Genomic DNA, 57671 nt, shown 5'->3' on the forward strand with positions numbered 1-57671 from the left:
TTCGACGACCCCCGCGAATCCAACACCGAGGGCGGCATCTTCCCGGCCATTTTCGGGACCGTGATGATGGTGTTCATCATGTCGTTCATTGTCGTCCCGTTCGGCGTGCTGGCGGCAATCTACCTGCGGGAATACGCCAGGCAGGGGCCGCTCGTCCGGATCGTGAATATCGCGGTCAACAACCTGGCCGGCGTGCCGTCCATCGTGTTCGGCATCTTCGGGCTCGGATTCTTCGTCTATGGCATCGGCGGAAGCATCGACAAGCTGTTCTTCCCGGAATCCCTGCCGACGCCGACATTCGGCACCGGCGGCATCCTGTGGGCCAGCCTCACGCTGGCGCTTCTCACCCTGCCCGTCGTCATCGTGGCGACCGAGGAGGGGCTCGCCGCCGTGCCGCGGATCGTCCGCGAGGGATCGCTCGCGCTCGGTGCGACCAAGTTCGAGACGATCTGGAAGGTGGTGCTGCCCGCATCGGCCCCGGCGATCCTGACCGGCATGATTCTTGCCATGGCGCGGGCCGCTGGCGAAGTCGCGCCGCTCATGATCGTCGGCATGGTGAAGCTGGCGCCGTCGCTGCCGCTGGACGGGTACGCCCCGTTCATCCACCTGGAGCGGAAGTTCATGCACCTGGGGTTCCACATCTATGACGTGGGGTTCCAGAGCCCGAACGTGGAGGCGACCAAGCCGCTGGTGTTTGCCACGACGCTGCTGCTCATCGGGCTGGTCACCGTCATGAACATCTCGGCCATCTACATACGCAACCGGCTGCGCCGCAAGTACACGACGAGCGCCGTCTAGGAACACTCAAGCGAAAAGGGACAACGAATGGAAACCGGTACCGTATCAAGCGAAGCGCTCCAGAACACATCCATCGCCGTCAATCCCGACGCCATCCTGAAGCTCGCCAACCCCTGCCTGAACGTGGATGACCTGTCGCTGTGGTACAGCCAGGCGCAGGCGCTCTACAACATCAACATCCAGATCCCGAAGAACAAGGTCGTCGCCTTCATCGGCCCCTCTGGCTGCGGGAAATCCACGCTGCTGCGCTGCTTCAACCGCCTGAACGACCTGATCGACGGACTCAGGGTGACTGGCGACATCACTTTCAACGGGCAGAGCATCTACGACCCCGAACTGGACATCAACCACCTGCGCAAGCGGATCGGCATGGTGTTCCAGAAGTCCAACCCGTTCCCGAAGTCCATCTACGAGAACATCGCCTACGGCTGCCGCATCCACGGCATCAACGACAAGGCGCGCCTGGACGAGATCGTCGAGAAGAGCCTGCGCGGCGCCGCCCTGTGGGACGAGGTGAAGGACCGGCTGGACGACAGCGCGCTGGGCCTGTCAGGCGGCCAGCAGCAGCGTATCTGCATCGCCCGCGCCATCGCCGTCGAGCCGGAGGTGATCCTGCTGGACGAGCCCTGTTCGGCACTCGACCCCATTTCGACGACCAAGATCGAGGAACTGATGGAAGACCTCAAGAGCCGGTATGCCATCGTCATCGTCACCCACAACATGCAGCAGGCGGCCCGCATTTCCGACTATACTGCCTTCATGCTGATGGGCGGGCTGATCGAATACGGGCTGACCAAGGATCTGTTCACCAATCCGAAGGACAAGCGGACCGAGGACTACATCACCGGCCGCTTCGGCTGACAGGGAGACAAACCGCCATGCCAACGCGGGAACACAGCAGCAAGCATTACGAGCAGGAACTCCTGCACCTGCGCGAGCGGGTTCTGGCCATGGGCGCCCGCGTCGAGCGGATGGTGGGCGGCGGCATGCGCGCCCTCGTCCAGCGGAACGAGGATCTCGCCCGCGAGATGATCGCGCTCGACAACGAGGTTGATCACGACGAGCAGGAGATCGACGAGCTGTGCCTCCAGCTTCTCGCCCAGCGGCAGCCGGTGGCGAGCGACCTCAGGTTCATCACCCTCTGCATGAAGATCGTGACCGACCTGGAGCGGATGGGCGACCTGGCGGTGAACCTCTGCGAGCGGGCGATGGAGCTGATGGAGGAACCGCTGCTGAAGCCCCTCATCGACCTGCCCCGCATGGGCGATCTGGCGCAGCAGATGGTCCACACGGCCCTCGATTCGCTCATCGACGGAAATGTGGAGCAGGCGACCAAGGTGCTCGAGTCCGACGACGCGGTGGACGACCTTTACGAGCAGATCTTCCGCGAGCTCATCAGCTTTATCCTCGAAGACCCCCGGACCGCCAAGCGGGCCATCGGCCTGCTGTTCGCCGCCAAGCACCTGGAGCGGATCGGCGATCACGCCACCAATATCGCCGAAATGGTGATTTTCTGGGTCAAGGGGAAGGATGTCCGGCACGGCGCCGGGCTGGCGGCCGAGAACAAGACGCAGGGATCATGAGCGGAAAACGCATACTCATCGTCGAGGACGACCCGGACATAGCCGAGCTGGTCCGGTTCAACCTGGCCGCCGAGGGCTATAAGGTGGAGATCCAGTCACGCGGGCTCTCCGGTCTCGACCGGGCGCGCACGAACCCGCCGGACCTGCTGATCCTGGATCTCATGCTGCCGGACCTTCCCGGCATCGAGATCTGCAAGCGGCTGCGCGCCTCCGAGGCGACAGCCCGGCTTCCGATCCTGATGCTGACGGCCAAGGGGGAGGAGATCGACCGGGTGGTGGGCTTCGAGGTCGGCGCCGACGATTACGTCACCAAGCCGTTCGGCGTGCGCGAGCTGATGCTCCGGGTGCGCGCCCTGCTCCGCCGCAGCAGCGCCGGCCCCGACACGAAGGACACCTACCGGGTGGGCGAGGTGACGCTCGACACCCAGGGGCACCGGCTCCAGGTCGGCAGCGAGGAGATTCCCCTCACCTCCACCGAGTTCAAGCTGCTCGTCAGCTTCTTCGAGAGCCCGACCCGGCTTTTCTCCCGCATGTGGCTGCTGGAACATGTCTGGGACTACGCCGAGGGGGTTGAATCGCGCACGGTAGACGCCCACATCCGGAGGCTCCGCAAGAAACTGGGCAAGCACGCCGATCTCATCGAGACCGTGCATGGCGCCGGCTACCGGTTCAACCTCGCCCAGTACGACATGCCGTGAAACTGCATCTCAAGATCGCGCTTGCCGCACTCGCCGTCTCGGCAGTCGCGCTGGTTGCCGGGTATGCGTACGTCGTACCGGTGTTCCGGCAGAACCTCATACGGACCGCCAAGTCCGCGCAGGAAGAACGGCTCCGCACACTCTGCCATCTGCTGGAACTCCGCCCCCACGAGCGGCTCACCCCGGAGGAGCTTCAGCCCTACGTGAGAGGCTACGCCGGTGGCGGGGCCGCCCGGTTCCTGATCCTCGACGAAAAGGGACTGGGCATCGCCGACAGCCTGGCGGCGGCGAGCCGGATCATCCAGCCCGAGAGCTTCCTCTCCCGGCCCGAGGTCCAGGAGGCACTGGCGGCGCCGGAGCCCGCCAGCATCATCCATCACGCCACGGCACCCTACAGCACGCTCTATCTGGCCCGCCGGTTCCGGCTGGCCGATCGCACCGGCGTCGTCCGGATGATCTACCCGCTGGACGACATCGAGACCGCGGTGGGCCGGGTACGGAACATCCTCTGGGTGGCCGGGCTTTTCTCGCTTACGCTGGCAGGCGCCCTGGGGCTCCTCATCTCGCGCTGGATCACCGCTCCGGTCCGCGAGGTCGCCGAGGCCACCGACCGGATCGCCGAGGGCGACTTCACCGCCCGCGTGCGGAGCCGGGCCGATGACGAGGTGGGCGTGCTGGCGCGCAACTTCGACCGCATGGCCGAGCGGCTGGAACTGACGATTTCCGCCTATCAGGCGGAGCGGGAACAGGCCGAGCGCATCCTCTCCACCGTTCAGGAAGGACTGATCCTGCTCGACCGGGACAACCGGATCGTCTCGGCCAACCAGGCGTTCGGACGGCTGTTCAGCGCCGGCGTCGCGGGGATGCCGGGCCGCTCGCCGGTGGAGATCGTCCGCACCGACCGGATCGAGGACGCCGTGGAGGCGCTCTCGGAGGGACGCGAGCAGTACGAGGGCGAGTTCACGCTGGAGGGGCCCGGTCCGGAGCGCATGTTCGAGCTGTCGGCCGCCCCGATCCGCGAGCAGGGAGAACGCACGGGCGCGGTCATGGTGTTCCGCGACGTGACGCGCACGAGGCGGCTGGAGCGGATCCGGCGGGATTTTGTCGCCAACGTGAGCCATGAACTGCGAACCCCTCTCACCTCCATTCATGGCTATGCCGAGACGCTCGCGGCGCGCATCGAGGGCAACGAGACCTACAGCAACTTCGTGCAGGCGATCCTGCGGAACTCCGAACGGCTCACGACGCTGGTGAACGATCTTCTCGACCTCTCGCGCATCGAGCGGCCCGATTTCCGCCTCGAACTCCGCGAGGAAGACCTCCGCTCGCTCGTCGCCGCCAGCGTCGAGGGCCAGCAGCGGGCGGCGCAGGCCAAGCGCATCTCGCTGGAGTTCGCCCCCGGCGGCTTTCCGCACCGCCTTTCCTTCGACCGCAACCGGATCGAGCAGGTGATGACGAATCTCCTCGACAACGCCATCAAATACACGCCGGAAGGGGGCTCCGTCCGGGTGGCGACCTCGCTGGCGGCTGGAGAGATCACGGTCTCTGTCGCCGATACCGGCCCCGGAATCCCCGACGAGGACCGCAACCGCGTGTTCGAGCGTTTCTACCGGGTAGACAAGCACCGGTCGCGGGAACTGGGCGGAACGGGGCTGGGACTCGCCATCGTCAAGCACATCGTCACCCTCCACCGGGGCCGGGTCGGCGTGGACAGCGCCGAGGGGTCCGGCTCGCGCTTCTGGTTCACGCTTCCGGCCTCCGCGGCCTGACGGGTTTTTTCTGCCGGTTCCCCGTCTACACTCAGGCCGTATGGAACCTGCCGACAATGCACCGCCGAAAGCGAAATCCGGCAGCGGCTACGCCTACGGCCGCTACCGGCAGCCGATTCCCCTTCCCGACATCTCCGCCCCCGGCCTCATGGGAGCCATGCGCCTCAAGGAGTGGCACTACACCTCCGTCGTGACCGGCCAGTGGTTCTTCGCCTTCGCCGTGGTGAACCTGGGCTATGCCGCCAAGTGCTTCGCCTACCTCGTGGACCGGGAGCGTCCGGCCAACGCGCCGGAATACTCGGAGCTTTCGCCGATGGGCCGGGCGGTGAAGTTCGCGCCGTCATCGGTCAGCGGCGAAACCCGGTGGGAGGCCGGGAGAAACCGCCTCGTCGCCGGGCACGGCGGCGACCGGTGGCAGATCGAGGTTGATCTGCCGCTGGGGCCTTCGCGGGTGACCGGCAGCTTCAACTTCGCGGGCGGCGACGCGCTCGCCCTGCTGCACCGGCTTGCGAATGGCCAGCCCGCCTACACGCACAAGGCGGCCGGGATTGCCGCCTCGGGCTCCATCCAGTGGAACGGCCAGACGATCAGCCTGGACGGCGGCGTCGCCACGCTCGACTGGACCCGCTCGGTGGCGCTCCGCGAGACGGCATGGAAATGGTGCTCGCTGGCGGGGTTCCTGCCGGACGGCCGCCGCATCGGCCTCAATCTCTCGGCCGATGTCTATGACGGCCCCGGCGGCAGTTCGCAGGAAAACGGCCTCTGGATAGACGGGCGATTGTACCTTCTGGGCGGCGTCGAGTTCGCCCTGCCGGGCGATCCGCGCCGGGAGCCGTGGATCATCCGCAGCCGCAGCGGGACGGAAGTGGAACTTGAGTTCCTTCCGCTTGGCACCCGCGAGGAACACCTGAACCTGGGCGTGATCCGCAGCGATTTCATCCAGCCCTACGGAACCTTCCGGGGCCGGCTGGCGGCAGCAGGTGACGTGGCGCCGGTCCCCGTGGACGGGCTATTTGGCGTCGTGGAAAAGCACCTGAGCGTCTGGTGACAGGGCCACGCGCCCGCCGTCCACCACCCGGTCCCACAGGCCGCTGTCCCAGCCGGGATGGCCCTCCAGCGTGAGCGCCGCGTGGCTGGTTCCACCGGAACCGCCCTGGGCCGCCTGCGTGTCGAACTTCTGGAGCGAGCGGTCCATGATCTGCGCGAAGGCGCCGATCACGTTCGGGTCGCGCCGCTTGTCGAGATAGCCCCGGTCGGCCGCTACCGCCTGCGCGTCCAGCACCGCCAGAAACACCCCCTGCTGCGCCAGCACCCGGTAGGCGCGGACAAAGGCGTTCATCGAGGGGCGGCCCGTGCGGGGCTCACGGGCCGCGTAGATCTTCCGGGCCGCCGGGAGCGACTGCTCCAGGTAGCTCGTCTGGCCGTTCAGCTGCATCGTCTTGAACGGATAGGCCATCAGCCGGTGGAGCCGCGGCCGGTTCTCGGCCTCCAGCACCTTGCGGATCTTGAGGCGGTTTTCCTTCACGACCGGTGCGATGGTGTGGGTGAGGCCATAGATCACCGCATCGGCCGGGGTGACATCCCGCGCATCGGGGCGCACCACCACCGCCAGCGAATCCTGGAGGACGTTCCGGTAGCGGCCGTCAATATCCACCCACTTCTGGATGAACCGGACACCGTTCACCATCGTCCCCTTCTGGAGCCATTCCGACAGCAGCCGGTTGAACGACAGGGCGAGGTTCGCATCGGCGGTCAGGTAGGCTCGGATATAGGGAACGAGCACGCGCAGGTCGCCGTTCTTCGGGTCGGCGTCCATGAACCGGGCGAACTCGCGGGCGATGGTGCCCTTCTCGTCGCAGGCGATGAGGTCGCCGAAGTTGTTGTCCAGCTCGCGCAGCTTCAGGCCCGGAGGCGGGTCCACCAGGACGCCGCCCATCCAGATCAGCACGCGCTCCAGCTTCTTCCGGTTCTCGGCCGTCCCGACCAGCTTCTTGATCAGGTTGAGCCACGGCTTGATGATCCGGTCCTTCTTGTGCGGCGGCTTCCTCAGCAGGTTGGCGAAGCCGTCGAGAAACGCGGTGAGCGCCTTCTTGTTCGGGTCGCTGGGGAGGCGCGTGTCGCGCACGGCGCGCAGGGTTTCGACGAAGTTCTCGAAGATGCCCTCGTCGAACAGCACAACCATGAGCGGATCGTTCAGGCCCGCGGCGCCGGAGATGTAGACCGCGTGAAGCATGTCCACCAGATACGGCGCGTCGCCGCGCTTGGCCAGTTCCTGCACCATGCGGAAGGTCGACTCGATGGGCGCGTCATTCAGCATGGCCTTGATCGGCTCAGGGTCGTCCACCAGCTTGTCGAGGATATTGGGCTCGCAGAACAGGTTGCCCACCTTCGCCATGCGCCGCATGAGGTCGTACATGCCGGCCATGCGCTTGGCCGTGCCGCTGGACAGTTCCTTGGACGCCTCGAACGCCGCAACGGCGAGGTTGTCCACGGGGAACTTGATCGGAACGCCCGGCATGTTGAACGTGATGATGACATCCGTGAATGCCACCGGGATTCCGCAGTTGAGCGGCGTGTAGGCGATATCCAGCAGGCGCAGCATGCGGGTGGCATCGCTCGGGTATTTCGGCGGCCGCGCCAGGACGCGCTTCTTCTGGTCAACCGTGTGGTACTTGAACAGGTCGCCCATCCGGCGGCGCTGCTCGGCGGTGAGGCCGTCGAGGAACGTGTCCGTCACCACCTCCAGCGAGTTCTTGCCCTGTGCGTCCTTGGTGAGCAGCCGGTTCACGCCGTCCAGGATCACGTCGAGATAGGTCGCATTGGGGAAGTTCTTGTGCGGTTCCAGGAAGCCGTTGATGGCGAGCAGCATCGTGTAGGGGACCGGGCGGCCGTCGATATCCTTCGCCGTCAGTATCTTGCCCACGTCGGTCAGGATCTTGTCGAACACGTCGGCATGCGCCAGCACCCGCACAGCCTCAAGCATGTCGTCGATGTCGTCGTAGCGGAGCGCCCAGGAGAGCGATTCCATCGAGTCGTAGTCGAGGGAGTCGCGCATCAGGAACAGCGCCGTCTCGGTGATCTCCAGCGCGTTGGGATCCTTGACGTAGTGGGCGATGAACGCGCCCCAGTTCTCCATCAGCTTTTCCAGCGGGCGGCCACGCTTGGGATCGACCATGCAGGCCAGCGGGGCGCGGGAGACGGAGGCGAAGCTCTTGCCGTTCCGTATCTCGATCAGGTTGTAGAGCAGGCGCGGCGGCAGCTTGTGGGCGTTGTGCTCGCGGACGATCTTCGACTGGAAGTCGATCATCGCGTCGAACTCGGATGGCGGCAGATTGAAAAACGGCTGCAGGAAATCGATCGGCAGGTCGTACAGCTCGCTGCCCGGCTGGCCCGATGCCGTGAGGGTCATCGTGCCCAGTTCGTACAGGGCGCCATACAGGCGGCGCGAATCCTTGTAGTTGATGAAGACGTCCAGCACGAAGGCGATGTCGGTCAGCTGCGACCAGCCGGTGCGGTCCGGCCTGGACAGCTCAAGGCCCAGCAGTTCGAGCACCTCGAACGTCCCTGCCTTGTGGGCCCCCGCCAGCGCCTCGGCCAGTTCCTGGTAGATGCCGCTCCGCGCGAGGTCGCGGTTCACCTCGTAGTACATCTTCACTTCGGGGCTCTTGTAGATATCGGGCCAGATGCCGTCGAGGACATCGTAGGCCGCCATCAGGTGCCCGTTCGCCGGACGGACGGGATTCGCCGTCGTGTCCTCGCGAAGCGGATTGAGCCGGGTCCAGATCGGTTTCCAGCGGCCCGCCTGGTCGATGTCGCGGACCATCGGCTCGACAAGGCGCGCGCGGATCGTCGCGTCCTCGTTCCAGGCCCGTTCCCATTCCCTGAGCAGCCGCTCGATGGGGTTCACCTTGATCTCGAAGGCGATCTTCAGCTCCGACCGGTTGCCGAACTTGTCAGCCGCCTGGATCAGCAGTTCCTGCGGGCCGGAGTTCCCCGCCCGGGAAGACAGCGGCGTGCCGGACCGGAACGGCCGGTTGTTGAGGGTCACGATGACCGAGGCGGCGTCGAGGTTCGGATCCTCCACCTTGATGATCGGGCGCGTCTCCGTCATGGTCGCGCCGTCTTCCACGCCCCCTACCGAGATCACCGGCGGATTCGTGTCGGTCGCGATGGCGACCTTGATCGTGTCGGCGTTGCCCGCCGCGTCGGTGATCTTCACCGTCAGGCGGTGCGATCCGTCGGGCAGCTCGGTCATGGGGAACTGGAACTGCCCCGGCGAGACCGGAAAGGTCTGGGTGACGAGCGTCTCGGGGTTATCATCCAGCGTCGCCTCGATGCTGAAAGGGGCCTTGGTGGAGCCCACGCTCACCGTGAGCGGCAGCGCCCGCACCAGCTCACCGGGCTTGGGCGACAGCACCGATACCTGCGGACGGGAGGCGTCGAACTCGACGCGAATCCGCTTCGGCGGGGAGCGGTTGGCCGACGGGTCCACGGCGTAGACGGCAATCTCGTTGATCGCGGCCTGGAGCGGCACCACGGCCCGGAACTCGCCGTCCTTCACCACCGCCGGGACGTTATCGACAAATACCTTCGCCTTGGGGTCGTCCACCTTGCCGACGAACTCGATCTCGCGGTTGTTGGTGAAGGTACCGTCCTTGGGCTCGACGATCTCGATGACCGGCGGGCGGGTGTCCTTGATGATCCGGATGGCGGAGGTTTCCCGCCGCCCCTTCACATCGGCCCGGGCGGTAACGATGTTGATCCCTTCCTGGATCTCGACCTTCGAGCTGACGAAGAAGTCGCCCACCTTCTGCGCGGGCTGGTCGTTGATTGTCATCCGGTCCACGCCAGAAGGCGCGATCGCCTTGACGCTGATCCAGGTCTGCTTGGTTTCCGTGCCATCCTGGGGCTCCATGATCCGGACCGACGTCTGGGCCACCTTCTCGAACCGGCGCTCGACGGTGGAGCTGACGGTCCCCTTGCTGGCGATCACCTCGATCAGGTTCGGTCCGGGCTTGAGCGTCACGTTTTCGACCACGAACTGCCCGTTGCGGGCGGGCCCCTGGACGAGGTGCTCGACGCTGTTCACGCGGCAGACGAGCTGGGCCGTAGGGTCGATCACCTTGCCGGCAATCGTGATGACTTCGTCGGGGATGAGGTCGTCTTCCTCGGGATACTGGATCTCCGCCGCCAGCCGGGCATCGAACCGGAGATCAAGTACGGTGATCTTCTGCGGGGCGGATGCACACGCGCCCACGACGAGGCCCACGAACAGGGCGGCTAACCATTCACGTTTCATTGATTAAAATTCTACTTCCTTATGATTAACTGGCGGCAAAAGTGCGATGAAGTTTTAAAGGTTCGGGCCACGCCTCGCAAGGCTGCCACGCCATTTTACAGGGATTTTCATGGGAGCGGCCCCGAATCCGGGCTCAATGCGCGCCTGCCCAGTCGCGGGCAGCTTTGGTTTCGACGAGAAGCGGCACGTCCAGCTTCACGACCGACGACATGACCTCCGCCGCGATCTTGCGGACCTTTTCCGCCTCGGCGGCGGGGGCCTCGAACAGCAGTTCATCGTGGACCTGCAGAATCATGCGGGCCTTGAATCCGTGGACCGGGAGTTTCCTGTACAGCTCGATCATCGCCACCTTGATGATGTCGGCGGCGGTCCCCTGGATCACGGTGTTGCAGGCAGCCCGCTCGGCGAAGGACCGCTCCTGGAAGTTCTTCGACGTCAGGGTGGGCAGGTAGCGCCGGCGGCCGAGGAGCGTCGTCACATAGCCATTCGTGCGGGCTTCCTCGACGGTCCGGTCGAAAAACGCTTTCACCCCGGCATAGCGGCGGAAATAGGCGTCAATATAGCTTTGCGCCTCCTTCGGGGTGACGTCGAGGGATTTGCCGAGCGACTGGGCTCCGATCCCGTAGATGACACTGAAGTTGATCGTCTTGCCCGCCCCACGCTGTTCGCGGGTGACCTCCTCCGGCCGGACGCCGTACATCTCGGCCGCCGTAAGGCTGTGGATGTCCGTACCGTCCCGGTAGGCCGCCACCAGCGCCGGGTCGCCAGTGACATGGGCGAGGATACGCAGTTCCACCTGCGAGTAGTCGGCCGACACCAGCACCGAGTCCTTGGGCGCGATGAACGCCTCGCGGATCCGGCGGCCGTCCTCGGTCCGGGCGGGGATGTTCTGGAGGTTCGGTTCCGACGACGAGAGGCGGCCCGTTTCGGCCACTGCCTGGTTGAACGAGGTGTGAATCCGGCCGGTCTTTGCGTTCACCATCCTCGGCAGGGCGTCGATGTAGGTGCCTTTCAGCTTGGAGAGGCCCCGGTAGTCGATCAGCAGCCGGGGCAGTTCGTGCTCCTCGGCCAGCTTTTCCAGCACCTCCTGGTCGGTGGAGTAGCCGGTCTTGGTCTTGCGGGCCGTCGGCAGCTTCAGCCGCTCGAACAGGACCGTCTGGAGCTGCTTGGGCGAGTCCACGTTGAACTCGCCGCCAGCCATCCCGTAAATCCGGCCCAGAAGTTCCTGCATCCGGCGGCCGAACTCCTGCGACATCTCCGCGAGCTTGCCGGTATCGACAAGAACGCCCCGCTCCTCCATGTCGATCAGCACGTCCACCAGCGGCATCTCCACCTGGCTGAACAGGTCCAGCACCCCCTCGGACTTCAGGCGCGGGTCCAGAATCCCGTAAAGGCGCATGACCGCGTCGGCGTCCTCGGCGGCGTATTCGGTGGCGCGGGGTATCTCCACCTGGTCGAACGTCACCTGGTGCTTTCCGGTTCCGGTCACCTCCTGGTAGGAGAGCATCTTGTGCTTGAGAAAATCGAAGGCGAGCTGGTCGAGGCCGTGGGACCGGCGGCCGGGGTCGAGCACGTAGCTGGCCAGCATCGAATCCCAGTCGAAACCCCGGCAGTGGATTCCGTACCGGAGCAGCACGCGCCGGTCATATTTAACGTTCTGGCCGAGCTTGAGGATTTCCGGGTCTTCCAGCACGGGCCTGAGCAGCGCGAGGGCCCGGTCCCTCGGTATCTGGGCCGGGACGCCCAGATAGCGGTGCGCCACCGGCACGTACCAGGCCTTGCCCGGTTTTGTGGAGAGCGAGAACCCGACCAGTTCGGCCTGCAGTTCGTCCAGCGAGGTCGTCTCCGTATCGAACGCCGCCACCTTCGCCTTGCGGACCTCGTCCAGCACGGCCTTCAGCGCCTTTTCGTCCAGCACGGTTTCGTACCGGTCCCGGCGGAACCCCTTGTAATCATCCTCGGAGGACATCTCCCGGATGAGCGCCGTGAAGTCCATCTCCCGGAAGAAGGCGACCATCCGGGCCGGGTCGGGCTCCCTGGCGGCGAGTTCATCCAGTTCCGCCTTCAGGGGAACATCGTCCCGGCAGGTGGCGAGCTTCTTCGAGAGCACGGCCATCTCGCGGCCCGCCTCCAGCTTCTCCCTCAGGCCCTTCTTCTCGATCCTGCCGGTGTTTTCGAGGAGTTTTTCGAGCGAGCCGTACTCCTGGATCAGTCCCGGCGCGGTCTTTTCCCCGACACCCTTCACGCCGGGGATGTTGTCCGTGCTGTCGCCGATGATCGCCTGCACGTCCACCACCAGTTCCGGCGGAACGCCGAACTTCTCGATCACCTGCTCGCGGCCGATGGCGCGGTCCTTCATTGGATCCCACATGGAGACGTGATCGTCCACGAGCTGCATCAGGTCCTTGTCGGACGAGACGATGACCGTGTCGATTCCCATTCTGGCGAACCGCCGCGCCAGCGTGGCGATGATGTCATCCGCCTCGAAACCCTTGAGTTCCAGCACCGGGAGGTTGAACGCATCGGTGGCCGCCCGGCGGCAGAGGTCGAACTGGGGAACGAGCTCCGGGTCCGGCTCCTTCCGGTTCGCCTTGTATTCGGGATAAATCTCCTCGCGGAACGTGGGCCCGCTCGCGTCGTTCACGCAGGCGATGTAACGGGGGTGAAAGGACTTCTTCAGCTTCAGGATCATCCGGCAGAAGCCCAGCACGGCGTTCGTGGGCATTCCCCTGGCATTCGACATGGGCGGCAGCGCGTGGAATGCCCGGAACACGTAGGCCATCGTGTCGATGAGATAGACCTTGGGCTTGTCGTCCGGTGACGGTTCCAGGATGGCATTACCTCTGGGGCGCGGGGATTTTCAGTTCTTGGGAATTGCCTTGAGCTTGGTCTTGCCGTTCTCGACGACCACCTTGAACTCGACGGTGCGGCAGTTGAACTTTTCCTTGATCGCCGGGATCTGTTTCTGGATCATCGCCTGGAAGGCGGCGCGGTCCACGGCCCCCTCGCCCGTCTTCTGCCGGGCGGACATGTAGACCTCATGCAGGTGGTCAATCGGTGCCGCGGCGGGCCGGGCCGCCGCCGGCCGCTGCGCCGGCGCGCCCGTTTTCGCCCCCGCCGGTGCGGCCCCGCCGGGCGGCGGCCCCATCCCCCGGCCCGCCTCGAACTCCTTCAAGGCCTCGGAGACGGGTTTGCCCGCCTTGACCGCCTCGTTGATGACGCGCCTGCGGGCCATCTCCTCGGCGGCGGCGGCCTTTTGCCGGTCATGCAGCTCGGCACGCTTCCGCACCCGGACGTAGGTGCCTTCCTCGATCTCCTTCAGCACCCGGTCCCAGTAGTTCTTCAGCGTGACGAACTTCTGCTCGACCGTCTGCCGCTTGAACTTGTAGGCGGTGTTGGTGGACCGGACGCCGAGGATCTTCTGGCGGAGCTCCTTCTGGAGCGCCTCCATCCGGTCGGTGGGGGGCTTTTTCTCCACCCCGACGAAATACTGCTCGAAGACGACCTTGAGCTTGTCCACTTCGTTGTCGAAGCGGTTCAGGTCGATCATCTCGGGCGACATGGCGGACTCTCTGATAGCCATCGGCTCCGCCTATGTAGCACGGCCCCGGAGAGGGCCACAAACTTCCTTATTCGCACCCGCAGTCGAGGCAGCCGTGCTCGGCGCAGGTGCCGCAGGACCGCTCAAGGCTCGTCTTGAGCGCCTGCCGTGCCCGGTGCAGGCGGACGCCGAGGTTCCCCGCCGTGATCCCCAGCGACGTGGCCACCGCGCCCTGCGCCTCGCCGCCGAGGTCAACCCGCTTCAGGAGTTCGGCGTATTCCGGCTTCAGCGTGCCGAGAAGCCCCCACAGGCAGCCGCAGGCACTGTCCTCGCCGCTTTCGGGATGCACGCGATCGGCCTCATGGGCCAGCATCTCCTCCAGAAGGCCGGCATGCTTCCGCTCGTCAGCGCTCCGGCTCCGGTAGTGGTCGGCCACCGCGTTCCGCAGGATCCGGTAGAACCAGGCGACGATGCTCTCGCCGCTTCGGAGCTGGCCGCCCCTCTGGGACGCCTTCACGAGACAGTCCTGGAGGATGTCCTCGGCCGCCGCCTCGTCACCGAGGCGGCTCGTGAGGAACCGGCGGAACTCAAGGTGCTGCTCAAGCAGGGCCGCCGCGATCTCCGGGTCCATCGGCTTCAGCGGTCCGGCGGTCTGTGGGGCTTCGGCCGTTTCCATACCGGTGATCCTGCCCTCCGTTCTGACGTCCATCCTGTCTTGGAAGGCGGAGGGGCACAACCGTGCCCCTCCGCTCCCGTCCCTTACCGGGGCTTGCACTGGCCATCCTTGCAGTCGCAGTTCTTGCAGCCGCAGTCCGTTCCGCACTGGCAGCCGCTTCCGCAGTCGCAGTTGCAACAGCCTCCATTCGAATCGGAGTTCGCACCGGCAATCGCCGCCTCGGTACCCGACTTCAGGGTCTGGTTCTTCATGGTTTCAGACCTCCTTTCTATATGGGCAGACGGGGGCCGGGGGCGGACCTTACAGATTAAAATAATTTAACTATCAGCGGCGGCGCGATTGCCGTAAAGACAGGTTTGTCCTTCTGCGTCAACCCTCCGTATACTTGGGGGACCATGAGCGAACCAGCCGCCGATTCCGTCGTCTCCCGCATCGTCAACGAGTCGAATCTCCATCAGCCGCCGCTGATGCCGTCCGGGCCCTGGTGGAAATACCTGGAGATCAACTTCAGCGAGCGGGAGGAAGGGTTCGAACTGGGCTTCCGCGACGCGCTCCGGGTGAAGTCCACGGCCGCGATGGATGTGCTCTCCCGGACGGTTGCGTCGTCGCTGGTCGGCATCACCTGTTTTCCGCCGGGCTTCAATCCCGTGACGCTGAAAAAGGCGCTCGAAGACCGGCCGATCTATGAGGAACTGGCCGACTCCGGCGACCCCGGACGGTTCTTCCGGACACCGCCGCCGGATATCCGGGTCACGTCGAAACGGGCCGCCTGGCACCGGTTCAGGCCGGACGACGGGCAGGTGCTGGACCTCTCCTTCGAGAGCCCCTACGAGCCGCTGAACCCGCGCATCCGCAAGGACTACCTCTCCCACCGGAACAACCGGACCGTCACCGCCCGCTGCTGGCGCCACCGGGGCTCCTCGCCCCGGCCGACAATCATTGCCGTTCACGGCTTTGCGGCCGACGCCATGTGGGTCAACGAGTGGTTCTTCGCGCTCCCCTGGTTCTACCGGCTGGGCTGCGACGTAGCCCTCCTGACGCTGCCGTTCCACGGCTCGCGGCAGGCGAACTTCTCGCTCTACCCCGGTCACGGGTTCTTCGCCGGCGGCCTTTCGTGGATGAACGAGGCGTTCGGCCAGGCGATCATGGATCTCCGGGTCTTTGTCAGCCACCTGACGGAGATCGGCGTCGAGCAGATCGGCCAGACGGGCGTGAGCCTCGGCGGCTACACGACGGCGCTCATGGCGGCGGTCGAGCCCCGGCTCAGGTTCGCCATCCCCAACGTCCCGGTCGTCAGCATCGCCGACCTCGTTCTCGAATGGTTCCCGACCGGCACGGCGGCGCGGGCGGCCATGTTCGCCACCCGCACGTCGCTGAAGGAACTCCGGCACGCGCTCGCCGTCCACACGCCGCTCACCTACAAGCCGGTCCTGCCGAAGGAGCGGCTCATGATCGTGGGCGGCGTCGGCGACCGGCTCGCCCCGCCCAAGCACTCGCGGCTCCTGTGGGACCACTGGGGCCGGCCGAGGATACACTGGTTCCCCGGCAACCACGTCGTGCATCTCGACAAGGGCCAGTACCTCAAGCAGCAGGCGATCTTCCTCACCGGCATCGGCTTCCTGCCCCAGGGAGAGGCGAAGCGAAAGGCGGGGTGAGAGGCCGTTCTTTCTTCCGGCCTTACCCCCGGCGCTTCGCGCCAGTTTCGTCACCCTTCTTCTCTGCGCGGTTGCGGAAGCGGCCTCACCCCCTGCCCCCTCTCCGGGAACCGGAGAGGGGAAAACCACACCCCCTTAATCCCCCTCTCCGCAGTCGCGGAGAGGGGGATTAAGGGGGTGTGGTTGGAGCCCGTTGAGGCGCGGGGTGAGGCCGGAGGGCGGGGGAGCTGGGAAAACAGAAGGCGGGCGTGTGAGGTTTCCTAACCCGGCTCGGTGAGGTAGCCGGGGTTTGTCACCTTCAGCTTGTCCACGACCACCTTCCGGGCGTGGGTGTATGCGGCGGCGCGGGCCTCGCCCGTGTCGAAGGCGCCGGTGCGGGCTCTCTCGCGGAACGTCCGGTACAGCTCCAGAAGGGATTTTTCCAGATCGGCGACGGCGGCGGGTTCCGCACCAGAAGCGCCGAGGAGCTTTTGCAGGCTCCGCCACTCCTCGCGGGTGGCTGTTTCGCCGAGCTCCAGTTCGCGCTTCAGGATTTCGAGCACGTTGTGGGCGATGAGCCCCTGGAACCTCGTGCGCGGGTCGGTAAGGAGCGGCGCGACGCTGGACTGGAAGAAATACTGCACCGCTTCGATCAGCTCCCTCATGGTGGGACGGTCCTGCATGATGTCCGGCTCCTTCGTGAATCCCCCTGAACGTCAGGGTCAGTATCTGGGGCCCTTCTCGATCAGGTCGAGCATTTCCAGCTCCATCTCCGGCACCCGGCGGCCGATGGAAGCCAGTTCAAGGCTTTTCTGCGGGCCGGTGAGGTGGCGGTTGGCCTGCTGTCTCGCGCCGATGGCCCACTTGGCGTTGCCCATCACCTCCCAGTAGTGGACGCGCCGGGTGTCAACGGCACGGCCCGTGGCCTGCTCGTAGGCGTCGAACATCTGCCTGGGGTCGGCGAAGCCGCCGAGCCGCTTCAGATTGTTGCCGAACCGCCAGAACCGCACGATAGGCCAGGCGAAATCCTCGTAGCGATCGCCCACGTGGGTAAGTTCCCAGTCGAGCACGGCGACAAGCCCCTCCGGCCCCACCATCAGGTTTCCGATACGGAAATCCCCGTGGACGAGCGAAAGCTCCCCGGCGGGCGGGGAGTTCTCCCGGAGCCAGCGGAGCCCCAGCTCCAGCGCCGGGTGCGGCTCCTCGCCGAACAGGTCCAGAAGGCGCGTCAGGTGCTCGGCCGTGCGTTCGCCCACCGGCACGGCGGGGTCCACGGGCGGCAGGAACGAGAGGTCGGTATTTTCCGGCGTCACCGAATGGATCCTGGCGAGTTCCTCACCCATTCCGGCGGCGAGCACCGTGCGGGCCTTCGCAAGGCTTTCGTCGCGGACGATCTTCCGGCCGATCGTTTCGCCCTTCACCCGTTCGGTGATGTAGAAGCTCCGCCCGATGAGACCGGTGTCCTCGCACAGCCAGTACGGCCGGGGGACCTTTACCCCCGCCCTGCTCGCAATCTGGAGCAGGCGGAACTCGTCACCACGGGTGAGCGCGTTCAGGAGCGATCCGCCCATGTCGGCCCGGAGCACCAGTTCGAGCGGCGCGCCGGAGCCTTCCAGGTCGAGGTCGAGGCTCCATATTTCCTGCGACGCCCCGCCCGCCATCGGCCTGAGATTCCGGATGGTGGCTTTCGCGCCAGCCTGCGCGGCGATCCACTGCTCGATCGCTTCCTGCCTCGTGCCGATGTCGGGGTGTGACGCCATCTGGATATTTTCCGGGCCTTCCCTTTGAGATAACCGGAAAGGGGGCCTATTTTACCGGTAACGGCGGCCGGGTAAAGGCCGCCAGAGGGCAGGATTTCTGGAACTCACAGCCGACTACTGCGTGATCGGATCGGGTGCGGGCGGCGCGCCCATCGCCACCGAGCTGGCACTGGCCGGCGCGTCGGTGGTGGTGCTGGAGGCGGGCGGCCCGGCGCCGCTCGCCCCGCTCGGCGAGCGGATCGAGCGTTCGTTCTGGCGGGTCGTGAGCCGCCGGAACGCGGCCCTGTCGGTGGCCCGCGGGCTTCCGGTCTTTCCGGTCATCCACGGCGTCTGCGAGGGAGGCTCCACCGCGCTCAACGCCGGGAGCGCGTTCCGGCTGCCGGAGTTCCTGCACCGGGAGTGGATGGAGCGGGGCGCGCCGGACCTCACCGACGCCTTCAACCGCGTGGACAGCTTCATCAAGGTATCGGAAACCGCCGACGAACTGCTGGGCCGGAACGGCGAACTGATGCTGAAAGGGCTCAAGGCGACGGGCTGGCGCGGCGGACGCACCCCACGGAACGCCCCCGGCTGCACGGGTCGCGCGGTCTGCGTTCTCGGATGCCCGGAAAAGGCGAAGCAGGCGACCCACCTTTCCTACCTTCCGGTGGCCCGCTCCAGGGGGGCACGGGTGCTGCTGAACACGGTGGCGAGGAAGATCACCCTGAACGGCCGCCGCGCCACCGGAGTCGAGGCCCGTGGTCCCGGCGGGGAGAGTGTCACCATCCGTGCCGGCACGACGATCGCCGCCGGCGGCGCGGTCTTCACCCCTTCCCTGCTCGCCCGGAGCGGTATCGAGGCTCCCCAGCTCGGCGAAAACTTCCTGCTCCATCCGGGCTCGGTGCTGGCCGTCCACTTCGACGAGCCGGTCGAGATGGGACAACCCGCCGTTCCCCAGAGCACCTACTCCGACCAGTTCCTGGAGTCCGAGGGGCACATGATCCTGCTCGGCTCGGTGCCGCCGCACCTCACCATTCCGGCGCTGGCCGTGACCGGCTCTCCGGCGGCGATCATGGACCATTCGCGCACCGGCTTCTGGGGCGCGCTGATCCGTGACGAGGGCGGACGCGGCGCGGTCAGGACCGGCCGCGACGGACGGCGGCGGATTTCCTACAAAATCGGCGGCACGGAACTGGCGCGCCTGAGGCAGTCGCTGGTGCGGCTCGCGGAGATGGCCTTCGCGGCCGGGGCGCAGGCGGTGACGCCGCTCTATTTCGGCTCCGGCCGCCGGTACCGTTCCCTCAAGGCGTTCAACGCGGGACTGCCCGATCCGCTGCCGCTTCGGCGGCTCGCCGGCGGCAGCGTTCACCCGATGGGAACCTGCGGCATCGGCCGGACCTGCGAGGGTGACGGGCGGGTGCGGGGATATGAGAACCTGCACGTCTCGGACGCGAGCCTCTTTCCCACATCCATCGGCGTCAATCCCCAGTTCACGATCATGGCGCTCTCGACGGCCATCGCCGCCGAACTGCTGTCGTAGGCCGGTTTTCGTGTTATACAGCCCGCCCTCATGACGGCCACAACCAGCCACAAACGCCGACGCTTCTTCCTGCTCCGCCACGGAGACGTGGCCTATTTCAACGGCAAGGGCCAGCCGGTAAAGGCCGAAACGGTCACGCTCACCGAGGAAGGCCGCCGCCAGGCGGCAGCGGCGGCGGGTGTCCTCCAGGACGTGGAGATCGGGCGGGCCATTTCGAGCGGCCTGCCCCGGACGGTCGAAACCGCGACGATCGTGCTGGGGCCGCGCCTTTCCAGCGGCCTCCGGCTGGAAACCGTCGAGCCGCTTCAGGAGATCAAGGGCGGGCGGCTCCGCGACATCCCGTTCAGCGAACTCCAGCAGACCTTTACCCACGCGTTTGCCGGGGGTCTCCAGCGGGAGTCGAGGTTCCTGGGCGGCGAGACGTTCGGCTCGCTCTGGGACCGGGTATCGGCCGCCTGGGACGGGCTGCTGGAGGAGACCTTCAGCAGGGAACAGCCCAATACCCTCATCGTCGCCCACGGGGCGGTGAACCGCGTGATCCTCTCCAGATGCCTCAACACCGGCCTGGAGTCATTCGGTTCCATCGAGCAGGATGCCTGCTGCATCAACGTGATCGACGTGGAAAAGTCCGGACGCAGCATCGTGCGGCTTCTCAACTACACGCCTTACAACCACGTGAAGGACGGCCTCACCGACACCACCATGGAACGGCTCTGGAAGTCGTGGACACGGCAGTGAAATGGCCGCCTCATTTTCGTCAAAAGTGTGATTCAGGTCTCTGTCCACCCGGAGTCAGAACGAATAGGATCGGATAACACCGGGTACGGGAGAGAATTCGGGTGAAACACTTTCAACACTGTCTGGCCGCCTGTCTGGCCGGGATTTTCCTCACAGGCTGCGGCGAACCTGGAGCCACCGTTGTCGCGCCGGACGATCCCGTGCTCCTCGTACCGGAAACCGCCGAGGGCCGTATCCCGGTCCTGATCCATGACGAGGGGAAAACAGAACCCACCCGTTCGGCCCGCAAGGGACTCGACGCGGGTAAGGCCGGAAACGTCCGCCACTTCGATCGCATCGGAGTGACAGCCGCCGATCTGGATCCGGACGAATACGAGCGGCTGGTGGCCCGGTTCGGACCGGAGCGGGTGCAGCGGCAGCAGTATTACCGCCCCACCCTCGCCCAGAGTCTCGAACTGGCCGGAAACAGCCTGTTCTTCAGCGGTTCCGGCTCTGACCCGTTCAGCGGACAGGGGACGATCGTGGCGGTGCTCGACACTCCGCTCGGCAACATAGACTCCGGGCGGTTCGGACCGTGCCTGGGCGGCGCGGGATCGGGAACCTGCCGGATCGCCGAAGTGAGCCACGACTGCGGTGACGGAACCGCCGCCAACGATGTTGTGGAAGGCCACGGCCGCAACGTGACCGGCATCGTGCTTGGCGTGGCCAACGACACCCGTATCCTCTTTTATGACATCTTCAGCCCGTCCACCACGTCCGGCCGGAACCTGACCAACGACGCCGCCATCGCCTGCGCCCTGAACGACATCGCCACACGCAGGGCGGCCGGCAGTCCCATCATCGCCGCCAATCTCTCGCTGGGCGGGGCGGCGGGGAGCTTCACCGGAGCCTGCAGTACCAGCGCGACCTCCGTCGCCCTGCGCACGCTGGTCAACACCCACCGGGTCATGCCGGTCATCGCCGCCGGCAACGAGGGACTCTCCAACGGCCTCTCCCACCCCGGCTGCGTGCCGTGGGCGACCTCCGTGGGCGCTGTCTATGACGCAGCGCTGGAGGGCGGCACCAGTTTCTCGCTCTGCTCCGACGAGATCGCCGAGGCCGACCAGATCACCTGCTTCACCAACATCCACGGAGAACTGGACCTGATGGCTCCGGGCTTCCCCATCACCGCCGCCGGGATCAGCATGGGCGGCACCAGCCAGGCGACCCCGCATGTGGCGGGGGCCGCTGCGCGGATGGCGTCACTGCTGGGCGGCGGATGGCTGCCGGGACGGGCCACGTCGTATCTTCGCATGAACGGCCTGCCGGCATCCATTGAGCGTGAAAGCGTCTGGAACGGCTACTCCATCCCGCGGCTGGAGCTGATGCTCGATTCGGCCAGCAACCCGCCGGCGGCAGCGGGCTACCGCTCCTACCTGGACGGCGAGGGAACCGCCGGGCTTGCCATCCCCGACAGCGGATCGGTCACGAGCGAAATCGTGATCCCGGCAAGCGCCTGCACCGGAAACGCCGGTGCCGTGCGCGTGGACATGGACATCCTGCACCCGGCCCGCGGCGAACTGACCCTCAAGCTGCGCCGCAATTCGGATGCCGACCAGCTGATCGACACCATCATCGGGACCGACGTCCGCTTCGGTGTCCGGCAGATATTCAGCATCGCCGATTTCGGCGGAACCTGCAGCGGCACCTGGACCCTGACGGTCGAGGATACTGCAGCCGGGAACACCGGTGCGCTCCTCGAATGGTCGCTTTTCATCCATGACACCGGCTCCACCGGCAACATCTCCGGCTCGATCACGTCGGCCCCGCAGGCCGTGGCAACGGGCGGCGGCATCACCGTCCAGTTCGACCGGACCGTCAGTGCCAACGCCGTACCGGCCACCGTCAACGCGCTCTACCTGCGGCAGAGCGGGCGTCCGCTCGCGCCGCTTGTGCTCATTGACGATGAAACAGACACCGGCACGGCAGTGAACACCTACAACCGGTCCCTGAGCGGCAATGCCCCCGCCACACCCGGCGTTTACGACATCATCATCCGGCTGGATGACCGGCAAGAGGCGGCCGAGCCCCAGGGCGAAAGCGGCACGGGCGAGGAGGACAACGAGCTTGTTGGCTCCACGCCGCTGCTCGTCACGCACACGGACGGCGCCGACTTTATTGCGGCCGCCGGCAGCGTGACGTCATCCGCCACCCTGACCGACAGTATGACCGTCACCGGAACCTACCGGATCGCCAACATCGGCAACGCCGCGGCGGACCTCGCAGTGCAGTTCTGTTTCGTAGGGACGGGAATCAGGCAGGGGACCACGGTCTGCCATCCGGTGCCTGACACGGCCAGTGATTTCGCCGCCGCCACGCTGGGCGCAACCGGAAATTTCAGCTTCACCCTGCCGGGCGGTGTTTCCACCGGTTCCTGGTTCCTGGAAATCCGCCCGTCGGCGGATGGCGGCGACACCGACAGCAATCTCGCCAACAACAACTACCGGGTGCCGGTCCTGCTTGGTTTCGCCATGCCGGACCTCGCCGCCGAGATCATCACCCTCGACACCCAGCTCTCCGACCTGAGCCTCCGGCTCGATTACCAGTACCGGAACAACGGCAGCCAGACCGCTGCGGCCCACCAGATCAGGGTGGTGGCATCCCTGGATACCGTGTTCGGAAACTCCGACGACCAGGTGCTGGCGACGGAAAACGTCGCCGCCCTGCCCGGAGCCACCACCCGCGCTTCGGCGATCACCGCCGATCCGCCCACCCTGCCGGCCGGGACCGACAAGGCGCTGGTGTACATCGCGCTCGTGCTGGATCCCGGAGGCTCCGTCAGCGAGAGCAGCGAATCCAACAACCGCATCCAGACCGCGCTCGTCTTCGCACGGGATACTGGCGATGGCAGCGGCGGTGGTGGAGGCGGCGGTTGCAGCACCTGCGGAACCGGCGGAGGAGGAGGCGGCGGCTGCGCCGGTGGCGGAAGCTGGCCGGGGGTTCTCGGCCTGATGGTCCTCGTTTCGTTTCTCGTGCGGCGGCGTCCCTTGCGGACGTCACGCGCCCTCCGTTAGCCTCGCGCCGTCATGGGCACTCCCCGCGTCAGTTCCGCCGGCGGCCTCGCCGCCATCCTGTATGTCTTCCGCAAGGCGCTGGAGGCCGGCGGCATCCTGAAGTTCTACCGGCGGCTCCGGAGCCGGAACGCCTGCAAGACCTGCGCGCTCGGCATGGGCGGACAGATGGGCGGAATGGTCAACGAGGCGGGCCACTTCCCCGAAGTCTGCAAGAAGTCGGTGCAGGCCCAGGCGGGGGACATGCAGGGCCCCATCAGCGAAGCATTCTTCCGCGATAATCCGGTCCGGGCGATGGAATCCCTCACTTCCCGCGAGTTCGAATACCTGGGGCGCCTGGTGTTCCCCGTCATGGCCGGTCCCGGCGACACCCATTTCCGGCGGATCGGCTGGGACGAGGCGCTCGAACGGGCCTCCGCCGCCTTCCGGGAGGCACCGCCCGCCGAAACCTTCTTCTACGCATCGGGCCGCGCCTCCAACGAGGCGGCATTCCTCCTCCAGCTTGCCGCCCGGGCGTACGGAACGCCCCACATCCACAACTGTTCCTACTACTGCCATCAGGCGTCGGGGGTGGCGCTCTCGCAGGTCTATGGATCGGGCACGGCGTCGGTGTCGCTCGATGACCTCGACCGGGCGGATCTCGTGGTCGTTGCGGGGGCCAATCCGGCGAGCAACCACCCCAGGCTCATCACCAAGCTGGTTCAGCTCCGCCGCCGGGGCGGAAAAGTCATCGTCATCAATCCGCTGAAGGAGCTGGGGCTCACCCGGTTCCGGGTGCCCTCGGACTGGCGGAGCTTCCTGGCCGGATCGCAGGTATCGGACCTCTACCTCCAGCCCCACATCGGCGGCGATGTGGCCCTGCTGAAGGCGCTGCTCAAGGGTGTGATCGAGGCGGGTGGCACGGATGCGGATTTCATCGCCCGGCATACGGAGGGATGGGAAGCGGCCGAACAGGACGTCCGGGGCACCCAGTGGAGCATGCTTTACGAAACCTGCGGCGTCCCACGCGAGGAGATCGAGAAGGCCGTGAGGCTCATCCGGGAAGCCCGTTCAGGCATCTTCTGCTGGGCAATGGGCCTCACCCATCACACTCACGGGGTGGACAACGTGCTGGCGCTCTCGAACCTCGCGCTTGCCCGCGGGTGGCTGGGAAAACCCGGCTGCGGGCTGCTGCCCATCCGCGGCCACTCGAACGTGCAGGGAGTCGGCACCTGCGGCGTCGCGCCGCAACTGAAGGCCGCCTTCGCAGACCGGATGAAAACCCTGTTCGACATCCGCGTACCGAGGGAGCCCGGACAGGACACCTTCGCCAGCATGCAGGCCGCCTTCGAGGGCCGGGTCCGGGCGGCGTTTCTCATGGGCGGAAACCTTTTTGCGAGCAACCCGGACCGTTCCTGGGCATCGGTCGCCCTCCGGCGCATACCGGTCACCGTATCGGTCACCACCAAGCTGAACGAGGGCCATGTGCACGGGCGCGGGCAGACGCAGATCATCCTGCCGGCACTGGCCCGCGACGAGGAGCTCCAGCTCACCACGCAGGAATCGATGTTCAACTTCGTCCGCATCTCGGACGGCGGCGAGGCCCCGCCGGACGGCGAGCCGCGCTCGGAGGTGGAGATCATCGCCGCGCTGGCCGAGCATCTCCTGCCCGCTGGCAAGTTCGACTGGAAGAAGCTCCGCTCGCACCAGTCGCTCCGCGAGGCGATGGCCGCCGTGGTGCCGGGCCTGGAACCCCTTGCCGGGGTGGACCGGGACAAGCGGGAATTTCCCATCGGCGGGCGCGTGCTGCACGAACCGGCATTCCCAACGCCTTCAGGGAAAGCCCGGTTCGCCGTGACGCCCCTGCCGGATCTTCCCGCAGGCGGCGGCCAGTTTCGCCTGATGACGATCCGGTCTGAAGGCCAGTTCAACACGGTCGTCTACGAGGAAGAAGACCTCTACCGGGGGAACCGCCACCGCAACGTCGTGATGATGTCGGCCGTGGACGCGCAGAAACTCGGCGTGGCCGAGGGCGGCCTCGTCCGGGTGGAGACGGAAACCGGGGCGATGGAGGTGGAGGTGTCCGTCACGGATATCCGCTCCGGAAACCTCGCCATGTATTACCCGGAGGCAAACACGCTGGTTCCGCCCAGGCTCGACAGCCGGTCGAAGACTCCGGCCTTCAAGTGCGTGCCGGCAAGGGTGATTCCGGTGGCGGGACGGGCGGCGGCCTGAGCGGGCTGGTCAGCTCGCCAGGTCCATGTCGAGGCTCACCTCGATCTGCTTCAGGATCGAGACATCATCGAACATCTTGACCTGCGCCTTCTCGTACTTCTGGCGGATACGGTCGGTTCCGACGAGCCCGGCGCGGACGAGCTGCGGCATCATCAGGTCCTTGAAGGTGTGGACCTGGCCGGGAAGCGCCGTGGGGCGCCAGCCCTCCATGTATTCCTTCATCATGTTCGTCTGGAAATCCCTCGGATCGATTCCGCTGTCCAGCATCACCTGGTCATAGACCCGGGACTGGCCGCCTCCACCGTAGCGGGCGGTCCGCATGGCGACCACGGCATCGAAGGCGAAATCCTCGACCGGGGCGAGGTCGTCCGGGTGCATGGTCTCGACCGTTTCCTTCACATAGACATTGCCGTAGGCGACGTGCCGGGCTTCGTCCTTGATGACATAGCCCAGCATGTCGCGGAACAGCGGCTCGGTCGTCGCCTGGTGCATGTTCACGAAGGAGCCCAGCGCGAGCCCCTCGACGATCATCTGCATCCCGGCGAGCATCCCCACCCAGTGCGGCTGGGTGAGGGTCTTGTCCAGCACGGACTTCAGGAAGTGCTCGATGGGGTAGATCTTGTCGAGCTTCTTGATGTACCGCTCGAACACCTCCACGTGGCGCGCCTCGTCCATCGCCTGCGTGGCGGCATAGAGCTTCGCCTCATAGTCGGGGACGGCATGGACGAGGGCGGCGGCCACCATGAGGGCCCCCTGCTCGCCGTGAAGGAACTGCGAGAGCATGTAGGCGGCGTTGTGGGCGCCGAACGCCTCCTGCTGGGATTTTGAAAGCGTCTTCCAGAACTTCGTCGTCTTGATCGGCATCCGCTCCGGGTCGAGCACGTCGGCCGACGGGTCGATCGTACGGTCCCAGTTGATCTCCACGTCGGCATTCCACTGGTCGGCCTTGGCCATCTGGTACAGCCGCCGGAGCTTGTCGATGTCGATCTCGTACTGCCACTGCCAGACGATATCCATCGGGCTCTGCAGCTTTTCCATGGTTTCCGGGTGGCTGGCAGCTGTCATGGGAATCACTCCTCCTCGCGTCCGGCATCGGGGCCGGTACACGGGCACTTACTGACCGGTTGGTCGGTCCTTCCCATTATCCATAGAGACAAGCCTGTTCGCAAGGGAAAAGTACGGGTTTCAGACCACCTGCCGGAGCTGGGCCTTCCCGCTCCAGAGGAACCGCTCGATGTCGGGGAAAAGCTCCTCGCCCGCATGGCGGCCCCACAACAGATCCCCGTGGGCGTAGTCCTCGCGCTCGCCGTGGGCACGGCCCAGGACGCGCCAGCGTTTCTGGCGGGAGCCGATCTTCTCCCAGGTCTCGCGGGCCGCCTTCACATCCACCAGCCGGTCGATGGAACCGGCCACAACGAATACCGGGGTTTCGATCCGGTGGAGGAGTTCAAAATACCGGACCCGGCCGTCACGGGTGACGAGCCCGCCCTCCCCGGCGATCCGGGCGAAGTGGGCGGCCTTGCGCGACGGGATCGCCGCCACGCCGCGCCAGAGGTACCGGGCGAGAACCTCGCGGTCCACGTTGTCCGGGTTCGCGGCGCTGCGGAAATACCGCGCCGGCAGCCGGTCGATGAACAGGGCACCGAGCTTGGCCAGCAGGTCTATCCGCAGGTCCGGCCCCAGCCGGTAGAAGACCGACCTGAGGTTCGCCACCCACGGCGGGACGCCATGCATGACGGCCGACGAACCCAGCGTCACCATCCGGCTGATTCCCTGCCCGTCGTACCGGATCAGGTAGCAGTAGCCGATCATGCCGCCCATCGAGTGGCCGACGTAGTGGATGCTGTCCGCGCCGGTTTTCGAGCGGACGGCACGGATGACCGCCGGGAGGTCGAACTCGACCAGATGATCGAAGGTCCACTGGGGGAGCTTCACGCGCCCCAAACGGCCGCCGGCGCGCTTGCGGCCCCGGAGGTCCACCGTCCAGACGTCGTGTCCCCGCGCCGCCAGCCACGGCGCGAAGCCGATGCCGTCGCCCAGATCCCAGGCAAACCGGGTCGAGGCCCCGCCGTGGACGAGCAGGACCGGCTGCCGGTTCTCCTGCGCTTCCGCGGCCCCGCCTTTCGGCCGGTACCGGTACAGGGCGATCCGCCAGCCGTCATCGGTCCGGCACGAGTGCATTTCGTCGTGCTGCGGCTCGAAGGATAGCTTCTGGAAAGGCGTCACGTCTTTTTCCCCTAGCAGACCCAGTGCTCGCCCAGGGTCCGCTCGCGGGCCGCCACCATCGCGGGGAAGCGGGAGCGTTCGATCAGGATCCGGATCATCACCTGGATGCTGACGGTGATCGGGACGGCGATCACCATGCCGATGATGCCAAGCACATATCCGCCGAGAAACACGCTCAGGATCACCAGCACCGGATGCACATGGGCGGAAGCGCCGACGATCAGCACCTGGAAGAAGAAGTCATCGAGAAACTTCACGATGCTGAACAGGATGATGATCTTGAGGATGACGGCCGTTCCGCCGGCTCCCAGCAGCGCCACCATGCAGGCGGTCGAGAACCCCAGGATCGGCCCAAGGTAGGGCACCAGGTTCCCGATGCCCGTGACCAGTCCGATGATCAGCCAGTAGTCCACGTCGAACACGTAGAGGCCGATGGCAATGAGGCTCCCCACGATGGCTCCGTCAATGAGAAGCCCGCGGATGTAGCCGCCCAGAGAGGAGTTGATCTCCTCGACGACGGACAGGACCGTCTCCACGTAGCGGTTCGGGAGCAGGTTGTACAGCTTCCGCATCCAGGAGTCCCCGTCGCGCAGGAAGAAGAAGACGTTGAACGGCACCAGTATCAGCAGGATGATGTGATCGGCGTGGGCCATGAGCCACTTGGGAATCTCGGCCGCCAGTTCGGAACTGCGGGCCTCCAGCGCCTCGAACGCCGGACCAATCACCTTCTGTGCCCCGATCATCGGATACTTCTCTTCCAGCTCGCTCTCGATGGTGAGGGCCAGAATCTTCAGGTCCTTGGCGATCTCCGGCAGCCGGGACTGGATGTGCTCGATTTCACCCGCCAGCGCCGGGACGCCGAAATAGACGGCCCCCGCAAAAACAAGCGTCGTCGCGCCGGTAAGCAGCGTGACCGCCACGGAACGGCGAATCGCGCGGGCCTCGATCACGCGGACCAGCGGGTTCAGCACGTAGGCAAGGATGATCGAGATGACGAACGGGACCAGAATCCGCTGGAGAGTGAGGAACAGGTAGACGAAAACCGCCAGGGCAAGGAAGATGAGACCGAACCGTATCCATCGCTCGATGAGCCGGAGCGTGTCGCCATCAGGGGGTGTGCGGCTGGGTCCGTCCATGAATCACTTACGGCCTTATCCCGCCGGCTTGTCGGTCTTCATGCGGTAAACCTGCTCGTTCAGCCGCCGGACCTGCCGGGCGAGGTTTTCCGCCACGGCTGTCATGATCGGCAGGCCGATGTCCGTCCGCCGGGAAACCAGCGCATCGAAGTTCGCCTTGTAGAGGATCAGGACCGTCGTCTGGTCGATGGCGATGGCGCTCGCCGAGCGCGGGAGCGCGTCCAGAAGCGCCAGTTCGCCGAAGTGGGTGCCGGGGCCGAGGTTCACCAGCGTGGTGCTCTCGCCGCTCTCGTTCTTCTTCGTGATGGCCACGAAGCCGCTCACGATGATGAACAGCGCATTTCCCTGGTCGCCTTCGGAAAAGATCGTGTCGCCGGGCCCGTAGCCCCGCTCGACACATTCGGTAAGGAGCTTGCCCGCCTGCGTTGCCGTGAGGTCTTTCAGGAGCGAGAGCGTCTGGAGAAAGGCGATCCGCTCGGCGAGTTTCGGATCGCGCACGGGCCGGAACACCCGTTCGAAAAGGTCGCTGACCGGACTGGACATGGCGGGAGCTTATGCCCCCCTTATTTGCGGTGCAAATCCCCCCGGCTGAAAGGGGTTCGGTACGGTCAGCGGCGCCAGTTCCAGGTGGTTCCCTGGGGGCTGTCCTTGATCTCGACGCCCTTCGCATCGAGTTCCTTGCGGATCTCGTCGGCGCGGGCGAAGTTCTTTGCCGCCCGGGCGGCCTTGCGTTCCCCGATCAGCGCGAGGATTTCCGGCTCGGTGATGCCGGAAGCCGCCTGCACCCGGCTGCCCAGATCGTCCAGAAACGCCTTCGGCTCCTGATAGAGGATACCCAGAATGTCCCGCACCAGCGGCACCACGGCGAGCAGCCCCTCGGCGATCCGGCAGGAGACGGGCGTCGCCCGGAAGTCATGGGCCAGCAGGTATTCGTTCACCGCCCGGCGGGCACCCTGGACGGCACCGAGCGAACCCGCGGCGTTGAAGTCGTCGTCCATGAACTCACTGATCTGCCCCGGCAGCGCGGCGATCTGGTCCAGCAGCTTCTGTTCCTGCGGGGTCGGGACCGCCCTGGGGTCGTCCGGGCAGCGGCGCTTCAGCAGTTCCTGGCAGTGGGCGAGGGTTTCGTAGAGCTTTTTCAGACCGCTCTCGGCCTGCTTCAGCTCGTCGTCCGAATAGTCGAGCGGCTTGGTGTGATGGGTGCCGAGGATGTAGGCCCGCAGCACCTCGCCGGGATATTTCCCCAGCAGGTCGCGCAGCGTGAAGAAATTGCCCAGCGACTTCGACATCTTCTCCTGGTTGATGTTCACGAACCCGTTGTGGATCCAGTAGCGGGCGAACGGCTTGCCGGTACAGCCCTCGCTCTGGGCGATTTCGTTCTCGTGGTGCGGGAAGATCAGGTCCAGGCCGCCCATGTGGATGTCGAATGTCTCGCCGAGAATCCCCATCGACATGGCCGAGCATTCGATGTGCCAGCCGGGCCGCCCCCTGCCCCACGGCGAATCCCACGATGGCTCGCCCGGCTTGGACGCCTTCCAGAGGTTGAAGTCGAGGGGGTTGCGCTTGACGCGGTTCACGTCCACGCGGGCGCCCGCCACCAGGTCTTCCAGCGCCTTCCCGGACAGCTTGCCGTAGGTCTTGAACGATTCGACCGCGAAGAAGACGTCGCCGTCGGCGGCATAGGCCATGCCCCGGCTGATGAGCCTCTGCGTCAGTTCGATGATCGCGTCCATCACCTCGGTCGCACGGGGCTCGTGGTCCGGCCGGAGCAGGTTCAGCTTCGCCGTGTCGGTATGGAACTCTCCGATGAACCGCTCGGCCAGCGCCTTGGGGTCTTCGCCCTTCTCGTTGGCGCGGGCGATGATCTTGTCGTCAATGTCGGTGAAGTTGCGGACGAACGTGACCTGGTATCCGAGGTGTTTCAGGTACCGGACCACGAGGTCATAGGTGACGAGCGCCCTGGCATGGCCGAGATGGCTGAGATCGTAGGCCGTGATCCCGCAGGCATAGACGCCGACCTTCGGCGGGGCCATCGGTTCGAACGGCTCCAGCTTCCGGGTGAGCGTGTTGTAGAGGCGTAGCGGCATATATCCGGTTCCCGGCGGCCTGCTGGCACAATCCGGCCCCCCTTCCTAGCGGGAGACCGGGCGGAAGGTAAAGGCCCTACCGCTGTACCCGGAGACGCTCCGCGCCGACGATATACTTGAGGCCGTTGAGGGCCCGGTCGATCTCGTCATTGCGGACCGCGTAGTCGAACTCCCGCGCCGCCCTCATCTCCCGCTCGGCCGTCCTGAGACGCTTGCGTATCTGCTGGGGCGTGTCGGTCTTGCGGTTTCGCAGGCGGCGCTTCAGTTCCGCCATGGACGGCGGCTCGATAAACACCAGAATGGCGCCCGGAAGCCGCCTGCGGATCGAGCGTGCACCTTCGAGGTCCACCTCCAGGAGGATGTCGCGCCCGCGAGCGATCTGCTGCCGGATCCAGTTCTTTCCCGTGCCGTAGTAGTTCAGCCCGAACACATGGGCGTATTCGAGAAACTCGCCCCGGCGGATCATCCGCTGGAACTCCGCCTGCGAAACAAAGTGGTAGTCCCGGCCGTTTCGCTCCCCCGGCCGGCGCGGGCGCGTCGTGTAGGAGACGCTCCAGCCGAGCCGCCGGTCCTCGTTCAGCAGCCGCTTCACCAGCGTGGACTTTCCCGATCCTGACGGACCGGCGACCACCACCACAATGCCCCGGCGGGCCTGTGCCTTCCGGCTATTCGAGGTTCTGGACCTGCTCACGGATTCGCTCGATCTCGCTTTTCATCTCGACCACCAGATGCGCCACGGAGGTGTTCTGCGCCTTGGAGCCGATCGTGTTGAACTCCCGGTACATTTCCTGGATGAGAAAGTCGAGCTTGCGGCCGCACGGCTCCTTCCCATCCAGGAGCCCGCGTGCCTTGGCGAGGTGGCTTTCCAGCCGGACGATCTCCTCGGTGATGTCGGCCCGGTCGGTCCAGTAGACGATCTCCTGCACCAGCCGCGCCTCGTCCAGCTTGAGGTCCATGCGGAGCTCGTCCAGCCGCTTCTGTATGCGTTCGCGGAGCCCCTGGACCGTCTCCGGTTTCGCTTCCCGTATGGCTCCCAGATGGCTGGCGATCGTTTCGAGACGCTGGCGGAGGTCGGCTGCCAGGTGTTCTCCCTCGACAGTGCGGACCCGGTCGAGGTCATCAAGCGCACGGGCGACAATCTCCGTCACCTGCGCGGCCACCGCCTCCGACACCTCGAAGCGCGGGAGCTTCACCACGTCCCGCTGGCCCACCACAAGCCCGAACAGCTTGTCGGGATCCACCTTGAGGTGGAGGCTGTTCGCCAGGTCCACGAACTCCCTGAGGTAGTGTTCAGCGAGGCCCGTGTCGATGCTGAGGGGTTTGCCCTCCCCGGCGATCACCTGTTCGTCGAGCGTTACGTCGATCCGGCCCCGGTGGAGCCGCGAGCGCACCTGGTCGGACAGCTTGCCTTCGAGAACCTGGAGCGAACCGGGGAGCCGGATCTTGGCGTCGAGGTTGCGGCTGTTGACGGCGCGGATCTCGCAACTGATCTGGCGGCCCGCGAGAACCCCCTGAGCCCGCCCGAATCCGGTCATGCTTCTCGGCATACGGAGGGCTCTCTAACCGGTCCCGGCGGGCGTGTGAAGTGGCGGCCTGTCACGGCCCCGGCGCGGCACGTTCCTTCGCCTTCTCGCGCATCATCCGCCGCCGGGCGGCGTTCATCTGCCAGTAGGCGACCGCCTCATTGTGCTCGGCGTAGGTACGGGTAAACACATGCGAGCCGTCGTTGCGCGAGACGAAAAACAGGTATTCGGTATCGGCCGGACGCACCGCCGCCTCGATGGACGCCAGCCCCGGCTGGGCTATGGGCCCCGGCGGGAGCCCGGCACGGGTGTAGGTGTTGTACGGATGGTCCCGGGTAAGGTCGTCGCGGCGGATGTTGCCGTCGAAGAACGGCAGAAGGCCGTAGATTACAGTCGGGTCGGTCTGGAGCCGCATCCTTTTCACCAGCCGGTTGTGGAACACCGAACTGATGACCGTCCGCTCGCTGGCGAGCCCCGTTTCCTTCTCGATGATTGACGCCAGCGTGAGGATCTCGTGGAAGTCCTTCAGTCCGCGGGCGCGGCCCTCCTCGATCAGGGATGCAGGCACGTTGTTGCGGAGCGCCTGCACCATCTGGCGCAGGATGCCGGCCGGGCGGAACGGTTTGGAAAACCTGTGAACCGCCGGAAAGAGATACCCCTCGATCCGGTCCGACGGGATGCCCAGTTCGGCGGCAAACTCCGGCGAGTAGATGAGGGCCACAAACTCCGCCTCGGCGCCGAAACCGTCCGCCGCCAGCCGCCGCGCCACTTCCCAGCCGGTGATGCCTTCCGGGAAGCGGAACTCGTGCCAGACGACCATGCCCGATTCCAGCAGCTTCAGGACTTCCGGCGGTTTCAGCGAAGGCGCCATTTCGTACTCGCCGGCCTTGATCGCCGCCTGCCGGGCGCGGATGTACCAGTAGAAATGCCGTTCCTCGGTGATGAGTCCCAGTTCCTTCAGTTGCCGGGCGACACCCGGAGCCGGCGTACCGAACGGTATCTCGAACCTCACTTTTTCCGTGGCGAGCGGGTTGGGCGCCGTGTTCAGGAAGCGGAACGCCTCCAGGCCCGCGGCCCCGGCAGCGACGAGCATCACCAGGAAAGCGGCGAGCAGCAGCCGCCAGAAGGCGCTGCCGGACGGGGGAGACTTTGGTTCAGGGTTCAATCCGGCCGCCGTCCAATCTGCTGTGGTTTTACCGCTTTCGCGGGGTCACGGAAAAATGATTCGAGCAAAATCGCGGCGGCGACATCATCCAGCGCCCCGCCCGGCTTCCGGCCGGATACCGCTTCGGCCGCCGAACTGGTCAGCCGTTCGTCCAGCATCAGCACGGGCCGCCGCAGACGGCCTTCCATGGTGAGCGCCACCTTCAGCACCCGCTCAAAGGCAGGCCCCCGGCTTCCGTCCATGTTGTAGGGCGCGCCCACGACGATCCGGCTGATCTCGCGGCCGGTGACGATACGGGCCAGTTCGTCCATCACCTGCGAATCCGACCGGCGGCCAATCACCTCCAGCGGGCGCACCGAAATCCCCTCGTCATCGCCGATAGCGACCCCCACACGCCTTTCACCCCAGTCTACGGACATGACCGCCATTTCCGGCATTATGCCATCCCGATCGTGGCCTGCCCACCTTCATGATCCGGAATCGAACGTCGCCAAACGGCCGCCGGAAAGCTAGACTCGACCCCGGAAAGATGAAGTTTTTCTACCTCATACTGGCGGGCGCAGCCGTTTCGCTCATGCTGAACGCCGGGCCGGGATCGGCCGCCCCCGCGCCCGAAAAGTCTGGCGCCCCGTCCGAAAGCGGCGGACGAATCCAGTATCCTGCTCCCGAAATCAGGCTGGAGGAACCCATATCCGAACGGCACGCAGACAGCCCCGGTGTCCGGTTCCTCAAGGAACGGTTCCAGAACACCAGCATCAAGGAGCAGTTTCCGCCCGACTACCGGAAGGTCATGATGCTTATCTACATGCAGGGGCACGCCTCACCGGCGCTGGACCTCCTGCGGCAGGCCATTGACAGCAAAGACCTGCCGCTGGTCCGGGAGACAACCGCCCACCTGCACCTCGTCTACAGCCGCCTCCAGCGGTCGCCGTTCGCCAACCACGCCAAGTGGTGGACCATCAGCCAGCAGGGCAAGAGCGCCGCCGTGACGGTGCGGCTCCTCAGCGAACGGGGTGACAACCCCAGGCTGGTCGAGGAAACCTTTGCCAAGGTCGTGGAGTCTTGCTACGCATGCCACCGGGCTTACGGCGGTCCGACAAAAAACTACGAGGAGCTCGTACGGTTCAAGATCCCCCTTGAGGAGCTGGGACCGGTACCAGAGGTACCCAAAGTCCCGCCCAAGAAATAAGACCGCCCGCCCGGGAGCAAGCCAAAACATGTCCGACAAGAAAGTCAGCAAGGTCGTCCTGGCCTATTCCGGCGGCCTCGACACGAGCGTCATCCTCAAGTGGCTCGTGGAAACCTACCGGTGCGAGGTCATCTGCTTCACGGCGGACCTGGGCCAGGGGACCGGCGAACTCGACGGACTCGAAAAGAAGTGCAAGGCCACCGGCGGATCGAAGCTTTACGTGGACGACCTGCGCGAGGAGTTCGTGCGGGATTTCGTTTTCCCCATGCTGAAGGTGAACGCGGTCTATGAGGGATCGTACTACCTCGGCACCTCGATCGCCCGGCCGCTGATCGCCAAGCGCCAGATCGAGATCGCCATCAAGGAAGGCGCCGACGCCGTTTCCCACGGCGCCACCGGAAAGGGCAACGACCAGGTACGGTTCGAGCTCACCTACTACGCGCTGAAGCCGGAGATCACCGTCGTCGCTCCCTGGCGCGAATGGAAGTTCGCCGGGCGGCAGGATCTCATCGCCTACTGCCAGGAGCACCGGATTCCGGTCGAGGCGACCGCCGAAAAGCCGTTCTCCACGGACCGGAACCTCCTGCACATCTCGTACGAGGGCGGCATCCTCGAAGACCCGTGGTTCGAGAGCACCCCGGACATGTACCGGCTGGCCGTTCCGCCCGAGAAGGCCCCGGACAAGCCCGAATATATCGAGGTAGATTACGAAAAGGGGATTCCCGTCGCCATCAACGGGGAGCGGCTGGGGCCGGCGGCGCTGCTTGCCAGGGCCAACGAAACCGGCGGCCGCCACGGCGTGGGCCGCGTGGACCTGGTGGAAAACCGGTTCGTCGGAATGAAGTCGCGGGGCGTGTACGAAACACCGGGCGGGGCGATTCTTCACGCCGCCCACCGGGCCGTCGAATCGATCACGATGGACCGCGAGGCGATGCACCTTCGTGACGAACTGATGCCCCGGTTTGCCGAACTCGTCTACAACGGGTTCTGGTATTCGCCCGAACGCGAGGCGCTCACGGCCCTTGTCGATTCGACGCAGCAGAACGTCACCGGGACGGCGCGCCTCAAGCTGTACAAGGGCGGCATCTACACGGCCGGGCGCAAGAGCCCCTGCTCCCTGTACGATCCGCAGCTTTCGACGTTCGAGAAGGACCGCGTGTACAACCAGCGGGACGCCGAAGGATTCATCCGGCTGAACGCGCTGCGGCTCCGGACCCTCGCCCGGATGAAATCGAAGCGGTAGCACCCCATCCATGAGACGGCGCCGCTCCGCCCTTCTGCTCCTCGCTTTCATCGCGGGCCGGGCGGATGTGGCGGTGCTCCGGGCGGCCGATGCCGCCGATGCGTCCTATCAGGGCAAGCCCGTTTCCCACTGGCAGCGGCAACTGTCGGCCGCCACCCCGCAGGACCGGTGGAATGCCACCATCGCGCTTGGCGAGACCGGACCGGCGGCGTCAGCGGCGATTCCGGCGCTGACGGCCGCATTCAAGGACAAGGATGAACGGGTCCAGGCAGGAGCAGCCGCGGCGCTGGCGAAAATCGGCAAGCCGGCAGTCCCCGCACTGATCGAACTAGCCCGCAAGGGCGACCGCCGCCAGAGGCGATGGGCGCTCTATGCGCTCGGCAGGTCGGCCAGTCCCGAAGCATTCCCGGTCCTCATCGAGGCGATGAACGACCGGGTGGATGACGTGCGGGAGAAAGCGGCCGAGGGGCTGCACCGGGCGGGGCTGGACGGCCCCGATGCCGTCCGGATTTTCTCGGCGGCCATGAAGGACACAAACAGCGCTGTCCGGTTCTGGGCCGCCTTCGGACTGGGCGATGCCGGGGTTCCATCCGGTGTGCCCGCACTCACCGCCGCGCTGCAGGACGAGAACAAGAATGTCCGGGCCATCAGCTGCGAATCGCTCGGCAAGCTGGGACCGGCATCAAGGGCGGCGGTTCCTGCCCTGATCGAGCGCCTCCAGGATGACCCTTATGTGCAGAACTTCTCCATCCTGGCGCTCGGCGGAATCGGGCCCGGTGCGGCGGCCGCCCTCTCCCATCTGGAACGGCTGGCGGAGCAGTCCGAGAGCCGCCGTGTCCGGCACAATGCGGCCTGGTCGATTGCCCGCATCCGCGGGGAGGATCCCGGCGAGCCGCCAACACCCCCGGCGAAGCGGCCCGCACCATGATTGAGCCCACCTCAGATCCCGCGTATTTCTCCGCCCTGTGCGTGAAAATACCCGGAGTCCCGGACCGGGCGGGACGGTTCTGGACGGGTTTTTTCTCCGCCGTTATGGCCATCATGGCCGCCCGGATCATCTGGTTCCTGTACACGGGCGGAGCTCCGCGGATATCCGGGCTGGACATCCTGCTGGGACTTGCGCTCACGGCCGGACTGTTCGGGTTCCTGTTCACCCACAATGCATGGGGCCGGCCCTCTGCGGAAAACGGGCGTTACCTCATTAACGGAATGGGGGTGTCGTTCATCCGTGAAAACCGCACGGATGGAGCGGCTCCCGACTGGAAGGCCGGCTGGCCGGAAATCCGGGCGGTCACGCTCCAGCACGGCAGGCCGGGGCTTCTCATTGGGGTCGAAACCCGTGACGGCCAGAGACTCGAACTCCTCGCCGATCTGGCCCGGACGGAAAACTGCCCCCCTGCCGTGCGGACTGCGGATATCCCGGCGGAAATTCCCCGTCCCCATGCCCAGCGGCTCATCGTCCGGGCACTCTGGCATTTTGGGGGCAGCTCGCTCGCCTGCTATCCCGGCACGAACCTGCCAATCCAGCGGTCCTAAGGCCGTGGAAACCGGCTTTTATTGCATTTTAGTGCGTTGACGGCCGGGACGGGCTGTGATATCGGACAGGGACTTTCCTGATTTTACTGGGGATTTTCCGAACTATTCTTAGGGGAAGCGGGCCGGGTCTTGATCGAAATCCGCAATGTCACCAGGAGCTTTGGCGAACTCCGCCTGCTCGACAACGTCAGCCTGAGGGTCAATGCGGGCGAAACGGTCGTGCTGATTGGCCCATCCGGTCACGGAAAGAGCGTCCTCCTCAAGATCTGCGCGGGCCTCGTCCAGCCGGATTCGGGCGAAGTATTCATTGACGGCAAGTCGATCACCCGTGCGAAGGGACTCGAACTGGACGGCATCCGCAACCGCATGGGGATGCTGTTCCAGAACTACGCCCTGTTCGATTCCATGAATGTTTACGACAACCTGGCGTTCCCCCTGCGGTCCACCGACAATCTGCCGGAGGGCAAGATCCGCGAGCGCGTGATGCATGCCCTGTCGCTCGTCAAGCTCTCCCATGCCGCGGAGCTCAGGATCAGCGAGCTGTCGGGCGGCATGAAAAAGCGCGTCGGTATCGCCCGCGCCTGGATCCGCAACCCCGAGATCATCCTCTACGACGAGCCGACGGCCGGCCTGGATCCGGTGACTGGCGAGCGGATCAACACCTACATCAAGGATTTCGCCAGGCAGGGGAGCATCACCGCCCTTGTCGTGACGCAGGAGATGCTCTCGGCCTTCTCGGTCGCGCACCGGCTGGCCTTCCTCTACAACGGGAAGATCCTGCAGTGCGACACTCCCGAACGGATGCGCGAGTCCAATGTCCCCGAGGTCCGCCAGTTCATCAACGGCCTGCGTGAGGGCCCCCTGAGCTACACCATGGTCAAGCGCCGGGAGACGATGTGAGTATTGTCTTCAAGAACCTCTGGAAGAGCTTCGGGCCGAAGACCGTGCTCCGGGGCATCAACCTCGAAATCCACGAGGGGGAGACGCTGTTTATCATCGGCGGTTCGGGAACCGGCAAATCGGTGACGATCAAGCATCTCATCGGGCTGCTCCGCAAGGACCGGGGGGAAATCTGGATCGACGGCAAGGAAGTGAGCGACTATACCGAAGAGCAGTTCATGGACGTCCGCAAGAAGTGCGCGATGGTGTTCCAGAACCCCGCCCTGCTGGATTCGCTCACCATCGGCGAGAATGTGGCCTTCTCCCTGCGCCGCCACACCACCCTCTCCGACCCGGAAATCCGGAAGCGGGTGGCTGAGACGCTCGCACTGGTCAACATGGAAGGTTACGAATCGAAGATGCCGGCCGAAGTGTCCGGCGGCATGCAGAAGCGTGTCTCGCTCGCCCGGTCGATCATCCTGCGTCCGAAATACGTGCTTTACGACGAGCCCACGACGGGCGCCGACCCGGTGACAGCCAACACCATCAACGACCTGATCAAGACCATGGCACGGGAGCTGAAGGTGACGTCCATCGTGGTGTCGCACGACATGGAATCGGTCAAGCAGGTGGCCAACCGTGTGGCCATGCTGTATCAGGGACAGTTCATATGCGACAGCAGCCCGGAAGATATCTGGAAGAGTCCGAATCCGTATGTGCAGCAGTTCATCACCGGAAGCCCGGTCGGGCCGATGGAGTGAGCTGCCGCCAGGCGGGAGCGCAGGAAGGACCATGAGCGAAGCAGCCGGACAGCAGGCCCAGGAGACACGGTTCCCGGCATTCGTGCGCGGCCCGGCGGAAGCCGTGGGCTCGCTCATCATGTCAGTGGGAGGCGGGCTGACCGAATTCGGCCGCCTGTGCCTGTTCCTGCGCGAGACGGTGGTACGGCTGGTCCGGCCGCCCTACTACCCCGACGTCATCATGTACCAGATGTACCAGGTCGGGGTGAAGTCGCTCATCATCGCCGTGCTCGCCGGCTCGTTCGTGGGCGGAATCTTCGCCATCCAGATCAACGACCAGCTCCTCGACTTCGGCGCGCAGGCGTTCCTGGGCGGCATCGCCGTCTCGGTCACCGTACGCGAAGTGGGTCCGATCATGATCGCGCTCCTGATCGCGGGCCGGATCGGCGCCTTTACGGCCGCCGAACTGGGCACCATGAACGTCACCGAGCAGATCGACGCCATCCGGTGCCTGGGGACCGATCCGATCAAATACCTCGTCGTCCCCCGGTTCCTTGCCTGTATCGTCATGTCGTTCGTGCTCACTGTCGTCGGCATCGTGATCGGTATCTTCGGCTCGGTGCTGGTGGCCTGGGCCATCGCCGATGTGCATCCGCTGTTCTTCTCGGGCCGGATCCTGGACATGGTCACGGCCTTCGATTTCATCAACGGGCTATGGAAGAGCTTCTTTTTCGGTATCCTGATCGCTACGGTATGCTGCTTTTACGGCTTCAATACCCGCGGCGGCGCCGAGGATGTGGGCCGTAATGTCAATACTACAGTCGTGGTCACCGGCATCAGCCTGCTGGCGACCGACTACTTTCTGGCGGTGTTATCGCAATGGTTCATGCAGACGCTGATAGCCTTCGGGCTGATGAACTGAGGGGGCCCATGAAGCTGCCGGCCATCTTCACCCCCATCGTCGTTCTGTACCAGAACGTCCGCGACATCGCACGCCTGTTCGCCGAGACGGTTTTCTACACGTTTACCCCGCCCTACCGGCTGCGGCCGATCCTGGACCAGATTTACTGGATCGGCGTCAACTCGACGGCCATTGTCCTCTCGACCATCGCCTTCGTCGGCATGATCTCGATCGTCGAGCTGTCGTTCCAGATGGATACGGTTCTGCACACGACCGAATTCGTGCCGGGCTTTGCCACCGTGCTGATCCTGCGCGAATTCGCCAGCGTGATTCCCGCCGCCATGATGGCCGGCAAGGTAGGGGCCGGCATCACGGCGGAAATCGGCAGCATGCAGCTCACCGAACAGATCGATGCGCTCCGGCTTATCTCCATCAACCCGGTGCGGCACCTCGTCGTGCCCCGGTTCGTGGCGTCGGTCCTGAGCCTGATGATGCTTTCGTGCATTGCTGCCGTCGTCGCCATCATCACCGGCATGATCGTCTGCTCGATCAGCCTGGATATCGACTGGCTGCTGTTCATTAACAGCGCACGGAACTTCGTGAAGCCCATTGATCTGGGCATCAATGTGTTCAAGGCGTTCATTTTTGGAATGATTATCCCCGTGGTGGCTTCCTATTACGGATTCCGGACCACGGGGGGTGCTGAAGGGGTCGGGATTGCCTGTACCAAGTCCGTTGTGTATTCGGGTCTGGTCATCGTCATCCTCGACTTCTTCATGACCTGGGTGGCTTCCGTCTACATTTTGTAATTCGAGAAAGGAACCGGTTATAGAGGGCCGGACCGAGAGGATCAGGGAATGAGCAGGGAATTCAAGGTTGGGATACTCGTCATCGGAGCCGTGGTTGCCGCCATCGGTTTCATCGCGGTACTGAAGGGCGTCGGCATCGGGCCGCGGTCCTCTTACCGGCTCCGCGTGGGCTACAACTTCGCGGGCGGCCTGACCGTCGGCTCGCCCGTCCGCGTGTCGGGCGTCAAGGTGGGCAAGGTTCGCGGGATCAGGTTCTACGGAGAAGACCCCTCGATTCCGTACCACGTCATTGTCACCATCGACATCGATGACAAGGCGCGTCCGTCGGTACGCCAGAACTCCAAGTTCCTCATCAACATGGCCGGCATCATCGGCGAGCGGTATCTGGAGATCACTCCGGGCTCGAAGGACGCCGAGCCGTGGAAGCCGAACGAACTGGTCCCGGGCGTGGATCCGCCCCGCCTCGACCAGCTCATCTCGCAGGGCTACGCGGTCATGGGCGAGGTGCTCGACATCGTCGAGAAGAACCGCCCGCGCATCGAGCGCATGATTGCGGCCATCGATTCGTTCCTCCAGAACTTCGACGAGGAGCAGATGAAGGATGTGGGCCAGCTCATCGGCAACCTCTCGTCACTCGTCAAGATGCTGAACCAGAACGTCCCCGACATGGTCAAGGACCTGCGGCCGGTCCTGCGCGCTGCCCCCGGCATGATCAACGACCTGCGGCCGGTCCTGAAGGACGCGGGCCCGCTGGTGCGTAACGTCAACGCCGTGATGATGGACCTGAAACCCATCCTGACCGACGCCCGGCCCATGCTGACGTCCCTCCAGAAGATGCTGCAGGACCTCCAGAAATACAGCAAGGCCAACGACACCAGCCTGTCCACGCTCATCAAGCAGATCATCCGGATCGTCCAGAACATGGACGGCCTGGTTGCCGGCGGGAATACCGTCCTGAACAACCTGTCGTTCGCCGACGAGCAGTGGATCCGCTACTTCCTCCAGGAGGAAGGCCTCAAGGTCTACGCGAGCCTTGGCAGCCCGAATGCGCGCTACCAGGTGCCGCCACCGCCGCCTCCGAACGTCAAGCGGCCAACCCCGCCACCTCCCCAGCCGACCCCCGAGACGGCTGATATCGATCCGGATCAACGGCTCCGCCGGTAGTTGCCGGATCGGGCCTGAAAACAGCAAGGGCGCCCCGGAACGGGCGCCCTCGCCTTTTGGAGAGGCCTCCCCTTCACCCGGGGGGCTGCGGGCATTAGATTAGCGGGCGGTGATGATCGACTTTCACATGCACTCGACGGCTTCGGACGGCGTACATGCGCCCGAAATCCTCATGCGCCGGGCGGGCGCGGCAGGAGTCCGCACGCTGGCGCTTACCGATCACGACACCTTCGGGGGCTTCGAGGATGCAGCAGCGGAAGCCCGGAAGCTCGGCATGGACATTCTGCCTGCCGCCGAGGTTTCCACGACTTTCCGCAACCGGAGCTGCCACATCCTCGCCTTCTTCGGCGACCGGGACCAGGCGGAAGTCACCAGCCGGTGGCTTGCCGGATTCCGGCAGGCCCGCGAGGACCGCCTGCACGAAACCTGCGAGCGGTTCGCACGGATGGGAATCAGGCTGACCCCCGAACAGGTGCATGCCGAGGCGGGACCGGCGGCCGTCCACCGGCCCCACATTGCCCGTGCACTGGTGAAGACCGGCGCCGTCAAGTCGCCCAAGGAGGCCTTCGACCGGTTCCTGCACGACGGCGGACCAGCCTATGTGCCCTACGAGACGCCCGACGCCCGCTCAGCCCTCTGGCTGCTCCGGGAACAGGGCGCGTACACGAGCCTCGCGCATCCGGCCATTGACCGGTTCGGCGAGACGGATATCCGCGAACTCGCCCAGCACGGCCTCCATGCGGTGGAGGTCTACCATTCCGAACACCGCCCTGCCGATCGCCGCCGTCTCCGGCAGATCACGGGGCAGTTCAGACTCGGAATGACCGGCGGCAGCGACTACCACGGCGACGACAAGTGCTCGTTCTATACCGATTCGACCGAGGGACACGGTGTCCCGCTTCACGTGCTCGATTCGCTCCTGGACGGCATCCGTGGTGCCCGCGAGCAGGCCCCCCATATCCGGCGCCTGCATGGAGTCTCCTGACATGAACCCGCCAGACGACAGCGAAATCATCATCCGCCAGCTGGTGAACGGGCCGTTCCAGGAAAACTGCTGGCTGGTGGGTGATCCGGCAACGAAGCGGTGCACGCTCGTCGATCCGGGCAGCTCTGCCGAGGGCATCCTGGAGTTCATAGACCAGATGGGCCTGAAGCTCGACAAGATCACCAACACCCACGGGCACATGGACCATGCGGGCGCCGTCGCGCCGATCAAGCGCGAGCGCGGCGTCGGGTTCTGGATCCACCGGGGCGAGACGATGAACCTCCAGTCCATGCCCAAGTGGGGACCGCTCATGGGCATGGGCGACCTTGAGGTTCCGGAGGTCGAGCACTGGATCGAGGACGGAGACGAGATTCCGGTCGGCAACCTCACGCTGAAATCGCTGGCGACGCCGGGCCACACAGCCGGCGGCGTTTCGTTCCTCGTGGGCGGACGCCACCTATTCGTCGGGGACACGATCTTCCAGGGTTCGGTGGGCCGCACCGACCTGCCGGGCGGGAACTATGACACGCTGATCGAATCGATCCGTACGAAAATACTACCGCTGCCGGACGACACCCTGATCTATTCCGGTCACGGCCCGGTCACCACGCTCGGGCACGAGCGGCGGCGCAACCCGTTCATCCTGAAACCCGAGCTGTTCCGTGAGCAGATGGTGTCCGGCCGCCAGGGCGGCATGATGGGCTGACCGCTATTCCGGCTTCTTGCGGTCGAGGAACGCCTGCATCCGTTCCTTTGGCTCGCTCACCCTGAACGACTCGGCAAACGCCCCGATACCGGCCTTCACGGCACGGTCCACCGGAAGATTTTCCCACTTGTGCATCAGTTTCTTCTGGAGCCGGATTGCATTGGGCCCGCATTCGAGGACCGGGGCAACCAGCGATTCGACTTCGGCATCCAGCCGGGCCGCCGGGACCAGCCGGTCAACAAGGCCCCATTCAAACGCCTTCTGCGCGCCGATCGCGTTGCCCGTATAGAGCAGTTCCCGCGTCCGCCCCCATCCGACAAGTTGCGGCAGCAGTGCCGCCTCGATCACCGAGGGGATACCCACCCGGACCTCCGGCATGGCAAACCGGGCATCCTCGCTGGCGACCCTGAGATCGCAGGAGACAGCCAGTTCCAGACCCGCGCCGATGCAGTGCCCCCGGATCCGCCCGATCACCGGGACCGGGAACGTGCGGAGCCCGTGGCAGGCCCGGTGCAGGTTCGTGATGAACCGGCGGGCCGACGGAGGCGTCAGCTTCGACATGTCATGCAAACTGGCGCCGCCTACAAACGCCCGCTCTCCGGCACCAGTCACGACGAGAACCCGGATATCCCGGCGGCGGGAAAGGGTCCGGATGGCGGACACCAGTTCGGCAATCAGTCCACCCGTGAGCAGGTTGAGGGAGTTGTGCCCCTCGATGGCGAGGAGGCCCGCTCCGCGGGCATCCACGGACGAGGTGATCCTGCCGCCATCAGGCGACGGGCGGGCGGCCTTGCGCGTCATCCGGTCTCTCCATTCCCAGAACCTGCCCGACCTTTTCGGCCAGTTCCGTCACCGTGTACGGCTTGGACAGGAAACCGTCGATGGCCGGAGGCAGTTCCGGATTGTTGTAAAGCTCGCCGGCATAGCCGGAAATCACCAGTGTCCGTACGCCGGGATAACGCCTCCGCACCTGCCTGCACAGCTCCTGTCCATCCATGCCGGGCATGATCATGTCGGTAAAAAGGAGATCCACCTGCCCCTTTTCCGTCTCCAGGATGGAGAGTGCCTCACCTGGCCCGGGCGCTTCGAGAACGGTGTAGTCCAGCTTTCCAAGCAGGCGGGCCGTGACGCTGCGGACCCGCGCATCGTCCTCGACCAGCAGGATGCGCGAACTTTTCCCGCTGGCCGCAATCACTGGCGGCGGGGCCGGCACCGGAACCTCGCCCGTCGCTGGCAGGTAGACCCGGATCGTGGTGCCGCTGCCGACCTCGCTTTCCACGGCGACGCCTCCGCCCAGCGATTTCACGACGCCATAGACGACTGACAGGCCGAGCCCGGTTCCCTTCCCCGCTTCCTTGGTTGTGTAGAACGGTTCGAACATGTGCTTGCGGATTTCGGGCGGGATGCCGGTTCCGGTATCGGCGACCGAAAGCACCACATACTTGCCGGGTGCAATTCCGGCCGGATGCTGGCTGGCCAGGACCACCGATTCGAGGTTGGAGGCCGAGATCAACAGATCTCCGCCGGTCCGCATGGCATCGGCACCGTTCAGCGACAGGTTCAGGAGGACCTGCTCGATCTGCCCCGGATTGGCCTGCACTGCCCACAGGCCCGGCTCGGCCTTCACCGACAGGCGGATGTGCTCTCCGATCATGCGGCAGAGCATCCGTGACTGGCGGTCTATCAGCCCGGCGAGATCGATCGAACACCGCTCATCGAGCTGGTACCGGCTGAAGATCAGGAGCTGCCGTGTGATGGCCGCCGCCTGCTGCCCTGCCTCCAGTATGCCGGCCGCATCGCGGTGTATCTGGCTCTGCGGCTGGGCATCCGAGAGGACCATCTGCGCGTTGCCGTTGATCAGCGTGAGCAGGTTGTTGAAATCGTGGGCAACGCCGCCAGCGAGCCTGCCGACCACTTCCATCCGGCGGGCCTGTTCGAGCTGGTCCTCCAGGCGGCGGCGGTTGCTGACGTCGGCAAAGATCACCACGAATCCGGCCGGAGTGTCTCCCCGCCGCAGTTCGCTCACCGTCAGCTCGATCTGGCAGACCGTGCCATCCTTCCGCCGCACCGCACCGGATACCAGTTCCTTTCCGGCCAGATCGGCAAGGACACCGGACCGGTGCGGGACGCCATCATGGAGATTGAACGAGACAAACAGCGGCGACGCTTCGGCCCCCTCCAGCTCGATCGCCGGCCGGCCCAGCAGGCGGCAGCAGGCAGGATTCACAAAGACGATCTTTCCGTCCGGCCCCACGCCGCAGATGCCCTCGTTCGCTGACAGCAGGATCAGCCGGTGCTGTCCGGTGATGCGGTCCAGCGACTCCGCCATCCGGTCCACAGCCACGGCGAGCTGGCCGATTTCATCGTTCCCGTCCGCCAGTTCCGTCCGGACCGACAGGTCGCCCCCGCCCATCCGGTCCACCGCCGTCACCAGGCGGCCGATTCGCCGGCCGATCAGCATATCCCCGGTGAGCCAGGCCGCGAGTATCGCCAGTATGCCGACAATGCTCATGCCGGTAATGCCACGCCGGTAGGCGGCATCAATGGCCCCGAAGACCGTCTCCGACGGGACGCCCACGATGACCCGGAGCGGCTCCAGGCCGGACTCGCCGCTTACGGGTGTGAACGCATGAATCCGCCGGACGCCATCCAGTCCGGCCGCCTCCACGGTTCCCGACGCCGCCGCGCCCATAAGTTTTGTCAGCGCCGTGTCGCTGATATCCTTGCCTGCCCACTGGGCGTGTTCGGGGTAGCGGTACAGGATCGTGTGGTGGCGGTCCAGCAGGATCAGCGTCGAGCCCGCGGGCAGCACCCGCGTGTAGGCCTCATCGGCGAACGTCTCCAGATCCACTGCCACGTAAAGCACCGGCGGCAGCCCGCCTTCCGGTGCGGCCAGCGGCACGGCGAAGTTGACCGTGGACCGGTGCGTGACACGCCCGATCTGGTAGTTGCCCACCGAGAAGCCGCCGCTCGCCTGTGCTCTCAGGAAATAGGCCCGGTCCGAGAGGTCCGTGTCCATCTCGAACGGCAGGCCGCTGCAGAACAGCCTGCCTGAAGGGTCCGTCACCCCGATATTCACGTATTCGGGACTCGCCCGGAGGATATCCGCCAGGACGGCGCTGCATTCGGCCCCACGCTCGCGGGTCAGCACCGGAAGAAGGGCGAGCCCCTTGAGAAACCCCCTGGCGTTTTCAACACGCCGCTCGGCGAAGCCGCTGATGAACTCGGCCGTACGGAGCGCCTGCTGCTCGGCCTGCGCGGTCATGAGCCCGCGGAACTCGCGTGTGCCCAAGTACATGAAGGCGAGCGCAGGCGCGACCGCCAGCACGGCAATGGCAATCAGTTGGGTGCGGATGGAGCGGCGTCCCATGTCCCTCGCCTGCCTGCCCTTCACGGGATGATCAGGTATTCGCTCTTTCGTCCGCCATTATTTCATAATACCGAAGCGTTGCAACGGGGGCCCCACGCACCCGCGGGCTGCGCGAGGAAAGAGGCCGAGCATGAGTGTCCGTATTGAAAAAAAACCACCGCTCTGGACCGTCATCATTGACCGCCCCGGTGAACGGAACGCCGTGGACCGGCCAACGGCGGAGGCCTTGAGTGCCGCCTTCCGCGAATTCGACGCCGACCCGGAGGCGAGAGTGGCCGTCCTGTGGGGTGCGAACGGCACCTTCTGTGCCGGGGCGGACCTCAAGGCGATGGGTTCCGAGCGCAGCAACCGGGTGACGCCGGACGGTGACGGGCCGATGGGGCCGACGCGGATGCTGCTCACGAAGCCGGTCATCGCCGCCATTTCCGGATACGCCGTGGCGGGCGGCATCGAGATAGCCGCCTGGTGCGACCTGCGGGTGATGGAAGAAGACGCCGTGGCCGGGGTGTTCTGCCGCCGGTGGGGCGTTCCGCTCATCGACGGCGGGACGATCCGGCTGCCGCGGCTCATCGGCCTCTCGCGTGCGCTGGACCTCATCCTCACCGGACGGCCGCTGGATGCGAAAGAGGCCCTCGCCATCGGGTTTGCGAACCGTGTCGTCCCCAAGGGGCAGGCCCGCGCCGAAGCCGAGAAGCTCGCCCTCGAAATCGCCTCGTTCCCCCAGACCTGCATGCGGGAAGACCGGCTCTCGGCCTACGAGCAGTTTTCGATGGACCTGCCCGCCGCGATCCAGAACGAACTCAGGCACGGGCAGAAGGCCGTTTCGAGCCCCGAACTGATGCAGGGTCTGATGAAATTCCGCTCTGGCGCCGGACGGCACGGGAAGTTCGGGTAAGGGCTGCCGGCAGCATCAAACTGAAAAGCATGACGGTGGCCAGATATGCCGCAAAACCTGAAACAAAACGAAGCTCTGGGGAGTCGAATGCCCGTTCTTTTTGTGGGACATGGGTCCCCAATGAACGCGATCGAGAAAAACCCCTACACCCAGATGCTCGAAAACCTGGCCAGGAAAATCCAGAGGCCGAAAGCCATACTCGTGATTTCAGCTCACTGGATGAGCGAAGGCACATGGGTTCTTGGAATGGACAGGCCAAAGACCATTCACGATTTTCATGGCTTTCCTCAAGAACTGTTTGATGTTCAGTATCCTGCTCCCGGCAGTCCCGGGACGGCAAGGCTCATTACGGATACGGTCACAGACCCCAGAATCGGTAATGATCTTGGGACATGGGGATTGGATCATGGAGCCTGGTCGGTCCTGAGGCATATGTATCCCGAAGCCGATGTGCCTGTTCTTCAGATGAGTCTCTATATGGCCCGTCCTCCTGAATATCATTTCAATCTCGGGCAGCAGCTCTCAAAACTGCGTGATCTGGGCATACTGATCGCTGGCAGTGGAAACCTTGTCCATAATCTGCATCGAATGGACTGGGGTGCCCGCGCAAAGCCGCATGACTGGGCCGTGGAGTTTGATGCCTGGCTCAAGACGAGGCTTGAGGCTCGTGACTTTTCAGCCTTGATAAAGGACTTTCACAATACTGAGGCAGGGAAACTGAGCATCCCGACGATGGATCACTTTTTACCCTTGCATTACATACTGGGGGCAGCAGATTCGGAAGACGAACTTCGCTTCGAGTTTGAAGAGATCCATCACGCTGCAATCTCGATGAGAACTTTCGGCTTCTGGCCGAAAGGGATCTGACCTGATCTTCCCCCCGGAAACCGGGCCATTTTTCAGGCGAGACGTCAGCCGAATCTCCCCTTGAGGTCCGCCAGCAGCCGGTCCCGCACGAGCGGCGGCACCGTGTTGGCGAAGAACACGTCCGGGGGTTTCGGCCAGAACGGGTCGCGGAACTCCTGCCCGGCGTAGATCTTCACCGTCGAGTAGCGGGGAATCACATGGAAGTGGACGTCCGGGTCCACCATCATCAGCATGAGATAGTTGATCTTCTCATAGGCGAAGGCCGCCTTGAGCGCCCGCTCGCAGTCCTGCGTGACCCGCTTCAGCTCGAAGGCGGCCGCCTCGCTGATGGAGCCGAAGCTCTTCGCGTCATCCTTGCAAACGAGGACGAGGCTCCCCAGCGTCACCTGCCACGGCCGGAGCAGCGCGACCCAGTGGCTGTACTCCTTCAGGACCATATCGGGGTAGCCGAACTTCCGGGCGGTGTCGTTCATGGCCCTAAAACTGGCCGGGCGGGCCGCCGGAGGGCAAGCGGGCGGCTCCGGTGCTATAGTTCCCGCCGGAACCAGCACCTGACGCCGGTCATGCCCGGACGCCGGATGGCGTGACAGCCTTCAGTCACACCCAGAGGAGTCTCCCAGATGTTCGAAGCAGCCGAGGTGGGCAACCGGATCGACAAGGCCGATTACAAGGCCGAGGCAGCGAAACTCCGCCCGGAACTGCTGGAGGTCCAGCGCCAGCTCGCCACCAGCGACCTGGCGGTCATCGTCATCGTCGGTGGTGTCGAGGGGGCCGGCAAGGAGGAGACAGTCAATCTCCTGATGGACTGGATGGACGCCCGCGGCATCGAGGTCCACGCCATGTGGGGCACCACCGACGAGGAACGCGACCGCCCGCGCATGTGGCGCTTCTGGCGCGTCATCCCGCCCAAGGGGAAGATCGGCGTCCTGTTCGGCTCCTGGTACACCGATCCCATCGTCCAGCGGACGTTCCGGCAGATGGACGAGGCGGCCTTCGACCTGGAGATGCACCGGATCGTCCAGTTCGAGCGGATGCTGGAGAACGAGAACGTGCTCCTCGTGAAGTTCTGGATGCATCTCGCCAAGGACGTGCAGAAGAAGCACCTGAAGAAGCTGCGGAAGAACCCCGACACTGCCTGGCGTGTTACCGACGTGACGCTCGACTTCTTCAGGAAGTACGACCGGTTCCGGTCAGTCTCCGAGGAAGCGCTGCGGCGTACCAGCACGGGCTTTTCTCCCTGGCATGTGATCGAGGCGGCCGACGACCGGTACCGGAGCGTCGCCGTTACCTCGACCCTGCTGAAGACGATCCGCAAGGGGCTGGACGACGCCGCCAGGGCGGCCGCCGAGCGCAAGAAGCGGCTCAAGCCCGACCTTCCCCGGCCCAAGGAACACAACCTGATCCGCCACCTCGACATGACGAAGTCGCTCACCGAGAAGCAGTACGACGAGCGGATGGAGAAGAACCAGGGGCGGCTGAACCTCCTTACCCGCCGCCTCCACGACGCGGGCCGCTCGCTCCTCCTCGTCTTCGAGGGGCCCGATGCGGCCGGCAAGGGCGGCAGCATCAGGAAGCTCACGTCGGCGATGGACGCCCGCATCTACCAGGTGATCTCGGTAGCTGCCCCGACCGACGAGGAGCGGGCCCACCCCTACCTGTGGCGGTTCTGGCGGTACATTCCGATGAAGGGCCGGGTCACGATCTTCGACCGGTCCTGGTATGGCCGGGTGCTCGTCGAGCGGGTGGAGGGATTCGCCACCAAGGACGAATGGGGACGGGCCTATGCGGAGATCAACGCCTTCGAGGAACAGCTCCACGGTTCGGGGATCATCGTCGTGAAGTTCTGGATCGCCATCACGGCACAGGAGCAGCTCCAGCGGTTCAAGAGCCGCAAGACGACGCCCTACAAGCAGTACAAGCTGACCGAGGAGGACTGGCGCAACCGGGCCAAGTGGAACGCCTACGAGGCGGTCGCCTGCGACATGATCGAGCGGACCAGCAGCAGCATCGCGCCCTGGGTGCTGGTCGAGGGGAACAACAAGTACTGGACCCGCAACCGGGTCATCGAGGCCACCTGCGAGCAGCTTGAGCATGCGCTCGGCGACGGCGCGAAGCCGAAGAAGAAAAAAAGCAGTAAGAAATAGGCGGGCCACCGGCTGTTCAAGCAGTTGGCAAAAACCACTCCCCCGGCTGCTCGCGCAGCCGCCCCCTCTCCGCAGTCGCAGAGAGGGGGTCAGGGGTGAGGCCCCCTTCAAGAACTACCACTCAGGTCAGGGGATCGCGGCAAAGAAGGCCGCGTCGGAGGTGGCGAGCGCCGTCTGGGTCGTGGCCTTCTGGCCGAGGGCGGCCAGGAGATACTGCCGCTGGTATTTGCGGTAGTAGCCCATCACCCGGCGCGAGTAGACCGAGTCGTTCAGCTCGCGGGTGGCACGGATCTCCCGCAAACGGCCGAGGCCCATGTTGTAGGCGGTGAGCGCCATGTCGAGGCGGGGCTCGTGGTGGCGCATGCGGGCGAGGTAGTAGGTGCCCAGGCGGATGCTGAACACCGGGTCGTAGAGAACGTCGTCGCCGGGATAGGAAAGGCCAAGATCCTTCGAGATCGCCCGGCCCGTCGCCGGCATCACCTGCATGATGCCGCGGGCCCCGGCGTAACTCGTCGCCGTCCGGCGGAAGCCGGACTCATGGGAGGCAACGGCCAGGACCAGGAGGGGGTCGAGGCCGTGGCGGCGGGACTCGACAAAGATCGTCTCCCCCACCACTGCCCGGTCCGCCTCGGGGAGGCCCGGATACTGGGCCAGAACCTGCTGGATCACCTGCAGGCGATACGTATCCTCGGCCGAAAGGACCGGCGTCACGGCGCGGCCCAGGCTGCGGGCCAGTTCCCGCCCGGCGGCTCCGGTTTCACGGGCAGTCCGGTAGGCCGACACGGCAAACACGGTAACCACGAGCCCGATGGCCGCAACGGCGGCCACCCGGATTGACGCACCGCCCCAGCGGGACGTTCGTCCCGCACCCGGCCGTTTGGCTGTCTGGGAGCTGGCACGGGCCAGCTTGTCGGCGTAGTTCAGTGTGTTCATGATCGTTCCGCTTCAGGCTGACCGGGACGCGCCCCTTTCAAGGCACACCCCAAACCTTCCCTGGACTGACCCACACCCAACCTTGGAACCCCAAATTGAAGGATGGGGTCCACGGCTACAAGTGTTTGGCCTGGGGGTCTTCAAGACAACGGTTGCCCTTACGTCCGGATTCAGTAGTGAATCCATAGGGTTATGTAGGCACTTCACCAGTCTGGAAGACCCTTCCGGCCCGGCCGTTTCAGGCCTGGGCCACCGGGCGGCGGGCCTTCGGGGCGGCCTTGGCGCGGGGGGCCGGACGGGCACTGTCACGGGTGACGGTTTCAACCCGTTTCGCCAGTGATTCCAGCCGCTTGGCCAGATCATCAATCTGCGACCGCGTGGCGAGCCCCACCTTGTTGATCACCTCGGTCACACGGACCGAGAGCTGCTTTTCGAACTCCTCGCGGCTCGCCTCGAACTGCTCGGCGAGGTTTTCCACCCAGTTCTTGCCCTTCTCCAAGTCGAGGCCCGAAACCTCGAGGATCTTGTTGACCACCTGGGTCACCTCGGTCTCGACCTTTTCGAGCACCTTCTGGCCCTGCTCGATCTGCGAGCGGACGAACACGGCGATGGGGTTGTTGTCGGGGGTCTGGACGGCCTGCTTCTTCATATTGCTGTTTCCTTTATGGTTTTTGGCTTTGGTTGCTGTCGCCCCTTGTGGGGCGGCTACTGAAATCTGCGGCGATGACTCGCCGCGTTACCTGGGCAAGATAACACAGCGCGTCAGTGTGTCAACTGTTTTATTTTTGAGGGGTGCCTACCCCCGCCGGGTGAGTTGAGGCGTGGTGAGGCGTGGTGAGGCGTGGTGAGGCGTGGTGAGGCGTGGTGAGGCGTGGCAGTGGTCCAACCAGTTGGGGGACCGGGGCGAACTGGCTGGACCGGGGGGCACTGACGGATTGCATTAAACTTCGTCGGCCGCGACCACCACGTCGAAAGGCACGCCCAGTGCGTTGAAGTGTTTCTGGCCGCAGCGGACCTTGTCGGCTTCGGAGGTCCGGAGCTTCATGAAGTTCCGGGTACCCTTGGTTTCGCGGACCATGTAGATGGTCTGGTCGTTGTGCTTCACGATGGCCCAGTCGGGATTGTAGGTGCCGACGGGCGTGTCGATCACGAACTTGCGGGGGAGCTTGATGAACAGCTTGATGTCTTCCCGTTCGTCGAGCTTTCGGGCGAACTCCCGCTCGATCTCAGAATCGTAGACGACGTATTCGTGGACCGACTTCTTCACCTGCTGGGCCGTTAGATAATCGATCAGCTCCTGCTCGAAGATTTTCAGCATCTCCCACTCGGAGTCGTTGCCGGGACCGGGAATTTTCTCGTATTTGATCCCGTCCACGATCATCCGGTGGAGTTCATGCTTCAGATATTTGGCGACCTCATCCATAAACCGCTGTGGGTTGTTGAAGAATTCGGCCAGGCGGCCCGATACCTTGAGAATCTCGACCAGGGTCGAGCGGGTCAGCTCCGTTTCGTTCTGGAGATAGCCCAGCAGGTCTGGCACCGCGCCGCTGCCGTAACTGGCCTGTTCCTCGGAGACTGATAGAGCACGGGTACCGACGCCGCCCTTCTGCACGGCCAACTGACCGGTCACAACGCTGACCACCGGCTTCTCGATCTTCTCCATCTGCTTGATCGCATCGACCGCCTTCTGGATCAGCTTCGGCGTCTCAAACTCCACCCGGTAGGTGGTTCTTGGCTTGATCCGTTCCCAGAGCGCGAGGAACTCGGGGCTTGCCTGAACATCCTTCCGGAGCCGGTTCTGCCCTTCGTTCTTCTCGCGGCTGATGTGCCGCTCGATCTGATAACCAGAAAGCAGTTCGGTCACGGCAGGCACCAGGTCCGCGTGCTCCGGCGGCAGTTCCAGTTTGAAACCGGGGCGCTTGGGGTCGAACTTCGGCTGAATCCGGTTGTTGGCGTCGAGCATCCCCTGTGAGACGAGAGACGCCCGGAGAGCCTCCGCCACTTCCCGTCCAACCGGCTTTTCCTCTTCGCCCACGACGCGGGTGAGCTTCGCCAGTGCCGTCAGGGGCACCTTGCCGAACGTCACCCCGCAATCTTCCTCGTATTCGTTCTGGAGGGCGCGAGCGAAATCCTCGTAGCTCTCGTTCGCCATGACATAAAGCTTGTTTACCGACTCGTCGAAAACCCGCTGGCCGGACTGGTCCACCGGAAGGCGGAGCCCCCGTCCGATCTCCTGGCGTTTCTTCATCGCGCTTCGGGTTTCGTTCAGCGTGCAAATCTGGAAGACATTGGGGTTATCCCAGCCTTCCCGGAGCGCCGAATGGCTGAAGATGAAACGGAGCGGTTCGTCGAGGGACAGGAGCCGCTCCTTGTCCTTCATAATCAGGTTGTAAGCGTCGTCGTCGGCCTGGGTATCCCCGCGTGTGTCCTTGAGCACGCCCTTCTTGTCCTGTGCGAAGTAGCCGTTGTGGAGACTACCGATAGGCAGCTTGAGCCAATCCAGCTCACGGTACCGGGAGTCCTTGGCCAGTTCCGCCAGCTCCGCTTCAAACGCCTCGGCGAACTTGCCCTGTTTCGGCTGTCCGCCCTCATCATAATCCCGGTAGTTGGCCACCCGGTCGATGAAGAACAGGCTCAGAACCTTGATCCCGCGTCCCCTGATCTGAAGTTCCTTTTCCAGATGCCTCTTGACCGTATGCTTGATCTGGGCGCGCCACACGTCGTCACGGGGACCGCCGATCTCCTCGCCCAGTTTAAGGACGCGGCCATTATTGAACCGGACGAACTCGTTTCCCGGTTCGGCACTGATCTCCGCCACGGAGAACCCGTCCTGGTAACTGGCCCGCTCCTTGGACAGGAAATGCAGGTCGGCACGGTGCTGGACCGTAACGACCTTTTCCTTCGGACCCTCCGCACCCTGGACGTGGATGCGGAGCTTCGCCTTGATCCCGGTTTTGTAGTCGATCTTTTCCACCCGGACGAAAGCGTCGTTGGCTCCGCCGTCGGAGGAGGCGCTCGCCACCACGATCTGCTTCACGAGCTTCTGCTCGAACGCCCGCACCGGGTCGAGCCGGTAGACGAGGTTGTAGGGATTCCGGTGAGTCGCTGAATACCGGAGCGTACAAAGCGGGTTCAGCGCCTTGATCGCTTCCTGCGACTTCTCGGTACTATCCACGCTCTGCGGCTCGTCGATGATGACAATGGGGTTCGTCGCCTGGACAAACTCAATCGGCTGCCGCCCGGAGAGCTTGTCGTTCTCCTTGTAGATCACGTTGCTCTTTTGTTCGGCCTCGGTGCCGGTGAAGTTCTTGCGGAAGGCGTCGATGTTGATGATTAGAATCTGGATCGTGTTGCTGGAGGCGAACTGCCGGAGTTTGCTCACGGTCTTGGCGTCGTAGACGAAATGTTCCAGCTCGACGTTGTTGTAGAGCGCCCGGAAATGCTCCTTCGTGATCTCCAGATTCTTCAGGACGCCTTCCCGGATCGCCACGCTCGGCACGACGATGATGAACTTCTTGAAGCCGTAGTGCTTTGACAGCTCCAAGATCGTCCGGAGATAAACGTACGTCTTGCCCGTGCCGGTCTCCATCTCCACCGAATAATGGTTACAGCTCCGAGTGGTTTGACCGTCCGGGCTGGGGACCTGCCAGTGTTCGAGCGGCTGCGCTGGATCGGGTATCTCCACCTCGTTCCGTTCCTGGACGGACCGGACGTTCTGGCGGAGCTGGTCGTCCGTCAGCGTCAGCCGGTTGCCGACACCCAGGTCAGTGTTGATCCGCCCGCTGAACATCGGCGTATCGAAGGTCTGGAAGACGACGGCATAGTCCAGCTTCTCGGGCGGCTGGCCCTTGAAAATATCCACCACCGCCGCGACAGCGTCCCGCTGGTAGGGCTGGTTGGGATCGAACTGGAGCTTCATGGTCATCGGCTCACACCGTCCTGAAGCTTTCGATGCCCTTGGTCTTGAATATCTGAACGGCGTTCGCCTTGAGCTGGTCGTTGCCCTCAAACCCCTTATCTAGGCAGACGACGCGCTGCGGTTTGCGGTCGGCGATGGCCCGGATCAGGTCGTGGGTGAGAGCCGGTTCGAGGCAAATGAGGAACGCACCGTCCAGAACGCTGTAGACGGTCTTCCCGGCGAGGTTCAGACGCTCGATCTTTGAAGTGAGGGGGAACCCGCTCTTGAGCAGCAGTTCGTACAGGATGTCGTCGGCAGAGCGTTCGTCACGTACATGGCTAACGTGCAGGGCAAGCTGTTCAGCCAGCTTTCTGGCGTCCGGCTCCACGTTCGCGTTCCACGCCTTGAAGTTCGAGTCGGTCAGCTTGAAGACCCGGAAGCCCCGGTCCTGTTCACCGGCTTCGCCTAACCGCAGTTTTCCGGTCTCCTCCTCGTTCAGTTTCTTGATGACCCGGCGGACGCGCTCTTTGGTTATATCCGCTATAGTTGGATAGTCCTTGCGACCGGTCGGCTCCGGGAGTTGAACGAGTATAAACTTGCGATTGCCTCCGTCCTCTTTGTTTAAGTCCAGTACGGCATGTCCTGTAGTGCCAGAACCCGCAAAAAAATCCAGGACCGTCTCATCGTCTTCTGTCGACGTTGCGAGACCTAATATGCGATGTAGGAGGCGGACAGGCTTCGGAGTATCAAATGCCGATTCGGCTCCAGGAAATATTTGTTTAATTTCCTTTTTTGCTTCGTCGTTATGTCCCGATTCCTCATGGGTCCACCAGGTATCTGCTATCACACCGCCAACATCGGAGAGGAAGCGTTTATAGGCAGGTACCTTGTTATCAAGATTCAATCCCCACCATATGCGGCCTTCCTCAACATTCTTGAGATGCCGTTCTTTGCTGTAGCGCCAAACGGCGCTCTTATCTGGCCAGATATCTTCGCCAGTCTTCGGATGCTTAATAGGGTAGAAAAGATTTGGTCGCTGCTCAGCAGTCTTGTTGCACTTGTAGTTGTCCGCCCTCCACAAGCCACGGCTGTCGTTATCGGGATTCTTATAGGCGCTGTTCGTCTCAGAGGTACGCTCCGTTTTGTTGAGCAGGGCCAAAGCCTTTCCTGCATTGGAGTACTGACGTGTCTTTGCATAGACGCAGATAAAATCGTGTGTTGCTGAAAAATCCGTCTTATCGTTGGCTGGAGCATACTTTTTCTGCCAGCAGATGGTTGCAAGAAACGATTCTTCCCCAAAGATGTCATCACAAATCGACCGCAAATTCTTCACTTCGGAATCATCAATGCTTATAAAAATTACACCGTCATCGCGAAGCAGATTTCGCGCAAGATAAAGTCGTGGATACATCATGTTCATCCACTTGGAGTGGAATCGTCCGTCGGCCTCCGTGTTGGTGCTGAACCTTTTCCCTTCGGCATCAACCTGCCCGGTGTATTCAAGGTAGGTCTGGAGGCTTTCCGAGTAGTTGTCCGGATAGATGAAGTCGTTGCCCGTGTTGTACGGCGGGTCGATGTAGATCATCTTCACTTTGCCAAGGTAAGACTTCTGGAGGAGCTTGAGGACTTCCAGGTTGTCGCCTTCGATGATCAGGTTTTCGGACGTGTCGAAGTTGACGCTTTCCTCCGGACAGGGCCTGAGGGTGCCGAGGCTTGGCCGCTGTATGGTCTTGAAGCAGTCGGCCTTGCCCGGCCAGTTCATGCCATACCGTTCCCGGCCTATGTCCACGGTCTGACCGAGGGCGAGCTTCAGTTTGTCGAGGTCGATCTTCCCGCCCTCGGTCCGAACCTCCGGGAACAGCCGTAGCAGTTCCTGCAACTTGTCCCCGGCGATGTCGTGGGACCGGAGGTCGAGCTTTTCGGGGGTGTCAGGCATCAGGCTGGCTTCCGTTTTCTCAGCAGGATTTCAGACATTCATACTACATGCCAGCCGGTG

At 64.5% G+C, this 57671-nt stretch carries 48 protein-coding genes (1 of these 48 cut by a window edge); 25 read left to right on the forward strand and 23 right to left on the reverse strand.

The genetic code is table 11. From position 1 onward, the window contains the following. The 6 genes in view from pstA to KIT79_07205 are tightly spaced (at most 40 nt apart) and all read left to right on the forward strand, a layout consistent with a single transcriptional unit that may run on beyond the window. Positions 1–798, forward strand: the final stretch of a protein-coding gene (gene pstA, locus KIT79_07180; protein ID MCW5829083.1) for a phosphate ABC transporter permease PstA. 849 nt of this gene lie to the left of the window's left edge; 798 of the gene's 1647 nt are visible here — the last part of the coding sequence; the start codon falls outside the window, past its left edge; it ends in the stop codon at positions 796–798. A 27-nt stretch (positions 799–825) separates the two neighbouring features. After that, positions 826–1659 carry a phosphate ABC transporter ATP-binding protein gene (gene pstB, locus KIT79_07185; protein MCW5829084.1) on the forward strand — a complete coding sequence of 278 codons (834 nt, stop codon included), beginning with the start codon at positions 826–828 and terminating at the stop codon, positions 1657–1659. Positions 1660–1676: 17 nt separating this feature from the next. Next, positions 1677–2381 carry a phosphate signaling complex protein PhoU gene (gene phoU, locus KIT79_07190; protein MCW5829085.1) on the forward strand — a complete coding sequence of 235 codons (705 nt, stop codon included), beginning with the start codon at positions 1677–1679 and terminating at the stop codon, positions 2379–2381. After that, positions 2378–3079 carry a response regulator gene (locus KIT79_07195; GenBank protein MCW5829086.1) on the forward strand — a complete coding sequence of 234 codons (702 nt, stop codon included), beginning with the start codon at positions 2378–2380 and terminating at the stop codon, positions 3077–3079. The genes phoU and KIT79_07195 overlap by 4 nt, the downstream gene beginning before the upstream one ends. After that, positions 3076–4848 carry a HAMP domain-containing protein gene (locus KIT79_07200; protein MCW5829087.1) on the forward strand — a complete coding sequence of 591 codons (1773 nt, stop codon included), beginning with the start codon at positions 3076–3078 and terminating at the stop codon, positions 4846–4848. Before KIT79_07195 ends, KIT79_07200 begins: the two co-directional genes overlap by 4 nt. Before the next feature lie 40 nt (positions 4849–4888). Next, positions 4889–5896, forward strand: coding sequence for a DUF2804 domain-containing protein (locus KIT79_07205; GenBank protein MCW5829088.1), 1008 nt, complete (start codon positions 4889–4891; stop codon positions 5894–5896). Here the strand turns inward: KIT79_07205 and KIT79_07210 are convergent. From KIT79_07210 to KIT79_07230, 5 genes are all read right to left on the reverse strand, one after another. Further along, on the reverse strand, positions 5858–10147 hold the full coding sequence (locus KIT79_07210) for a hypothetical protein (protein ID MCW5829089.1): 4290 nt from the start codon (positions 10145–10147) through the stop codon (positions 5858–5860). The two genes, KIT79_07205 and KIT79_07210, sit on opposite strands and share 39 nt — an antisense overlap. A gap of 133 nt (positions 10148–10280) precedes the next feature. After that, entirely contained in the window at positions 10281–12929 is a 2649-nt protein-coding gene (gene polA / locus KIT79_07215; protein MCW5829090.1) for a DNA polymerase I, read from the reverse strand. 78 nt (positions 12930–13007) lie between these two features. Further along, positions 13008–13730: a hypothetical protein gene (locus KIT79_07220; GenBank protein ID MCW5829091.1), complete on the reverse strand. Its 723-nt coding sequence runs from the start codon at positions 13728–13730 to the stop codon at positions 13008–13010. A 46-nt stretch (positions 13731–13776) separates the two neighbouring features. Continuing rightward, the gene (locus tag KIT79_07225) at positions 13777–14364 is read right to left on the reverse strand and encodes a sigma-70 family RNA polymerase sigma factor (protein MCW5829092.1); all 588 of its coding nucleotides are present in this window, start codon (positions 14362–14364) and stop codon (positions 13777–13779) included. Between the two features lie 83 nt (positions 14365–14447). Next, positions 14448–14615, reverse strand: a complete 168-nt coding sequence (locus KIT79_07230; protein ID MCW5829093.1) for a hypothetical protein — start codon at positions 14613–14615, stop codon at positions 14448–14450. Between the two features lie 144 nt (positions 14616–14759). On the opposite strand from KIT79_07230, the gene KIT79_07235 reads away from it, so the two are divergent. Next, entirely contained in the window at positions 14760–16019 is a 1260-nt protein-coding gene (locus KIT79_07235; protein ID MCW5829094.1) for an alpha/beta hydrolase, read from the forward strand. A 260-nt stretch (positions 16020–16279) separates the two neighbouring features. Here the strand turns inward: KIT79_07235 and KIT79_07240 are convergent, their stop codons facing one another. Further along, positions 16280–16681 carry a hypothetical protein gene (locus KIT79_07240; protein MCW5829095.1) on the reverse strand — a complete coding sequence of 134 codons (402 nt, stop codon included), beginning with the start codon at positions 16679–16681 and terminating at the stop codon, positions 16280–16282. A gap of 39 nt (positions 16682–16720) precedes the next feature. Then, positions 16721–17758 carry a phosphotransferase family protein gene (locus tag KIT79_07245; protein MCW5829096.1) on the reverse strand — a complete coding sequence of 346 codons (1038 nt, stop codon included), beginning with the start codon at positions 17756–17758 and terminating at the stop codon, positions 16721–16723. 121 nt (positions 17759–17879) lie between these two features. Here KIT79_07245 and KIT79_07250 point away from each other — a divergent pair, with 121 nt between their 5' ends. The 4 genes from KIT79_07250 to KIT79_07265 all read left to right on the forward strand — a co-directional run bounded on the left by KIT79_07250 (position 17880) and on the right by KIT79_07265 (position 25279). Further along, on the forward strand, positions 17880–19277 hold the full coding sequence (locus KIT79_07250) for a GMC family oxidoreductase (protein MCW5829097.1): 1398 nt from the start codon (positions 17880–17882) through the stop codon (positions 19275–19277). Positions 19278–19307: 30 nt separating this feature from the next. Continuing rightward, positions 19308–20015: a histidine phosphatase family protein gene (locus KIT79_07255; protein MCW5829098.1), complete on the forward strand. Its 708-nt coding sequence runs from the start codon at positions 19308–19310 to the stop codon at positions 20013–20015. 101 nt (positions 20016–20116) lie between these two features. Next, positions 20117–23068, forward strand: coding sequence for a S8 family serine peptidase (locus KIT79_07260; protein MCW5829099.1), 2952 nt, complete (start codon positions 20117–20119; stop codon positions 23066–23068). Between the two features lie 12 nt (positions 23069–23080). After that, on the forward strand, positions 23081–25279 hold the full coding sequence (locus KIT79_07265) for an FdhF/YdeP family oxidoreductase (GenBank protein ID MCW5829100.1): 2199 nt from the start codon (positions 23081–23083) through the stop codon (positions 25277–25279). Positions 25280–25288: 9 nt separating this feature from the next. Here the strand turns inward: KIT79_07265 and KIT79_07270 are convergent, their stop codons facing one another. The 9 genes from KIT79_07270 to ruvX form a co-directional block, all read right to left on the reverse strand. After that, positions 25289–26344, reverse strand: a complete 1056-nt coding sequence (locus tag KIT79_07270) for a ferritin-like domain-containing protein (protein MCW5829101.1) — start codon at positions 26342–26344, stop codon at positions 25289–25291. Between the two features lie 120 nt (positions 26345–26464). Further along, entirely contained in the window at positions 26465–27505 is a 1041-nt protein-coding gene (locus KIT79_07275; GenBank protein ID MCW5829102.1) for an alpha/beta hydrolase, read from the reverse strand. Positions 27506–27516: 11 nt separating this feature from the next. After that, a complete protein-coding gene (locus tag KIT79_07280) occupies positions 27517–28641 on the reverse strand; it encodes an AI-2E family transporter (protein MCW5829103.1) in 1125 nt (374 codons plus the stop codon). A 15-nt stretch (positions 28642–28656) separates the two neighbouring features. Further along, positions 28657–29184: a cyclic nucleotide-binding domain-containing protein gene (locus tag KIT79_07285; GenBank protein MCW5829104.1), complete on the reverse strand. Its 528-nt coding sequence runs from the start codon at positions 29182–29184 to the stop codon at positions 28657–28659. Positions 29185–29249: 65 nt separating this feature from the next. Beyond that, the gene (gene cysS, locus KIT79_07290; GenBank protein ID MCW5829105.1) at positions 29250–30728 is read right to left on the reverse strand and encodes a cysteine--tRNA ligase; all 1479 of its coding nucleotides are present in this window, start codon (positions 30726–30728) and stop codon (positions 29250–29252) included. A gap of 76 nt (positions 30729–30804) precedes the next feature. Beyond that, positions 30805–31419, reverse strand: a complete 615-nt coding sequence (gene gmk, locus KIT79_07295; GenBank protein ID MCW5829106.1) for a guanylate kinase — start codon at positions 31417–31419, stop codon at positions 30805–30807. Beyond that, entirely contained in the window at positions 31394–32275 is an 882-nt protein-coding gene (locus tag KIT79_07300) for a YicC family protein (GenBank protein MCW5829107.1), read from the reverse strand. Before KIT79_07300 ends, gmk begins: the two co-directional genes overlap by 26 nt. Before the next feature lie 49 nt (positions 32276–32324). Further along, the gene (gene mltG / locus KIT79_07305) at positions 32325–33416 is read right to left on the reverse strand and encodes an endolytic transglycosylase MltG (GenBank protein ID MCW5829108.1); all 1092 of its coding nucleotides are present in this window, start codon (positions 33414–33416) and stop codon (positions 32325–32327) included. Then, the gene (gene ruvX / locus KIT79_07310) at positions 33413–33835 is read right to left on the reverse strand and encodes a Holliday junction resolvase RuvX (GenBank protein ID MCW5829109.1); all 423 of its coding nucleotides are present in this window, start codon (positions 33833–33835) and stop codon (positions 33413–33415) included. Before ruvX ends, mltG begins: the two co-directional genes overlap by 4 nt. 50 nt (positions 33836–33885) lie before the next feature. Between ruvX and KIT79_07315 the strand changes: the two genes are divergently transcribed. The 11 genes from KIT79_07315 to KIT79_07365 all read left to right on the forward strand — a co-directional run bounded on the left by KIT79_07315 (position 33886) and on the right by KIT79_07365 (position 43568). Continuing rightward, entirely contained in the window at positions 33886–34605 is a 720-nt protein-coding gene (locus KIT79_07315) for a hypothetical protein (protein ID MCW5829110.1), read from the forward strand. A 28-nt stretch (positions 34606–34633) separates the two neighbouring features. Then, a complete protein-coding gene (locus tag KIT79_07320; GenBank protein ID MCW5829111.1) occupies positions 34634–35848 on the forward strand; it encodes an argininosuccinate synthase in 1215 nt (404 codons plus the stop codon). A 10-nt stretch (positions 35849–35858) separates the two neighbouring features. Then, positions 35859–36776: a HEAT repeat domain-containing protein gene (locus tag KIT79_07325; protein ID MCW5829112.1), complete on the forward strand. Its 918-nt coding sequence runs from the start codon at positions 35859–35861 to the stop codon at positions 36774–36776. Then, a complete protein-coding gene (locus KIT79_07330; protein ID MCW5829113.1) occupies positions 36773–37384 on the forward strand; it encodes a hypothetical protein in 612 nt (203 codons plus the stop codon). The genes KIT79_07325 and KIT79_07330 overlap by 4 nt, the downstream gene beginning before the upstream one ends. Positions 37385–37513: 129 nt before the next feature. Then, the gene (locus KIT79_07335) at positions 37514–38284 is read left to right on the forward strand and encodes an ATP-binding cassette domain-containing protein (GenBank protein MCW5829114.1); all 771 of its coding nucleotides are present in this window, start codon (positions 37514–37516) and stop codon (positions 38282–38284) included. After that, positions 38281–39024 carry an ABC transporter ATP-binding protein gene (locus KIT79_07340; protein MCW5829115.1) on the forward strand — a complete coding sequence of 248 codons (744 nt, stop codon included), beginning with the start codon at positions 38281–38283 and terminating at the stop codon, positions 39022–39024. Before KIT79_07335 ends, KIT79_07340 begins: the two co-directional genes overlap by 4 nt. A 31-nt stretch (positions 39025–39055) precedes the next feature. After that, positions 39056–39925 (forward strand): ABC transporter permease, encoded by an 870-nt coding sequence (locus tag KIT79_07345; GenBank protein ID MCW5829116.1) that lies wholly within the window; start codon positions 39056–39058, stop codon positions 39923–39925. Positions 39926–39933: 8 nt separating this feature from the next. Beyond that, positions 39934–40713, forward strand: a complete 780-nt coding sequence (locus KIT79_07350) for an ABC transporter permease (GenBank protein ID MCW5829117.1) — start codon at positions 39934–39936, stop codon at positions 40711–40713. A gap of 48 nt (positions 40714–40761) precedes the next feature. Further along, entirely contained in the window at positions 40762–41877 is a 1116-nt protein-coding gene (locus KIT79_07355; protein MCW5829118.1) for an MCE family protein, read from the forward strand. A gap of 112 nt (positions 41878–41989) precedes the next feature. Continuing rightward, the gene (locus KIT79_07360) at positions 41990–42862 is read left to right on the forward strand and encodes a PHP domain-containing protein (protein ID MCW5829119.1); all 873 of its coding nucleotides are present in this window, start codon (positions 41990–41992) and stop codon (positions 42860–42862) included. A 1-nt stretch (position 42863) separates the two neighbouring features. Beyond that, complete coding sequence (locus tag KIT79_07365; GenBank protein MCW5829120.1) at positions 42864–43568, forward strand: MBL fold metallo-hydrolase; 705 nt, start codon at positions 42864–42866, stop codon at positions 43566–43568. A gap of 3 nt (positions 43569–43571) precedes the next feature. On the opposite strand, the gene KIT79_07370 is transcribed toward KIT79_07365, so the two are convergent. Together KIT79_07370 and KIT79_07375 are read right to left on the reverse strand one after the other, a co-directional pair. Then, positions 43572–44369: an enoyl-CoA hydratase/isomerase family protein gene (locus KIT79_07370; GenBank protein ID MCW5829121.1), complete on the reverse strand. Its 798-nt coding sequence runs from the start codon at positions 44367–44369 to the stop codon at positions 43572–43574. Continuing rightward, positions 44338–46962, reverse strand: a complete 2625-nt coding sequence (locus KIT79_07375) for a response regulator (GenBank protein MCW5829122.1) — start codon at positions 46960–46962, stop codon at positions 44338–44340. The genes KIT79_07370 and KIT79_07375 overlap by 32 nt, the downstream gene beginning before the upstream one ends. A 106-nt stretch (positions 46963–47068) precedes the next feature. On the opposite strand from KIT79_07375, the gene KIT79_07380 reads away from it, so the two are divergent. Together KIT79_07380 and ygiD are read left to right on the forward strand one after the other, a co-directional pair. Further along, entirely contained in the window at positions 47069–47833 is a 765-nt protein-coding gene (locus KIT79_07380; protein ID MCW5829123.1) for a crotonase/enoyl-CoA hydratase family protein, read from the forward strand. Between the two features lie 87 nt (positions 47834–47920). Further along, positions 47921–48700, forward strand: a complete 780-nt coding sequence (gene ygiD / locus KIT79_07385; protein ID MCW5829124.1) for a 4,5-DOPA dioxygenase extradiol — start codon at positions 47921–47923, stop codon at positions 48698–48700. A gap of 44 nt (positions 48701–48744) precedes the next feature. On the opposite strand, the gene KIT79_07390 is transcribed toward ygiD, so the two are convergent. Further along, positions 48745–49173, reverse strand: a complete 429-nt coding sequence (locus KIT79_07390) for an HIT family protein (protein MCW5829125.1) — start codon at positions 49171–49173, stop codon at positions 48745–48747. Positions 49174–49320: 147 nt separating this feature from the next. On the opposite strand from KIT79_07390, the gene pap reads away from it, so the two are divergent. Beyond that, positions 49321–50844 (forward strand): polyphosphate:AMP phosphotransferase, encoded by a 1524-nt coding sequence (gene pap / locus KIT79_07395; protein MCW5829126.1) that lies wholly within the window; start codon positions 49321–49323, stop codon positions 50842–50844. 126 nt (positions 50845–50970) lie between these two features. On the opposite strand, the gene KIT79_07400 is transcribed toward pap, so the two are convergent. The 4 genes from KIT79_07400 to KIT79_07415 form a co-directional block, all read right to left on the reverse strand. After that, positions 50971–51777: a transglycosylase SLT domain-containing protein gene (locus KIT79_07400; GenBank protein ID MCW5829127.1), complete on the reverse strand. Its 807-nt coding sequence runs from the start codon at positions 51775–51777 to the stop codon at positions 50971–50973. Positions 51778–52015: 238 nt separating this feature from the next. Beyond that, positions 52016–52426, reverse strand: coding sequence for a phasin family protein (locus tag KIT79_07405; protein MCW5829128.1), 411 nt, complete (start codon positions 52424–52426; stop codon positions 52016–52018). 291 nt (positions 52427–52717) lie between these two features. Then, the gene (locus KIT79_07410) at positions 52718–55696 is read right to left on the reverse strand and encodes a DEAD/DEAH box helicase family protein (GenBank protein ID MCW5829129.1); all 2979 of its coding nucleotides are present in this window, start codon (positions 55694–55696) and stop codon (positions 52718–52720) included. Positions 55697–55706: 10 nt separating this feature from the next. Beyond that, on the reverse strand, positions 55707–57611 hold the full coding sequence (locus KIT79_07415; GenBank protein MCW5829130.1) for a site-specific DNA-methyltransferase: 1905 nt from the start codon (positions 57609–57611) through the stop codon (positions 55707–55709). Positions 57612–57671 lie beyond the last annotated feature (60 nt).

This window comes from Deltaproteobacteria bacterium, assembly GCA_026129095.1.
GTDB lineage: Bacteria > JAGRBM01 > JAGRBM01 > JAGRBM01 > JAHCIT01 > JAHCIT01.

Coding starts and splice junctions, on each gene's coding strand:
- pstB (MCW5829084.1), top strand. CDS start 826: ATGGAAACCGGTACCGTATCAAGCGAAGCGCTCCAGAACACATCCATC.
- phoU (MCW5829085.1), top strand. CDS start 1,677: ATGCCAACGCGGGAACACAGCAGCAAGCATTACGAGCAGGAACTCCTG.
- KIT79_07195 (MCW5829086.1), top strand. CDS start 2,378: ATGAGCGGAAAACGCATACTCATCGTCGAGGACGACCCGGACATAGCC.
- KIT79_07205 (MCW5829088.1), top strand. CDS start 4,889: ATGGAACCTGCCGACAATGCACCGCCGAAAGCGAAATCCGGCAGCGGC.
- KIT79_07210 (MCW5829089.1), bottom strand. CDS start 10,147: ATGAAACGTGAATGGTTAGCCGCCCTGTTCGTGGGCCTCGTCGTGGGC.
- polA (MCW5829090.1), bottom strand. CDS start 12,929: ATGGCCTACGTGTTCCGGGCATTCCACGCGCTGCCGCCCATGTCGAAT.
- KIT79_07220 (MCW5829091.1), bottom strand. CDS start 13,730: ATGGCTATCAGAGAGTCCGCCATGTCGCCCGAGATGATCGACCTGAAC.
- KIT79_07225 (MCW5829092.1), bottom strand. CDS start 14,364: ATGGAAACGGCCGAAGCCCCACAGACCGCCGGACCGCTGAAGCCGATG.
- KIT79_07230 (MCW5829093.1), bottom strand. CDS start 14,615: ATGAAGAACCAGACCCTGAAGTCGGGTACCGAGGCGGCGATTGCCGGT.
- KIT79_07235 (MCW5829094.1), top strand. CDS start 14,760: ATGAGCGAACCAGCCGCCGATTCCGTCGTCTCCCGCATCGTCAACGAG.
- KIT79_07240 (MCW5829095.1), bottom strand. CDS start 16,681: ATGCAGGACCGTCCCACCATGAGGGAGCTGATCGAAGCGGTGCAGTAT.
- KIT79_07245 (MCW5829096.1), bottom strand. CDS start 17,758: ATGGCGTCACACCCCGACATCGGCACGAGGCAGGAAGCGATCGAGCAG.
- KIT79_07255 (MCW5829098.1), top strand. CDS start 19,308: ATGACGGCCACAACCAGCCACAAACGCCGACGCTTCTTCCTGCTCCGC.
- KIT79_07265 (MCW5829100.1), top strand. CDS start 23,081: ATGGGCACTCCCCGCGTCAGTTCCGCCGGCGGCCTCGCCGCCATCCTG.
- KIT79_07270 (MCW5829101.1), bottom strand. CDS start 26,344: ATGACAGCTGCCAGCCACCCGGAAACCATGGAAAAGCTGCAGAGCCCG.
- KIT79_07280 (MCW5829103.1), bottom strand. CDS start 28,641: ATGGACGGACCCAGCCGCACACCCCCTGATGGCGACACGCTCCGGCTC.
- KIT79_07285 (MCW5829104.1), bottom strand. CDS start 29,184: ATGTCCAGTCCGGTCAGCGACCTTTTCGAACGGGTGTTCCGGCCCGTG.
- cysS (MCW5829105.1), bottom strand. CDS start 30,728: ATGCCGCTACGCCTCTACAACACGCTCACCCGGAAGCTGGAGCCGTTC.
- KIT79_07300 (MCW5829107.1), bottom strand. CDS start 32,275: ATGCCGAGAAGCATGACCGGATTCGGGCGGGCTCAGGGGGTTCTCGCG.
- ruvX (MCW5829109.1), bottom strand. CDS start 33,835: ATGTCCGTAGACTGGGGTGAAAGGCGTGTGGGGGTCGCTATCGGCGAT.
- KIT79_07315 (MCW5829110.1), top strand. CDS start 33,886: ATGATCCGGAATCGAACGTCGCCAAACGGCCGCCGGAAAGCTAGACTC.
- KIT79_07320 (MCW5829111.1), top strand. CDS start 34,634: ATGTCCGACAAGAAAGTCAGCAAGGTCGTCCTGGCCTATTCCGGCGGC.
- KIT79_07325 (MCW5829112.1), top strand. CDS start 35,859: ATGAGACGGCGCCGCTCCGCCCTTCTGCTCCTCGCTTTCATCGCGGGC.
- KIT79_07330 (MCW5829113.1), top strand. CDS start 36,773: ATGATTGAGCCCACCTCAGATCCCGCGTATTTCTCCGCCCTGTGCGTG.
- KIT79_07345 (MCW5829116.1), top strand. CDS start 39,056: ATGAGCGAAGCAGCCGGACAGCAGGCCCAGGAGACACGGTTCCCGGCA.
- KIT79_07350 (MCW5829117.1), top strand. CDS start 39,934: ATGAAGCTGCCGGCCATCTTCACCCCCATCGTCGTTCTGTACCAGAAC.
- KIT79_07355 (MCW5829118.1), top strand. CDS start 40,762: ATGAGCAGGGAATTCAAGGTTGGGATACTCGTCATCGGAGCCGTGGTT.
- KIT79_07360 (MCW5829119.1), top strand. CDS start 41,990: ATGATCGACTTTCACATGCACTCGACGGCTTCGGACGGCGTACATGCG.
- KIT79_07365 (MCW5829120.1), top strand. CDS start 42,864: ATGAACCCGCCAGACGACAGCGAAATCATCATCCGCCAGCTGGTGAAC.
- KIT79_07370 (MCW5829121.1), bottom strand. CDS start 44,369: ATGACGCGCAAGGCCGCCCGCCCGTCGCCTGATGGCGGCAGGATCACC.
- KIT79_07380 (MCW5829123.1), top strand. CDS start 47,069: ATGAGTGTCCGTATTGAAAAAAAACCACCGCTCTGGACCGTCATCATT.
- ygiD (MCW5829124.1), top strand. CDS start 47,921: ATGCCCGTTCTTTTTGTGGGACATGGGTCCCCAATGAACGCGATCGAG.
- KIT79_07390 (MCW5829125.1), bottom strand. CDS start 49,173: ATGAACGACACCGCCCGGAAGTTCGGCTACCCCGATATGGTCCTGAAG.
- pap (MCW5829126.1), top strand. CDS start 49,321: ATGTTCGAAGCAGCCGAGGTGGGCAACCGGATCGACAAGGCCGATTAC.
- KIT79_07400 (MCW5829127.1), bottom strand. CDS start 51,777: ATGAACACACTGAACTACGCCGACAAGCTGGCCCGTGCCAGCTCCCAG.
- KIT79_07405 (MCW5829128.1), bottom strand. CDS start 52,426: ATGAAGAAGCAGGCCGTCCAGACCCCCGACAACAACCCCATCGCCGTG.
- KIT79_07410 (MCW5829129.1), bottom strand. CDS start 55,696: ATGAAGCTCCAGTTCGATCCCAACCAGCCCTACCAGCGGGACGCTGTC.
- KIT79_07415 (MCW5829130.1), bottom strand. CDS start 57,611: ATGCCTGACACCCCCGAAAAGCTCGACCTCCGGTCCCACGACATCGCC.